Below are 57,671 nucleotides of genomic sequence, written 5' to 3'. Positions count from 1 at the left end.
GGCGCTTGACGCAGCACCGCGACCAGCCCGACAGCACTGTGTTCGCCGCAGAACAGACCGACGTAGTTCGCCCCAGAACAGACCGACGTACGACCCAGAGCAGACCGACCCAGGAGCACCGTGACCAACCCGCCCCTCCACGGGTACGTCGACATCGACGCCGACACCGCCAGGCACGCCAGCCGGCACTACTGGGACGACACCGCATCCGACTACCAGGCCGAGCACGGCACGTTCCTCGGTGACAGCGACTTCTGCTGGAGCCCGGAAGGGCTGCGCGAGTCCGAGCTGCGACTCCTCGGCGACGTCGAGGGCCGCATCGTGCTCGAGGTCGGCTGCGGTGGCGCGCAGTGCGCCCGCTGGCTGCGCACCCAGGGGGCGCGGGTGGTGGGGCTGGACCTGTCCAGCGGGCAGCTCGCCGAGGCCCGGGCCCTCGGAACGCGCACCGGCATCGAGGTACCCCTCGTCCAGGCCGACGCCGTGGCGCTGCCGATCGCCGACGAGAGCGTCGACCTCGCCTGCTCGGCGTTCGGCGCCGTGCCGTTCGTGGCCGACTCCGCCGCGCTGATGCGCGAAGTCGCCCGGGTGCTACGCCCGGGCGGACGGTGGGTGTTCTCCACCACGCACCCGTTCGTCTGGTGCCTGCCCGACGAGCCGGACGAGGAAATCGGTCTACGGATCTACCACAGCTACTTCGACCGGCGTGCCTACACCGAGCACGACGAGGCCGGCCGCGCCATCTACACCGAGACGCACCGCACCGTCGGCGACCGCGTCCGGGAGATCGTCGGGGCCGGGCTTGTCCTGCATGACCTGCTCGAACCCGAATGGCCGGCGGACCTGGCGCAGACCTGGGGACAGTGGGGACCGCGGCGCGGCGCCTACGTACCGTCAACATCGATCTTTGTCACCAGCCGGCCCGTGTCCTCAACGTGACACCAGTCCGCCCCACTACGTACACAACGCCCACGGGCGTCACGAGGCGCCCTGAACGTCCCCGTTAGGGTAGGCCCCGCATTCGCCGTTGGGGGCAGACCGTGGACCACGCTCACTGCGCACCCGGAGATGCCACGTTCACGCGGGGCAATCCGGCTACCCGGACGTGCCCGCGTCCGGGTAGCCGCGCGTGCGCGAGCATCGCGCTCGCGCTGACGGTGGGACTCACCGCCGCCGGGTGTGCTTCAGGCAGTGCCGGAGGCTCGTTCACCGCGGCGCCGCACGCGGCCCGGACGGCACCGCGGGTAACGGCCGACCCGCTGCCGCCGCTGAGCAAGTTCGTCACCCAGCCGGACGGCAGCCAGGTGACGACGGTCAGCTCCGACTACCTGTTCGACTCGAACAGCAGCACGCTGCTACCGGAGGCGATGACCGCGCTCGATCAGATCCTGCCAGCGGTCCGCGAGCATCCCGGCCGGATCTCGGTGATCGGTTACAGCGACGGGGTCGGTACCACCGAGGACAACCAGAAGCTGTCCCTCGACCGCGCCAAGGCGGTCGAGGCGTGGCTGGCCACGCAGAACATCCCCAGCTCCGTGCTGGACGTCGAGGGCCGGGGCGAGCAGGGCGCGCGGGACGGCGTCCCCGACGCGAGCCGACGCCGAGTGGAGATCGTGCTTCGATGACGCACCGCCTTTCCCGCCGCTGGGGCTTTTCCCGCCCCCGGGGCCCCGCTGACCTGCGGGGCGTCTCGCACCCGCGGGGCACCTCTCATCCCCGGGGCTCCTCTCGCCCGCGGGGCACCTCTCATCCCCGGGGCACCGCTCGGATGGGTCGCCGGGCTCGGCTCGCGTCCCTGGTCGCGATGTCGATGCTCGCCGTGCCGGCGCTGTCCGCCTGCGATCCGGGTGGACTGCTCGGCACCGCCAAGGCCTCTGGGCCGCTCGACTGCGGGCAGTACCAGGAGTCCACCCCCAAGGACGGCGCGCCGCTTCTGCTCGTGCTGCTGGACGTGACCGACAATTCGGTGGCGACCGCGCAGAGGGTGGCGACCCGGGTCCAGCCCTACCTGGACACGGCGCTGAAGAACGGCTCCTACATCCGGCTCGTCGCCAGCGGCGGCGCCTCGATGATCTACTCCGACTGCTTCCACGGCGACAAGGTGTTCCGGATCAAGCGGAACAACAGCCGCCGGGAGGAGAAGGACCGCGCCGCCGCGTCGAAGGCCCTCGGCACCGAGATCAATCATGTCGTCCAGTCCGAGCAGGTCAGCCCGACCGGCAGCGCCACCGGCCTGCTTGCCGGCATCAACGACGAGGTCTCCACGGTGCGCGCCACTCCCGGGGCCAAGGTCACGGACGTGACGACGCTGGTCTGGACCGACCTGCTGGGCACCGGTGAGCCGACCGACTGCCTGGACGTCGATGGCAAGACAGCGTCCGTCACCATCGCCGAGGCCGTGGTGAAACGCTGCTTCGAGACCGGACAGATCACCTCGGTCGGCGCGGACAAGGTCCGCTTCCTCGGTGTCAACGAGGGCACCGCGGAGCGTCCCCAGCAGGAGCTCGCCCGTTACCTCAAGGGTGAGTTGTGCCGGCGGATCAGCAGTGACTGTGACTAGCCCGCTGCCCCCCGCGTCCGCGTCATCCGCGCCGCTGGCGTCATCCGCGCCGCTGGCGTCGTCCGCGCAAGCCGAATCGTCAACGCAAGCCGAATCGTCAGCGCCAACCGAATCGTCAACGCCAACCGGGTCGTCAACGCCAGCCAGGTCGTCAGGGCCCGACTCGACGTCCACGTCCGGTGGGTCGTTGACGTCCGGCAGGCCGGCGCTGCCGCCGCGCTCCGGCGCACTGCCGGTCCCGCCGAGATCCGGCAGGCGGCTCAGACGGGCCAGAACGGCGCGGCCGATCGCACGACCGACCGCCGCGACCACGATGTCCGTTCCGGCCGTCAGGTTCGTTTCACCCGCAACACCCCCACCGCCGGCTTCCGTGACGGCTCCCGTGGGACCCAAGCCGAGGAGGCTACCGATGGGCATCCTGCACGAACCGGAGGACCGGCACTTCAGCCCAGCGCTCATGCGCTCGACGGTGGTCATCTTCACCTGCCTGGGCCTGCTGGCGGTGCTGGAGGCGTGGGTATGGCTCACGCTGTCATCGCCGTTCGCCCGGGTGTCGGTGACGGGATCGATGATCGTGACGGCGGTGAGTTTCTTCATCGCCGGGAACACGTTCCGGCTGCGCGACATCCGCCGTCGGGTCGGCAACCAGGCCCGCGCCGGTCGGATCGCCCCGATCGACGCGCTGTCCCAGCTTCCGCCGCGGGAGACGATCCAGCGCCGGTTCCTGCTCGGGGTGGTGGGCGCGGTCGTCGGCGTCGGCACCCTGATGCTGACCATGGCCTTCTCCGGCGACGAGCAGCAGGGCGCCAAGGAGGCCATGGTCGCCTCGGTGCTGGGCATCGTCTGCGCGATGCTCTGCTTCGTCGGCGGCACCTTCGCCCGCCCCATCGACTGATGTCCACTCCCACCAAGCGACGGCCCGTCGCCACTGACCGACGCCCGCCGACCTCGCAAACAGGAGCCTGAAACCGTGCTGCGCAGGGGTAACGCGCCAGGACGTCTGGCCAAGCAGCTCATCCGCCAGGTGGGGGACGCCGACGTCGCGCTCGCGGGCGCCGAGACCCGGCCCAAGGTCCTCAAAACCCTCGAGGACGCGGAGGTCCAAGGGGTCCGGGCCGCCGTGCGCGCCGACGGCCGGACCCTCGAGGAACTGATCGCCGAACTGCGGATGGAGATCGACTCACGGGCCGAACGCCGCGAGCGGCGCAGCGAGCTGATCAAGAACAAGGTCGAGCAGGGCCGGCTGTGGCGCAGCGTCGGGGTGCAGGAACGCATCCCGCAGATGGCGCTGGCCGAGCCAGCCCGCAAGGTCGTCCTCGCGGTGCTCGCCGCTCTCGACTTCTACGTGTTCGCCCAGTCCTACGCGGTGCTCGCCGACGTCGGCGGCTACGGGCCCGAATGGTGGCTCGGTGGCCTGCTCGGCGTCGCCGTGTTCATCGCCGGAGTGGCCCTGGCGCACGGCATCAAGGCCTCGATCCTCGCCCGCGCGCAGAAGGAGATGCTCGCCGACGCCGACGCCGGCCGGCTCAAGATGGACCCGGATGTCCGCGAGCAGCTCGTCGAGTCCCGCTCGTCCGCGCTCGCGCTGAGCCTGACGACCACCATCTTCCTGCTGCTGTCGATCGCCGGGGTCCTCGTGCGCAGCCAGGGCACGGCCGGGACGACCACCGGCGGTGCGGTGATTCTCTTCCAGGCGCTGATCCCGCTGGTCGCCGTCGCGGTCGAGCTCTATCTGCACGACCCGACCGAGCGGGACGAGCCGATGCCGAACCTGGTCGACCGCCGGCTCGAGCGCCGGCTGGCCAAGGCCGAGCGGCGGCTGCGCATCGTCGCCGCCCAGATCGAGGCCAAGGTCGCCAAGATCGAGAAGCTCTACCGGGTCGAGGAGGCGATCCTCGACGTCGAGCAGAAGGACATGGGCCTGCGCCACACCACCGACCTCGTGCTCGGCGGCGGCCACATCCCCACCGTGCCGACCAACGGCCGCGTCGCCGAGGTCGACCGCACCGAGCTCGAGAAGACCATCAAGATGGCCCGCCGCTCCTGACCGTCCGCCCCCGTCCGACCGTCCGCCGGCCTCGTGCCCAGGCCAGACTCGGCCAGGCGCGAGTTATATCCGTTCCGTCCCCATCGAGGGACCACCGACAGTCCGCTCCGCACCGTCCATCAGTTCGCCATCCCCCTGTTCAGGATGCCCACCCGGTCCGACAGGCACCGAAAGTGACGTCGAGGCGGTGGGTGGGGACGGCGCGGGGGTAGCCGGATCCGCGGGGCTGGCGACGGCGGCGCGGCGAGCGCTGATCCAGGCGTTCACCACCGCCCAGTGCATCGTCAGCCACGCCGTTCGGGCCGTCGCGGACTCCGGGATCTCCGCCGCGGGCACCCACCACCACCGCAGCGCCAGCGGCGCACGGAACGGGATCGCCCGCCAGACGTCGGCCGGGGCAGCCAGCTCGTCCAGGCCGACGTGAGCGACGATCATCGTCGCGGCGATCGTGCCGGCCGTGAGAGCCGCGAGCACACCGGCAGGCCGGGGCGGCAGCACCGCGTCGAAGTCCTCGGCGACCGCCGCGCGTTCCCACTGTCCACGGGCACGCAGCCGAGCGATCAGGCGCCGGCGGCGGCCCGGGGTGAAGTTCGCCCCCTCCGGGAAGATCACCAGGGCCTCCGCGGTGCCGAGGCGTCCGGCAAGTGCGCCGATGCGCTCGGCGGCGTCGTCCTGCGACCCGTCGTTGCGCAGGAAGCAGGCGCCGAGCCGGCTGAGCAGGATGTCGATCGCCGGGTCGAGCCGCAGGGTATGCACCAGCACCACCCTCGGCACCAACCGGTAGCGGCTCAGCAGCAGGTGGACCAGGACGAACGAGTCCCCGGGCCCGGCATGCCGGCTGAGGACCAGTACCGGCGGCGACCCGTCCGGCACCGGTCCCCGTGGTGGTTCCAGGATGTCAAGCTCAAGGCGGACCAGCCGGTGAGCCGCACCGACGAGAACGGCGAGCGCGCCGCGCAGCACGGTCAGGTGCGCACGCTCGTACCGATGTCGGCCGAGCACCGGCCGGACCAGCCAGAGCGCGAAGGCGATGACGATGACACACGTCTGGGCAGCCAGGTACAGCGCCACCATCAGCGCGGCCCGGGTGAGCCGCAGGCGACGGTCCAGCACCGGCGCCACCAGCAGCCCGAGCCCGGCGGCCCCGACCGCCAGCACCGACCCCACCGCCGCGACCGGCACGAACACCGGGTCGATCACGAACCGGCGCACCGCCCACGGTGGAACCACCATGGCACCCTCCTCTCCCCTGCCCTTGCGTCACACGTCACGCGTCACACGTCACGCGTCACGCGTCAGCCACCACAGCATCGAGAGCCGGTGCCATGTCGTCAGCCGACGTCGACCGCGTGTGCTCGGCCGTCGGCGGCGTCCAGGTAGGCGGCGGTGGCGAGCTGTGCCCGCTGGATGCGCCGGACCAGCCCACTCGTCGAGCGGTACCGCAGCGGAACCAGGGGGGCACCGCGCTCGTCGCCGACCGGCAGCACATGCACGGCGACGCCGGTGGGCAGGTGGGCCATCGCCTCGGTGAATCCGCGCCGCCGGGCGATCTCGAATGCGACCAGCCCCGCCTCCCACGGCCAGCGCGGCGGTCGCAGCGGCCGCTCGATCCGCCCCACATGCAGGACGTACACGGTGCGCGCGCCCAGCTCCACGGCCCGTCCCACCGGATTCGAATCGACGATCCCGCCATCGATGAAATGCTCGTCGCCGATGTGCACCGGCGGCAGCAGAGCCGGGACCGCGCACGATGCCAGCACCGCCTCGGTCAACGGCCCCCGGTCGAACCAGTGCGCCGCGGCCCGCTCGATGCTCGCCGCCACGCACTGGAAGCGCACCGGAAGATCCTCGATCGGCGTGTCGGGCAGGTGGCTGTGCAGCAGCGCCCGCAGCGGGGCATTGGAATGCAGGTGCCCGTGCCGCATCACGGTCGCGACCCGTTTCGCCGGCCCGCCCGCGAACACGTCCGAGACGCTCAGACTCGACCACAGGTCGGTCAACTGGCCGATCGTGGTCGCGGACGGCTCGGCCGCCACCGCCGCCCCGTTGATCGCCCCGACGGATGTCCCGACGACCAGATCGGGCAGGATGCCGGCGTCCAGCAGCGCAGCCAGCATCCCGACCTCACTCGCGCCGAGCACCCCACCCCCGCCCAGCACGAAGGCCACCGCCGGGCCGCCGACGGCCAAGCCCCGGCGCCGACCCACGGCGCCGTCCGGACTTCTTCCCCGGCCCCGGCCCCCCGTATCGAGGCCACCTGCGACCGGGCCCGGTCCGGATCCCGGTCCCGGTCCCGGTCCCGATCCCGATCCAGATCCAGATCCCGGGAGCTCCTCCTCGTCCGCCATCCATACCTCCTGCCACTGCCGCCCCGTCGCCCTGCCACTGCCGCCCTGCCACTGCACTGCCACTGCACTGCCACGGCCACGGCCACGGCCACGGCACTGCCACGGCCGACGCGACTGCCAGCCCCGCCACCATCACCATCACCATCACGACCACCGGCCGCCCCTCGCCCGTCGGCCGACCTGGATGCCCGCCGCCACCCGCGATCGATCGACTTCTTCCCACTTTCACCGTGTTGACGCGTACCACTGGATCAGCACGGGCCGACCAGCCCAGCGTTGCGTGTGGCGGCCAGAATGGCACTCATGATTACCGACGACGACGTGGACGAGATCGTGTATCGCGCCGCTGGTGACGGCGACCACCGCGGCGCCGCGGCCAGACTCGAGGCCCTCGCCGAACGGACCGGCGAGCACGACGACCCGACCAACCGGGCGTCCCTGCTCGTGGACGCGGGCAGCCAGTACGGCATCGCCCAGGACTGGCCCGAGGCCATCCGCTGCTACCGTGCCGCCGTTGCCGACGGCAGCCCCTGCTCACCTGACGCGCGGGCCTGGCTGCACGACGCCCTGCTGCGCGCCGGCCAGACCGACGAGGCGAGCACGCTGCGTGCCACGCTGAAGGCCACCCGCTCGGACGATCCCGCCCTCTACGAGGCTGTCGCCGAGTCCCTCGAACAGGCCGACCTGCGCACGGACGCCCACACCTGGTTCACCATGGGCTACCACCGGTGCGAGGCGGCTCCCGTCCCCGAGTTCATGCTCGACCTGCTGCTCGTCGGCCGTCGCCGGGTCCGGCATTCCCTCGGCCATCCCGCCGACGACCTCGACGCCGTCGCCGAGGCGTACCTCAACTCCGTCGCCGTCGACTGATCGCGACAGCACCCGGCAGAACGGTCGCCAAGCTGGCAACCACCCGGACATCGGCGGGATGGCATCCATCCAGACCTCGCCAGCCGGCAAACATGACCAGCCCGCACTCCGTGATCGCTACACCTCGGCGTCGGCCGCCGCGCAAGATCCGCCTACGTAGGTCGCCGTGGGGGGACAAAACAGGACACGAATCCCCCACAACGACCTGTTTGGATCTTCACCTCAGCGAGAAGGTCGCGGAGAGTGACTTTTGGCTGCGGGAGTCCTCCGGTGTGCCTGATGGGTGCAAGGGCAGGCGGGCCCGCCGACCCCAACGGGTGGACGCGCGGCGCGGACGGGAAGAGGGGACCGGTGGTCGGTGTTGCCCTCAGGCGTGAGTTCGACACAACATGTTCCCCTGTCCGTTCTGGACGTGGTGCCCGTCGGTGGCGGCGTGCCGGCCAGCGAGGCGATGCGGGGGTCGCTGAGCCTTGCTCGCCGAGCGGAGCAGCTCGGCTACTCCAGATACTGGCTGGCCGAACATCATGGAATGCCGGGTATCGCGAGTTCGGCGACGGCGGTTCTGATCGGTCAGATCGCCGCGGCGACCAGCACGATAAGGGTGGGCTCGGGCGGGGTGATGCTGCCCAACCACGCGCCGCTCGCTGTCGCCGAGCAGTTCGGCACGCTCGGCACGCTCTTCCCGGGTCGCATCGATCTGGGTATCGGCCGGGCTCCGGGGACCGACCCGGCGACCGCCCGGGCGCTGCGGCGCACGGCGGGGACGCTCGCTGTGGACGACTTCCCGCAGCAACTCTCGGAACTCACGACCTTTCTCGCCGGCGGCGAATTCCCGGCAGATCATCCGATGCACGGGGTGCAGGCCGTTCCGCAGGCTCCGGTGCCGCCCATCTGGTTGCTGGGATCCAGCGGCTACAGCGCCCAGGTCGCCGGGATGCTCAGCCTCCCGTTCGCCTTCGCCCACCATTTCAGCCCGGCGAACACCATCCCGGCGCTGGAGCTGTACCGCCGGTCGTTCCGGCCGGCGCCGGGGCGCGAGCGCCCGTACGCGATCGTCGCCGCCGCGGTGATCTGCGCGGACGACGACGAACGGGCCGAGTGGCTGCACGGGCCCTCACGCCTGGCGATGCTGCGCCTGCGCGGCGGGCGGCCCGGGACATTCCCGTCACCCGAGGAGGCCGCGGCCTACCCGTGGACGCCACAGGAGCGAGCGGCGGCGGACAACATCACCGGCTCGCACATCGTCGGCTCCCCGCTGACGGTCCGCGCCGGCCTTGACGCTCTCCTCGACGCCACCCACGCGGACGAGATCATGGTAACGACGAACACGCAGAATCCGGCCGACCGGATCCGCTGCCTCGAACTGGTCGCCGAGATCAGCGGCCTGACCCCGACCGCGGACGGCCCCCCGCCGACCCCCATCCCGGCAACAGCACCTCGCTAGACGAGATCATCTCACTGGACGGCGGCGCCTCATCAGACGACGCGCCCTGTCGGACGACGGCCGCTCACTCACGACGGCCTCTCCCTGGACGGCGGCCCCTCCCCGGACTGCGGCCCCTCCCCGGACGGCGGCCGCTCGCCAGCGGCGACGCCTTCCCGGACGGCGTCACCACGGTGGTGGCGCCGTCCGGGAAGGCGGACTACTCGGTGGCGAGTACGGTCCGAGGCCGACGTCACCCTCAGTGGTGGCGGGTGGTGTCGCGGCCGGGGCGGGCCGAGCTGGCGGTCAGCCGGCTCACTGCCGCCCGGACTCGACGGCCCTCGCGTCCCCGGTCTGCTGGCCGGACCGGACCTGCTGGTCAGGCACGACAAACCGGCCGAGCGCGGCATCCGAACCGACGCCGGTCGGCCGCCGGGAACCGTCGGAGCTGGCGGAGCTGCCAAAAGGGCTCAGCCGAGCGACGTTCCAGCGGCGCCCGCGTCGGTTCGTGGGCTGGAGCATCACCATCGAACCGCGGCGCAGCACCCGTTCGGTGATCTGAGCGACCAGCCCGCGTGGCAGCAGCCGGGACGCGTTGGACGTCAGGTAGTTGAGCCGCCCGTCAATCACGTAGGCCTGGCCCCGTTCCAGGGCACGGAAGGCGGAGGCGACCACCTCATCCGTGGTGCGCAGACGCCCGCCGGCGGACATCCGCGAGCCAAGTACCGCGAAGAAGCCCGTGTCCGTCGGGCCGGGGCACACAGCCAGGACCCGCACGCCGTGCCGGCGGTACTCCGCCCACAACGCGATCGTGAAGTGCAGGACGAACGCCTTGGACCCGCCATACACAGCCATGTACGGGACGGCCTGGAACCCCGAGGTCGACGACGTGTTGATGATGGTTCCGCCGCCCCGCGCGACCATGGTGGGCAGGAACAGGTGGGTGATGCGTTCCACCGCGACCACATTCAGCATGACCTGCCGGTGGTCCCGGTCCGCGGAGGTCTCGTGATACGGCCCCCGGCTCCCGAACCCGGCGTTGTTGACCAGGATGTCGATATCCAGGCCGATGTCGGCGACGGCTTTCGCCAGCGTGTCCGGACCGCTTTCCTCGGCCAGGTCGACGGCGACGGTGTGCACGTCGACGCCGTAGTCCCCGCGCAGCCGGTCCGCGACCTCTCGCAGCCGGGGCTCGCCTGGCGCCACGAGGACGAGACGCGCCCCGCGCGCCGCGTACGCCTCGGCGAAGGCAGCCCCGATTCCCGACGACGCCCCGGTGACCAGGGCGGTACTCATCTGCAGCTCCGCTTTCGCGGCCATGGTCCTCCCTGCTTGGCCACACGCGTGACCATGCTTCGACGCACCAGCGCTTCGCCAGGTCAACGCGCGACGCATCGATACCACGGCCGTCGGCCTGTCGGCCCGTCGGCCCGTCGACGTCTCGGCGTCTCGCGTCTCGGCGCGTCGTCGCATCGGTCCAGCGCACGGTCCGCGACAATGTCCGGAAGCAACAAGCATGAGGAAGCTTCCGGTAGAACGGGTACTGAATGTTGGTCAGGTGATACCTTAAGGTGCGGGCCCGATGGTGGCTGCACGCAGGATGTAGCCAAAGAGTCGCAGCCCATCAGTGCCATTTTCGCTGTTCATGTTCGGTCCAGGAGAGATCGTTCCCGGACCGCGGTCACCGATAAGGTGCGGTAACCGGCACCGTCGAACAGGACGGTGATCTGGTCACCCTCCACCCGCACCACCTGGCCAGTACCCCAGGCAACGTGCCGTACCCCGCATCCAGCCGGAAACGGCACTTTCCGCGCCGCGGGCACGGAGCCGGGCCCCGGGGACCCGGGCCCCGGCTCGGCCGGGGTCGCCCCGGGCTCGGCAGCACGCTCCTCGAGGCGACGGGCCTCGGCATGACGGGCAAGGCAGGTGTCACAGTTGCCGCAGGAGCCGCCCTCGGCGGCCGGTTCGCCGAAATAGGCGAGCAGGAACACACGGCGGCAGCCCCGGGTCTCGGCGTAGGCACGCATCATCTCGACCCGGGAACGGTCGATGTCGGCGCGGGCCTCGCCCACCGCCAGTCCCTGCCGGGCCGCCTCCCGCGGCTCGGGAGCGTCAGGGTGGGCGACAATGCGTCCGTCCTCGTGGATGAGCACGGCTTCGGCATCCACGAGCAGGTCGACCAGCCGGGCGAGCGCGGAGTCACGCAGCTGCGCCGCCTGCGCCAGTTCGCGCGGCGTGACCGGCCCGTCGGCGTGCCCGAGCAGAACCGCGATGCGCCGCAACGACGTCTCGTCCACCGCGGCGCTGGCCTGGAAACGGCGCAGCCCGAGGTCCTGCGGCCGGTAGAACAGGCAGGCGAGCGCCGGCTGCCCGTCCCGGCCGGCCCGATCTCCTGGTAGTAGGAATCGAGCGAGTCGGCGACCTCAGCATGAATGACCGTGCGGACGTTTGGTTTGTCGATTCCCATACCGAACGCGGTGGTGGCGACGATCACGTCGCACTGGTCCGCGGTGTACGCCGCCTCGATCTCCCGGCGTTGCGCCGCGCGCAGACCGGCATGATAGGCGCGAGCCGAAAGGCCGAGTTCGGCGATTTCCGCGGCCAACTCCTCGGTGGCCCGTCGGGTCGCCGCATAGACCAACGCCGGTTTGGCCTCGGCGGCGATCCGTTCCACCAGGCTCGCGCGTTTGGCGTCCTCGGTGGTGAAGGACGAGACCGACAGGAAGATCTCCGGCCGGTCGAACCCGCGTACCACCTCGACGTGGTCGCGCATCCGCAGCCGCTCACGGATCTCCCGACGCACCGGCGGTGCGGCCGTCGCGGTCAGCGCCACGACCGGAGGATGCCCCAGGTCCTCGATCATCTGGCCGAGCCGCAGGTAGTCCGGCCGGAAGTCGTGCCCCCAGGAGGCGACGCAGTGGGCCTCGTCCACGACGAACAGAGACGGCTTGGCCGCACGTAACGCCGCGCGGACGTCCTCGCGGGCAATCTGCTCGGGAGCAAGGAAGAGGAACTCGGTCTGCCCCTGCCGGACCGCGTCAAAGGCGGCCCTGCGCGCCGAAGCGCTCGCATCCGAGTTCGCCGCCACCGCCGGCACGCCGCCGGCCGGCCCCCTCCCCGCCGTCGCCTCCCTGGCCAGTGCATCCCCGCCAGGTACCGGTCTGTCCGCCCCGGTCGGCGCCACGTCGGAGAGCAGGGCCGACAGGCGCTCGGTGAGGCTGCGAACCTGATCGCGTTGTAGGGCAATCAACGGTGAGACGACGACCGCGGGACCGGCCAGCACCAGCGCCGGAATCTGGTACACCGCCGACTTGCCGCCGCCGGTGGGCAGTACGCACAGCGTGTCCCGGCCCTCGATCACCGCCCGCATCGCATCGAGCTGCCCGTCACGCAGCTCCGAGAAGCCGAATCCCTCCCGAGCCACCATCCGGATGAGCTCACCGATCTCGTCCTGCGCATCGGCGGCGGCACCCTCGGCACCAGCGGTGCCGACATCGACATCGGCACCGACATCGATATCGGCGACACCGCTCACTGTGGAGCCGCCGGCGGCCTCATCTATGGCGGCACCGGCCTTGTCCCTCGGGCGGTATGGGCTCGGGCCGACGCGGCGCCGGCCGCGCAGCCAGGTGGTCAGCAGTCTGCTGGAGCGATCTCGACGGTTCATTGTGCCGCCGGGCGTACCCCGTGAGCGCCGAATGCCACCTCTCACCGACCACAAAGGTGGCGACAGTGCCACAGAGGTGCCGGTAGTGGCCCGGTTGCCGCCAAACCTCCCGTGCCGGCCAGGACCTGGCCGTAGTCGTCGTGTCGCCGTCCTACTTCGCCGCGCTTCGCCGCGTCGTGCGGCGGCGCACCACTCGACATCATCCGCCAGTACGTCCAGTCCCAGCGCACCCCGATCTAACCCCGCCGTGAACGACGGGGCTTGCGGTCGGTACCGGGTCAGGCGAGCGGGCCGCGGCAACGAGGGCGGCGAGGGCCGCGGACAGGTGCGGGGCCTGCTGGGAGCCACGCCGGATGGCGGCGAAGATCGGCCGTATCGGCGATACGCCGGCGATCGGACGCAGCACCACCTCGGGCGTCGACGACAGCCGGGCGAGCCGTGGCATAAGGCTGATTCCACAGCCAGCCGCGATGAGGGCACGCACCGCGGTGAAATCGTCCGCGTTGTGCAGGACTTGCGGCACAAAACCTGCCGCCGCACAGGCCGCGTGCGCGACCTCGCGGCAGGCGGTGCCCGGACGGCTCGCGATGAACTCGTCCGAGCGCAACGCCTCCAGCGGCACCGCTCGCGCCGACGCGTAGGGATGGCCGGCTGGCAGGGCCACGTCCAGCGGATCGTCCAGGAGCGGAATCTGCAGGAGGCGGGAATCCAGCGGCCGGGCCCCGGCGTGGGTGATGCCGATCGCGAGGTCCAGGTCACCGGCGAGAAGCTGGTCGAAACAGTCCGGCTCCGGCACGTCGGTCACGGACAGCCGCAGCCGCGGCCGGCTCTCCCGCAGTGCCAGCAGCGCCGGAGCGACGATCCCGGAGATCGCCGTGGTGAACGCGGCCACGGACACCGAACCGACCCGGCCCTCGTCGAACGCGGCAAGATCCGCCTCCGCCCGCTCCATCTGGGCGAACAGGATGTCGGCGTGCTCGAGCAGCACCTGCGCCGCCGGAGTGAGCCGCACTCGCCGCCCCGCCGGGTCGAGCAGCCGGACTCCCGTCTCGCGCGCGAGCACCGCAAGCTGCTGACTGACCGCCGACGGCGTCAGGTGCATCGCCTCGGCGGTAGCCACAATCGTCCCGCGCTTGTCCAGCTCACGCAGGAGACGCAGGCGCCGCACGTCGATCATGTAGGTCAGCTTACTGGTTCATCGCGAGAAATGTAGATGGACTACATGACTGTCGGCCGAGATCCTCAGGGCCATGAGCTACGCGACGACCATCCTCATCCTCGCGCTTCTGGCCACCCTCACCGTCGCCGCGCTCCGCTTCGGCCCCGACTCCCGCGACGGCCGCGACTGGAGCACGGCCCCGCCCCATCCCCGAAAGATCCGGTCAGGACGTGGGGGTGAGGTCCTCGCCCAGATAGGCCTGGCGGACGCGGTCGTCGGCGAGCAGGTCGGCCGCGGTGTTGGCGAGGACGACCTCGCCGGTCTCCAGCACGTAGCCACGCCCGGCGATCCGCAGCGCCGAGGCCGCGTTCTGTTCGACGAGCAGAACGGCGACGCCGTCCCGGTTGATCTCGGCGATGACCTCGAAGATGGTCCGCACGACCATGGGGGCAAGGCCCATCGACGGTTCGTCCAGCAGAACCAGGCGTGGTCGGCTCATCAGAGCGCGGCCGATCGCGAGCATCTGCTGCTCACCGCCGGACAGGGTGCCACCAGCCTGGCCGATCCGCTCCTGCAACCGCGGGAACAGGGCGAACACCCGGTCAAGGTCCTCGCGGACATGACGGCGCTCACGGTAGGCACCCATCAGGAGGTTCTCGCGCACGCTCATGCTCGGGAAAACCCGGCGCCCCTCGGGAACATGGCTCACCCCCAGGGCGACCAGGTCGTGCGGGGGGATCGTCGACAGCGGACGACCATCGAGACGCACCTCCCCGGAACGCGGGCGCAGCAGGCCCGAGATGGTGCGCAAGGTGGTGGTCTTGCCGGCGCCGTTCGCACCCAGCAGGGTGACGATCTCACCCTCGTCGACCTGCAGGTTGACGCCGCGCAGGGCGGTGACCGCACCGTAGGCGACCTCGACGTCCGACAGGGTCAGCAGCATCAGCCCAGTTCCTTCCGTCCGACGGGCCCGCTGCCTGGTCCGGGCCCGCCCTGCGCGTCCCCGTCGAAGGCGGCATCGTCCAGGAGGGGACCAGCAGACGTTGGACCAGCAGACGTCGGACCGGCGGACGTCGGACCGGCGGAGGCGGAACTCGTGGGAACGGGTCCGGCCGCGGACGTGGCGGCATCGGCGCTGGCGCCGAGGTAGGCCTCGATGACGGCCGGGTCGCGCTGCACCTCGGCCGGTGGCCCGTAGGCGATCATGCGGCCGAAGTTGAGCACGGCCACCGAGGTCGCAAGCGACATCACCAGACCCATGTCGTGCTCGATGAGCAGGACGGACACGCCGGTGTCAGCGATCCGGGTGATGAGCGCGGCGAGGTCGCGCTTCTCCGCCGGGTTGGTGCCGGCGGCCGGCTCGTCGAGCAACAGCAGACGTGGTTCGGTGCCCAGTGCCCGGGCGATCTCCAGGCGGCGCTGCTCGCCGTAGGGCAGTGAGGAGGCCAGCTCGTGGGTGCGGTGGCGCAGACCGACCAGGTCGAGCAGCTCCACCGCCCGGTGGACGCCCTCGCGCTCGGCCCGGCGGGCGTGCGGAAGGCCGAGCACGACCGACAGCGGGCCGTACTTCTGCCGCACCTCGGTGCCGATCTGCACATTCTCCAACGCGGAGAGAGCGGGGAACAGTCGAATGTTCTGGAAGGTGCGGGCGACGCCGAGGCGGGTGATGGAGTGCGGACGGCGGCCGACGAGCTCGGCCGGCCGCCCGGGCTGCGGCCAGAAGATCACCGAGCCCTGCTGCGGGCGGTAGGCGCCGGTGAGGCAGTTGAACAGCGAGGTCTTGCCGGCACCGTTCGGCCCGATCACAGCCAGGATCTCCCCGCGGCGCTGGCGCAGCGAGACACCGTCGAGGCTGGTCACGCCACCGAACCGTAGGGAAAGGTCGCGGGCCTCGACGACCAGGTCACCTGGGTCGCCACCGACACCATCGAGGACCGACGGGCGGCGCGCGCCGGGCACGGTCTGAGCGGCACCCGTCCCGCGCGGGTCGGATGGGTGCGCGACGGCGTCGCCCGCTCGACGGGCGCGGTGGGAGCCGCCGCGGCTCATGGCCGGGCTCCGGTCGGTGCGGGACCGAGCGCGTCGGCCCCGCCGATGCCGGCCTCGGAGAGCTCGATCTCGCGTCGGCGGCGCCGCGAGGGCACCAGCCCCTGCGGCCGGAAGATCATCATGACCACGATGACAGCCCCGAAGTAGATGTAGCGGTCAGCGGGCTGCACCTTGTCCCGCAGGTAGAAGGCGAGCCCCTGCAAGACGACCGCGCCGACGACGACGCCGAGCCGCGAGCCCAGGCCGCCGAAGATGACCACGGCGACGACGAAGAACGACGCCTGCAGGCTGAAGCTCTGCGGGTTGAAGAACTGCTTGGAGGCGAACAGCACCCCCGCGAACCCCGAGACCGAGGCACCGATCGCGAACGCCAGCAGTTTCAGCCGCAGGGTCGCCACGCCCGTCGCCTCGGCGGCGATCTCGTCCTCGCGGATGGCGGCCCAGGACCGGCCGATCCGCGAGCGTTCCAGCCGCCCGAAGGCAATCATCACGAGGACGATGATCGCGAGCAGCAGGTAATAGTACGGCAGCGGTTCGATGCCCCAGGTGTAGTCGATCCCGGGCAGATGGATCGACAGGTGGGGAACACCGAACGCACCGCGGGCGCCGTTGGTGATGCTGTCGGCGTTGTTGGCGACGATCTGGATGATCTCGCCGAAGCCGAGGGTCACGATGGCGAGGTAGTCACCGCGCAGCCGCAGCGTCGGCGCGCCGAGGATCACCCCGGCGAGCCCGGCGAGGATCAACGCGATGGGGAAGACGAAGAAGGGGTTGAGGGTGAACGGCGCATGCCAGGGCATCGCGGTCTGCGAGGAGAAGTAGGCCGTCGCGTAGGCGCCGATGGCGAAGAACGCGATGTAGCCGAGGTCGAGCAGGCCGGCGTAGCCGACGACGACGTTCAGGCCGAGCGCGAGCAGCGCGTAGATGCCGATGTCGTTGACCATGGACTGCTGCGCCGCGGTGGAGAACAGCAGCGGAGCGATGATCGCCACCGCGAGCAGGACGAGGTTCAGCCCGATCGGCCCGCCTCGGCGGCCGTAGGCGGTGGCGAAAGGGGCCCGTACCGGCGTGGCGAGCCGGGTCACCAGCGCACGAAGCTCCCCGCCGAGCACGACGACCAGCCAGAGTGCCACGGCGAGCACGAGAAACAGGACGATCCGCGGGTCGACGATCGAGTCCCACGCGGCCTGCAGCGGCTTGTCGGAGTTCCCGGTCCTGCCGGTCACGACCGCGGCGAGCAGGCCGACCAGCACCATCACGCCAAGCAGCCGCAGCCTGGCCGGTGAGAACAGCTCCGCCGGATGCCAGGGCGGCCGCCGGTTCCCCGGTTCCCACCCGCCGGACGTGACTCCCACCGAACCCGCCGAGCCCACCGAACCCGGTGATCCGGCCTGACCGGTAGCAGAGTCGGACGACGGGGCGTCACCGGAGCCTAGCGAGGCCCGGCGCGAGGGGGACGGACCCGCGGTGCCGCGGGTCGTGAGCGCGAGGGTCTCACCCGGGTCCAGGGCACCGGGATCCACGCCGCCAGGGCCAGGGCCAGGGCCCGCGCCCGTGCCACCCCGGCTCGGGAACGTGGGCTGGCCGGGAATGCCGGGGCCGGACGGGCCGGACGGGCCGGACGGGCCGGACGGGCCGGTCACGCCGCGCGCCCAAGTCGCTCGCCGAGCAGGCCGGACGGTCGGATCATCAGGATCGCCACCAGGACGAGGAAGGCGATGACGTCCTTGTAGGACGCCTGGAACAGGTAACCACCGTAGCTCTCGACCAGGCCGAGCAACAGACCGCCGAGCATGGCGCCGCGGACGTTGCCGATGCCGCCGAGCACGGCGGCGGTGAAGGCCTTGACCCCGGGCACGAAGCCCATGTTGTAGGACGCGTTGAAGGTCATCGCGTAGAGGAAGCCGCCGGCGCCGGCGAGCAGGCCACCGACGATGAACGTGACGATGATGATCCGCTCGACGTTGACGCCCATCAGCACGGCGGTGTCCGCGTCCTGGGCGACGGCGCGGATACCCTGCCCGAGGCGGGTGCCGGCGACGAGCCGGTCCAGCCCGATCAGCATGGCGATCGCGACGCCGAAGATGACCAGGGACTGGGTGGAGACCTGGGCGCCGAAGATGGTGAACACGGTGCCGTTGTGGAAGAGGTCGGGCAGGTCGACGTTCTGCCGGCCGAACTCCTTGCCGGCCAGGTTGACGGCGAACAGCGAGGCCCCGATCGCACTGATCAGATAGGCCAGGCGCGGCGCCGCACGGCGGCGCAGCGGCCGGTAGGCGACCCGCTCGAGGGTGAAGGCGGCCAGTGCCCCACAGGCCGCGCCGACCCCGAGCCCGACGGCGACCAGGCAGACGGACTCGAACCCCCCGGGCACCCCGTGGTCGGGCAGCAGCGCGCGGGCGGCGAACAGCCCACCGAAGGAGCCCAGCATGAACACCTCGCTGTGGGCGAAGTTGATCAGTTGGAGCACCCCGTACACGAGCGTGTACCCGAGCGCGATGACCGCGTACAGCGAGCCGACCATCAGGCCGTCGATGGTCAGTTGCCAGAACTGGTCGAAAAACCCCATGCGTTGCGCCTCGTTCGTCCCGACGTCTCGGCCCAGCACGTCTGTGGTCCGGCAGATCTGTGGTCCTGCGGATCCCTGGTTCTACACCGGCCGGGGCGGTGGCCCGGAACACCCTGGGGTGCCCGCGCCACCGCCCACGCCAGGATCAGGACTTGATCAGATCCGCGATGTTGCCGAGGACCGTGATCGCGCCGTTCTTGACCTGGTACACGTACACGTTCGAGCCCTTGACCTCGCCGTTCGTCTCGAAGGAGATGGTCTTGGTGATGCCCTGGTAGTTGACGCCGGCGAAGGCCTTCAGGACCGAGTCGCGGCTCACATCGCTGCCGAGCTGCTTGAACACGGTGGCGAGCGCCTTGGTCGCGTCGTACGCCTCACCCGAGTACGTGCCGGGCTTGACCCCGTTGTTGACCTTCTTGTACGAGGCGACGAACGGCGCCGCCTTCGGGTCGGAGTTCGCGTCCCCACAGGGGCAGGTGAGGTAGCTGCCCTCGGCCGCGGTGGCGCCGGCCTGCGCGACGTACTGCGGGTCGAGCGAGCCGTCACCACTGATGATCTTTCCGGTGAAGCCCTTGTCCTTGAGCGCCTTGGTCAGCAGCGCGAGCTCGGCGTAGTAGCCCGAGTAGTAGAGGGCGTCCGGACTCGAAGCAATGATCTTGGTTGCCTCGGACGTGTAGTCCTTGGTCGGGTTGATGCCGTCGTGGACGACCTCGACGCCCTTCGCCTTGAGCTCCGGCTCGAGCGCCCCGGACAGGCCGGTGCCGTAGTCGCTCTTGTCGTCGAGCGAGTAGACCTTCTTGGCCTTCAGCACGCCCGCGACATAGTCCGCGGCGGCCTTGCCCTGGACGGTGTCGGGCGCGATGACCCGGTAGAACGTCTTGAAGCCAAGCGTCGTCAGCGCCGGGTTGGTCGCCGACGGGCTCACCGACAGCAGGCCAGCCTGGGTGTAGGCGGGCTCGCTGGCCTTGGTCGCACCGGAGAACATCGGCCCGACCACCGCGACGATCTTGTCGTTGTCGATCAACTTCTGGGCCGCCGTCGGGCCCTGGTCCGGAGACCCGGCGTCGTCCGACTCCACCAGCTTGAGCTCGAACGTCGAGCTCGGATCGGCGTTGATCTCGGAGACGGCCGTACGCATCCCGTACAGGGCGTTCAGGCCGAGCTGCTGATTGTCCCCCGAGAGCACGCCCTGGAACCCGATGGTGATCGTCTTCTTGCCGTCCGAGGACGAGTCCCCCCCGCTGCTCCCACAGGCCGCGGCCGACAATGTCACCGCCGTAGCCAGAGCGATCGCTCCCAGGAGCGGGCGCCTACCCATCCATGTCCTCCTCCGGTCTGCCGGGCACGACTCCGCTGCCGCCCCCGCCACGCTGCCTGCTACCCCCGGCGCGGCCGGCGCTTCCGACCGGGACACGCCATCGCCTCCGCGATGACGCGCCGACGATCGACCGCCCGTCCCGCACGGGAACCCCGCCCGACGGGAACCTATCGACCAATCGCAACGCACGCTCCGCCCGAGATGGCGGCAACCTAGTCCTCCGAGCAGATCGCCCGAAAGTAGCCACAACAGGTTGTTACACCGGCGACACATTGGTGGGACTTAGGCGCGCCGCCGTTCACCTTCGCCTCCTTTTCGGGCCCCGGCGTTGCACTGGAGCGAACCAGGCGAAACCACCCCTGACGTGCAGTTATGTCACCTCACCGCCGCCTCCTCGCCAGCCGACGACCCGTCCACCCATGGCTGTCCGTTGAGACGGCGTATCCGCTCGCACTCGAGGTCGCGGTCGCGGCAACACCCGAAACAGTGACGAAATGCACCCTTTGCGCCGTCGCCAACAGGACGCGAAGTGGATGCGCTTCCCGAAGCGAGAAGCCGGCCCGAGCCGGGCCGGCCCGGGACCAAGCCGGCTCGGGGGCGGACCGACCCGGGAGCGGGCCGAGTTCAGGAACGGATCGACCAGGACGGGGCGCTGGTGCCGAGCCGGGCGGGTGGGCGGGTCCAGCGGGGCGCCACCCCGGCAACGGTGGCCGGCGGCCGGATGTAGGAAAGCTCGCCGAACTCGCTCGGATAGGTGTCCCGAAACGGCTCGAGGTCCTCCGGGCCCGGTTCCGGCATGGCACGGGTGTCGTGCCGGCCCAGATCCTGCAGCAGCCGCCCGGTGCGGGCGAGCGACACCCGCACGTGCCAGCTGCCTCCCTCGCGGACCCGACGGGACAGAGCATCGAGGATGCCGCCGGCCGCCAGATAGCCGCTCGCATGGTCGAGTGCCTGAACGGGAAGCAGCACCGGCTCCGACAGGTCATCCGCGGCCTTACCGGCGAGGGTCATCCCGGAGGCGGTCTGCACCAGGCTGTCGAAACCCCGCAGCCCGCTCCACGGACCCGTACGGCCATAACCGCTGATGGTGGCGTAGATGATGCCGGGCCGCAGCCGGGCGACGGCGTCCGCGTCGAAGCCGAGCCGGTCAAGCGCCCGGGGCCGATAGGCCGCCAGCAGCACGTCCGCCGAGGCGATCAGCTCGCGCAGCCGCCGGGCGTCCGCACCGACGCGCAGGTTGAGGAACGTGTTGCGTTTGCCGAATCCGGTGTCGACCAGCAACATGTCCACTTCCGGCAGATGCGCGGCGCCGACCCGCAGCACGTCCGCGCCGTGGGCGGCCAGGGTCCGCCCCGCGACCGGGCCGGCGATCACCCTGGTGAGGTCGAGCACCCGCACCCCCGCGGCCGGCGTCTCGCACGGCACCAGCGGCCGCGGCGGGCTGTCGTCGAGCCGTTCGATCTCCAGCACCGGCTGCTCGGCGAGCGCGGCCGCCTGCGGATGACGCGACCACTCGGCCTCGGTCCGGGCCATGCTCGCGCACAGTCCCATGGCCTGCAGCTCGGTCTCCAGAGTGGCGGCGTCGACGCCGCGGACCACCCGGGCGACCGCATCCCGCTTGCCCGGGACGCCCAGCAGGTCCAGCACACCGTCGCGGTGGTGCGGAAAGGTGCAGTGCAGCTGGATCCACCGGTCGTCGGCGGTGCGATAGAAGCCGGAGATCGGTTCGCGTGCCGTGAGCAGCGGGCGTCCATCCACCCGCAGATGGCGCTCGCTCCCGAAGGCCGCCGCCGCATGCCGCGTGTCCACCGTGAGGGGCGGGTCTCCCCCACCGCTACGCGCCGACAGCAGCCGTCCGGCGCCGACCGCCGCCACCGCGACCGACACGGCGGCCAGCGTCGTCACGCGGTACATGCTCGGCAGCACCTCGGCCGGTCCGGTCAGAGTCAACCGCGCGGCGACGTCCGCCCCCACCAGCGCCTCCACCTGGTCGGCGACCTCCCGACCAATGGCGTCCCGACCAGCGATGCCCCGACCATCGTGGTCGGCGCCGGTGCCGTCCGGGCCGGTGCCGTCCAAGCCGGTGCCGTTCGTGTCGGTGCCGTCCGTGGACTGCCCCATCTCCCCATCCCGTGGTTGCATCCGGACGGTTTCCCGCCGGGCACGCCCGCCCCGCACTGCGATGCGCGTGATGCCGCAATGTGCACGCAGCATCACCTTAAGCGCCGAAGCCAGAGGCGGCCACGTGCGCCCGGGTGGTGGGTGCACCCAGATGCCGGGCCAGCCCCGCGGCCTGCTCGTACTGTGGAGGGGGATCGCGTCGGTGGGATCGGATGCGTCTACCGGACGGCTGGGCGCACCACTGCGACGACCCGGCCGGGGAGGCGCCGCATGGCCGCGCAACCGTCGCTTTACGAGGTGTTGGGTATCGCGCCCGACGCCAGCGCCGAGCAGATCCGGCATGCCTATCGGGCTGCCGCGCGTCGTACCCATCCTGATGCGGGTGGCCGTCCGGCGGCCTTTGCCCGAGTGCGGGTTGCCTACGACGTTCTGGGTGATCCCGCCCGACGCCATCGCTACGATCTACGGATCGCCGACCCGACCCACCGGCCCCACCCGGGCGGGCGGCCATCCCGGCCAGGCGCGACGGGGACGCCTGGCGCGTCAACCGCGGCAGGTTCCGACTGGACCACGACCACCGGCACTGGTGCCGCCGGGGCTGGTGCCGCCGGGACTGGGACCGCCGGGACGCAGGCCACTGGCTCCGGGTGGGTGGGGGGCGCGTCGGGGCCGCCCTCCGGTGCGTTGCAGGCCGGTGCCGATCCGGTGGTCCGGCGCCGCTACCTGATCCTGATGGGGATCGCACTGACCCTGTTCATCATCGCTGGAGCAATCGTCCGGTTGTACTCGGTGCCCGCCGCAATGATCATGATGATGGTGGCGGCGGTGATCCCGCCCATCGCCGTTACCGTCGCCGGTCGCCCACGCCCACAGTCCTCCCACGACCCCCCCAGCGATGGAAATCGCGTCAGGTGACAGCACCGACCGCGGATGGCGGCAAGGCCGCCGGATCATGGGGCCACGACCCTGGACTGATTCGTCCCCCACGACGACCTACTTGGCGGGATCTTGCTCTGCGGCCCGCTGCAGGGCGTAGCGGCAGCACAGGTGCGGGGGCAGCGAGCGGGGCCCGGGCAGGCAGGCACGAGCGGGGCCCAGGCGGCGGGCACGGGCAGAGCGGGCCAGGCGGGAAGGCACGAGCGGAGCGGGCGGGCGGGCGCTGGCGGAGCGGGCGGTGGATGCGATCAGGCTGGAAGGCGGACCCGCAGCGAACCCACCGGCCGTCCACCACCGAGGACCGTCGGCGCGCCGAGCACGGCAAGCTGCGCGAGGTCGAGGGATGGCGCACCGGGGGCGCTCACGGCGGGCAGCGCGCCCAGCCGGCCGAGCGCGGCGAGAGCGACCGGAACGCCCGCCCGCCCGGCCCCATCAGCGATCTTGACGGCGACGGTGTACCCGCTGGCGGTGGCAACGAGGGTGACTCCCTCGGCGCCGTTCTTCGCCAGCAGGCCGGGGACCGAGCGCATCAGCTCGGTATCGGATTCTCCCGTGCCCCCGACGAGCTCGGGATGCGCCCGCATCGCGTCCACCACTCGACGCTGCGGCGAGCCCGGCTCGGCCAGCATCATCGACTGCAGCCCGCGGGCGAGCCCGGTCAACGAGATCGCGAACAGCGGGGCGCCGCATCCGTCGACCGTCGCGCCGGAGATCGGCTCCGCGGCCAGCTCCTCGACCGTCGCACGGATGATCTGCTGCAGGGGATGCTCCAGGTCGATGTAGTCGTCGATCGACCAGCCCGCGGCCACACAGCAGGCGATCATCCCGGCGTGTTTGCCGGAACAGTTCATCAGGATGGGCTCGGCGCTCCCGCCGGAACGCAGGTGTGCGCGCAGCGCTGCCGCTCCCAGCGGCAGGTCGGGCGGGCAGCGCAGCGCGTCGGTCGAGACACCCGCGACGGAGAGGATCTCCAGCACCCGCACGAGGTGCCGGCTCTGCCCGTCGTGCGAGCTCGCGACCACCGCCAGCAGGTCAGCCGGGATGTCACGGCTCAGAAACACGCGGTCGAGTCCCGCCCGCAGCATGGCCACGGCCTGAAATGGCTTGACCGCGGACCGCGGGAACATCGGTTCTTCGGGCGCGCCGATCCGCAGCGCGACCGAGCCGTCGCGGGCAAGCCCCACCACCGTCCCGTGGTGCACGCTTTCGACGAACGGCTCTCCGCTACGCAGCCCACGAACGACCTCGGCGACCACCCGCGGCCCCACCGGCGGCTCCATGGGGGCAGCGTACGTCGGCTGTCCCGGCTGCGCGGGCGTCCACCAAAGATGTCCCCAGACGGCAACAAACGGGACGGTTCCCCAGGACGTTTCCGACTACCCGGGGCATGGGCACACCCTGCCCCCTACTCTGGGGACGTGCCTGCCTACGACTACCGCTGCCGGGTGTGCGACGCCTCCTTCGAGGTGCGTCGAAGCATGACCGAATCCGCGCCCGACGCAGGGGTGGCCTGCCCTGCCGGGCACAGCGAGACCTCGCGGGTCTTCTCCGCCATCGCGGTCAGCCGCGCGGCCGGCACGCCCGCCTCGGCCGCGCCGGTGCTGTCCGCGCCCCGCGGCGGCGCATGCTGCGGTGGCGGCTGCTGCGGCTGAGCGCGTCACGGCCGACCGCCCCGGCGCGCGGGACCACGGTCATCGCCGCACTCCGGCCATAGCTACGCCTGCCCCGATCAGTTCGCGCCGTCGGACAGGTATCGCCAGACGGGTTCAGGGGTGGCAGGGGTCCTGGGCGGCGCTCCGGGCGGCACGGTTGCGCGGGCCGACGTCTACCTGACGGTCCCGCTGCCCAACGGTCGCGGCTGCCCGATCCTCGACCAGGCGGCGGCGCAGCAGGCTCAGCGTCTCGTCCCGTTCATCCGGTGACAGACCGGAAACCAGGGTCTGCAGCAGCGCGCTCGAGCCAGGAATCTGATCATCATCGCCGCGCTCACGCAACCCCATGATGCCTTGTTACCCAGCATCAGCCCAGGTCACGCTCGTGCGGCACCGCGTTCTCAACGCTCCGCCCGATTGCCTGACGGAACTGCGGTGGGCCGCGGCCGCAGCGGGAGGCCGTGAGCGTCCTCGGCGCGGCGCGTGTCCTCGGCGGTCGGGATCTTTCCGCGAGCGAGCCTCGCACGCGTGACCGACGCCCTGCCCAGGAAAGCGGCCCTGGCGAGAGCGCCCTGCCCCAGGGACACGGCACGCAAGGCGGTCCGACGGACAGCCCTCCGGGGCGGGACCGCCGGGCCCGAGCTCGTGCCGCGCGGGTGGGACATCGGGTGGGACCCGGAGTCGCGTGTGGCCGGCGCCCAGCCGCCCAGCGCTGACCGGGTGTGGTGCAGGAGATCTCGCCGGTCCGGCAGGGTGGCGGCGCTCGGCGGACCGAACACGATGATCCACGCGACCGCGAGCGACCACAGCGCGGCGATGGCGCCGAAGGCCAGCGCGCCGAAGCCGCCGACCAGCGAGAACAGCACCAGCAGGACGACGCTCGCGGCCAGGCCCCAGGCGATGAGACGGCGCAGGCTGATCGGTTCGGCGACCGCGTCCGCGATCACGCGGCCATCCTCGTGGGCAGGACGACTCGCGGCGACGCCAGCCGGCCGCCTCCGTTCCTTCCCCGCTTTCGCCCCGCGGTCCTTCCCCGCTTTCGCCACGCGGCCCATGGCGGGACGGGCGGCGTGCCCTCGGGTCAGGAAGCCGCGGGCGACAGCGGTGCGTGACCGTTGATCCAGCACGGTGTGTCCCATCGTTGATTCGTGCCCCACCAGTGCCACGGTCATGCAGACAATTTCATGACCCCGGGCACAAGCCCACAGCTGACCCGATCGTCCTGCGACACAGCGGGTTCACAGCTTCGATGCCAACATCGACCAGGATCGTCATGGCCGTTGCGCCGGCGGCATCCAGCCGGTGCACCCCCGCTCGGGTATCGAGCACCCAGCACGCACAGTCAGCCAAGGGCTGACCGGAAGCTGATCGAGGACCGCGACGACCACGCCGCCGGACTGACGACCACGCCGGCGGACTACCGAACCAGCGCAGGAGAACCCATCGGCCGATGGGGCGGTGCGGGACCCGATCGGGCCAGGCGTTGGGCGACGTCCGGCCCGGACGGGTCACCTCCGCCCGGGTGGCCCGCAGGCGTCGACACCGGCCGTTCCGGGCGGCCCGTCCGGGCAGTCGCAGACCATGGCGCGGGCCCACGCGGTACCCCACCGCATCCCCCGAACGGGTCATGGACCTCCCCGTACGGCAGACCCCCTCCATCGGGGTACGGAGGCATCCTTCGTCCGGAGTCGTCCGCCGCATTCTGCTTGCCGTCGGCATTTCGGCGAGATCACGACAGGGCGCGAGATCCTGCCTCTCCGGCGGGCAGCCGAGATGTCGGTGTTGCCTGTTCAGCGAGGTCACCGCGCATCCGATCGGCGAGCTCGTAGCGGGCGACCGCTCTACCGATCACCGGTCTGGCCACATTACGCACGGGCACTCCGCCCGCTGTCGATCCACGTTCCGATCCGGCATGGGCATGACCATGCAGGGCAAGGTCCACCCCGGCGGCATCGATGGCCTCCGCAAGGTGGTAGCTACCGAGAAAGGGATAGATCTCCGCCCGCTCCCCGATCAACGTCTCCGGGATCGGGGCGTAATGGGTCATTGCGACCCGCATATCGCAGGCCAGATCCTCGAGCGCGTCACGCAGGTGTGCGGCAACCTCTCTGCTATGGCGCACAAAGGACTTCATCAGCGGCTCACCGAACTCGGAGCAGCTCGCCCCGGCAAACCCGCCACCGAATCCCTTAACCCCGGCGATGCCCAGGCGGAAGCCACGGATTTCAACGACCGTACCGGTGCCTTCCAGCACCGTCACACCGGCGTCGGCAAGAATGGCGGTAATCTCCCGTTCGGAGTCGTCGTGGTAGTCATGATTACCCAGCACGGCCAGCACCGGAAGCTCTGCCGACGCCACCTCCGCGGCGACGACCCTGGCCTCCTGGACCTGGCCGTGCTGGGTCAGGTCACCGGCCAGCAGCAGCACGTCCGCCTGTCCGGCCAGGTCCCGCACGACCGGCGCGAAGCTGCCGGGGCCGTCCACGCCGAGATGAATATCGCCGACCGCCGCAATGCGGATCATGAGATCGTCTCCACGGTCCCAGCCCTGCCGCCGGTTCCGTTCGAGCCGATGCCCTGGTCCGTCACGGCGACCTCGTTGTGTACCACCCGGCCCGCGGCGGCCTCGGAAAGCACCTGGGTCACCGCGCGGCGGCGGGCATCGGTGGCGACCTCGCCGACCACCAGAATCTTCCCGTTTCGCACGACCACCTCCAGCCCGAGCTCCGCGACCCGGGGATCCTCGGCGAGCAGTTCGTGCAGGTCACCGGCGAGGTACTCGTCGGCCTCCGCGACGTGCTCAGCGGCCGGGGTGAGGTCGGCCCCACCGGCGCCCGCAGCGTGCGCCGGCCGGCCGGCACGGCCCCGTCGAGCCGGCTCGACGGCGGCACCGGCGGCTGAGTCGGGGCGTGGCTCGGTGAACCGCCCAGGCGCCGCCGTCCCCGCGTAAATCCCGACCGGCCCCGGGGGGATGAGGTTCAACCGGGTGGCAACGAGCAGCGCCGCCTCGGCAAAGGGCGATGCGGCCGTGGATCGGCGCACCTGATCCCAGTCGACCTGTTCACGCATCGCGCGGATCATCGGCAGCACCCGGGCGAGATCGCAGTACCGCTCCTCAAGCGCGAGCAGAGTCATCTCGAACCAGTCCGTGGCATCCAGGACCGGCATGCGCACCGAGTCCACCGACATCTCGCTGGAGCGTTCCAGCATCGCACTGGTGACCGCACGGCCGACCGGATGATGGATGAGATCGACGAGCACCTCGCCGTCGAAGACCTTGGTCAGCCAGTCCTCGGGCGGATCGACCGATCGAAGGCCTGACGCCGCCAGCACATCGACCGCCCGGGGGACATCTACTTCCCGCAGCATGAAATCGACGTCGTGAACCGGCTCGGGACCGCCACGGGCCCAACATGCGTAGCTCCCCCCGAGGGCGAACGGGATGTCCGCTTCCTTGAGGGTCACGGCTACCCGTTTCAGACTCTCCCGCAGACCTCTGGGCGCATCCTCCATACCGCAGCCACTACCCGCATCCGCGGCCCGATGCACCTCGCCGATCTGAACCCATCTGGGCCGGTGCGCGCCCGGCCGGGCCCGTGGGCATGGGGGCGCTCCGGCGCGAGCGCGACATCCCCGAATGGCTACCCCGAAGCGGTGACGAGCGTACTACTCGGGAACCAGGATGTCCGGTTATCCGTAGTTATAATTTCACTACACGCCGCCGGAGTTACGGCGTCGGCACCGGTGCACCACCGATTCTGACAGCATGGCGACAACGAGCGCCGACATGAGCGATGATGACCTTTGCGGCGAACTCGTCGGCCGCCCACTTCGACACCGGATTGGAAGCGAACCCTGAACGCGCGCACACGATCCGACCAGTTGCCCAGGGGTGCCGGTGATGACACCAGCGCGCTGGAACATTCCGGCGAGCGCCTACCCGGGCAACGCTCCACCGAGCCGGCCACCGTGCCCTCGCAGCCGGCCGAGCCGCCCAGCACCCGCGGCGTCGTGGACATGTCCTCCCATCCGGGCCAGCTGGCCCGCCGGCTGCAGCAGGTCACCTACCAGCTGTGGACGACGACCGTCTCGACCGAGACGACGCCGCCGCAGTTCGTGGTCCTCAACAGCCTGCTGGCCGACCCTGACATCGATCAGCGCACGCTCGGGGAACGGGCGTCGCTTGACCGGTCCACGGTCGCCGATGTGGTGGCGCGGCTTGTCCAGCGAGGCCTCATCCGCCGGGTTCGTGACCCGCGTGATGGTCGGCGCAACGTCCTGCGGCTGACCAAACGCGGAGAATCGACACACGGCCAGGTGGCGGACCGCATCGACCAGATGAACGACAAGCTGCTCGCGCCGCTGTCCGAGGAGGAACAGGGCACCCTGTTGGCCATGCTGACGCGGATCGTCGATCAGGACAGCCCGCGCTGACGCCCGCCCGCGCTGACCCCGGCGCCACCCATCGGCCTGCACGGTGGTTCAGGTCCACCGAGTCGGTCTGACGCACCCCGAGGGCTTTGGCCCGGCCAAGTCAGCGCGGCGCGGCGGCGGGGCGCCGTGCGCGGCACGGACGCGCCACCGCGGCGCACAGGGCCGCTGGCCGCCCACACAGCGGCCTGCCCCACCCTCAGCGAGCGGACGACGATAGATCACAATCATTGTAATTAACGTGTCTTCCTCTCGGACCCGCTACTGTCGGCGCTGTGTACATCGGCGCGCCGGCCGCCGCCATGATCCACCGAGTGACCGGTTCGAGGAGGACACGTGACATCGCCTGACACCGCGGCCCTGGTACTCCGGATCATCGTGGGCGTCACCCTCATCCTGCACGGCTACAACCACGTGTTCGGCCCCGGCGGGATCCAGGGAACCGCGGGCTGGTTCCAGAGCATGGGCCTGCGGCCCGGAATCGTGCACGCGTGGATGTCCGGGCTGGTCGAGCTCGCCGCCGGCGCAGGCCTGATCGTCGGTTTCCTCACGCCGTTCGCCGCGGGTGCGATCATCGGAACCATGGTGGTCGCCGGGATCACGGCGCACCGCACCAACGGCTTCTTCATCTTCCGCCCGGGACAGGGCTACGAGTACGTTCTGTTCATCGCGGTCGTCTGCGCGGCGATCGGCATTCTCGGGCCGGGTAAGGGATCGCTCGACCACGCGATCGGCATCGAGCTCGACGGATGGGCCGGCGGCCTGATCACGATCATCCTCGGGGTCGGCGGTGCCGCCCTGCTGCTGGCAACCGCGTGGCGGCCCGAGCGCAAGCCGGCCGACACGGCCAACGCCTGAGCTCGACGGGAACAGCCCCACGGCCCCGGTGGCCGGCCTGCTGCTCGCGGCCGGCGCGGGACGGCGGATGGGTGAGCCGAAGGCCCTGATCCGGCTCGGCGGGCAGACCCTGGTCGAACGCGGCATGCAGACGTTGGCCTCGGGCGGCTGCCGTCCGATCCTCGTCGTCGTCGGTGCGGCCGCCGACCAGGTTGCCGCCGCGATCGCACCGACCGAACGACAGGACGGGTCCGGTCCGAACAGCGCGCCGGTACGTCTGGTGCGGGCGGCACGGTGGGCCATGGGGATCGGTGAATCGCTGCGGGCGGGGCTCGCGGAACTCGCCGGGCTCGACGCGCAGGCCGTGGTCGTCACGCTCGTCGACGAACCCGGGCTGACGTCGGCAGCGGTCCAACGCCTGGTCAGCGCGGCGACACCCGCCGACGGCCGAGTACTGTCGCCGGCGCTGCGCGCCACCTACCAGGGAATCCCCGGGCATCCTGTCCTGCTGACGCGGACGATCTGGCCCGAGGTCGCGTCCTGGGCGCGCGGGGACGTCGGCGCCCGGGCCTGGCTGCGGGCGCATCCGGGCGAGGTCGGCCTGATCGCCTGCGACGGACTCGGCTCGTCCGATGATCTCGACACCCCGGCTGAACTCGCGGCCCTGCGCGACCGGCCCACGTCCGAGGACAGGCCCAGGCCCGAGGACAGGCCCAGGGACAGGCCCAGGCCCGAGCGCCGGATCATGCCGCGCGGGCGCGGCGGGCCGGACCTGCGCGAGGATACGGCCATGGAACTGTCCGTCATCGACAATCCCGACCGGCACCGATACGAGGCGCGTACCTCCGACGGGACGGTCGCCGGCTTCGTCCAGTACCAGCGCCGCGGGGAGCGGATCGTCCTGGTGCACACCGAGGTCCTGCCGGAGTTCGAGGGTAAGGGCGTAGGGTCGGCCCTGGCTGCGAGTGCGCTGGACGACGCACGTGCCCGGGCGCTGTCCGTGGTTGCGCAGTGCCCCTACATCCGGGCCTATATCGAACGTCATCCGGTCTATGCGGATCTGGTCGCCGAAGAGTAGCCCGCCGGCCAGGGTTAACACGTCGCTACAACTCGGGTCACGAACGCACCGCAGCGACGACGCGGAGTACACAAAGACAACAACCGACCCCGGTATTCCAAGATTTGCTGCCCGACAGTCGACTGCCAGGCAGGATCAGGCCACGGAACCCTACGCATGGCCGCACGCCGCCAGGTCCCGACCCCGGCTGCCCATGCGCGCCGTCAGCGGGCCCGCCAGACCACGCGGTCGGCTGTCACGCGATGGGCCCGCTGGCAGTGGTACTCGCACCCTCGAGGTGGCGGCAGGTTCGCGGTGGGCGCGGTGGGCGCGGTTCCGCGACGGGAAAGGACGTCCGCGTGTCCGGCGCCCGGCATAGCTCCCGACGCGGGGCCGCTCGCAGTGGTCCACCCTCGGGGGGCTCACCCGCAGGCGGCCCGCCTGGTCGTCGGGCGTCGCACCGGCACGCCGCGGCGCCACCGGATCCCGCGACGCGCCGCCGGTGGGTCGGGCGTGGTGCGGTCAGCGGTGCGCTCGTGGTCGTGCTCGGTGGGCTCGCGGTCACCGGTGTCGGATACGCCGCCACCTCGATCTGGCGCGGTGGCGGCTCGGACCTGTGCGCCGACGGCACACCCCGCGCGGCCCTGTCCGTCACCGTCGCGCCGGCCCTGGCCGCACCGGTCCGGCGGCTCGCGACCGATTTCCAACATACACATGTCGATGATCATGGTCCGTGCGTGACCCTGTCGGTGCGGGCCAGCCCGTCCGACCGGACGCTCGACGCGGTCGCCCGGGCGGACCCGTCGGGGTCCGGAACCCCGGACGTCTGGATCCCCGAATCGGCGGACTGGCTGTCCCTCGGACAGGAGTCCGACTCCGCGGCACCGAAGCTTCCCCAGCGGGCGGCGACGATCGCCGGCTCACCGGTGGTGATCGCCATGCCCCGTGCGATGGCGCAGCAGCTCGGCTGGCCGGAGCACCACATGACCTGGGCCGAGCTCGCGGCCGCCGCGACAACGCCGAGCTTCTGGGCGACGAAGGGCCAGCCGAGCTGGGGCGGCTTCCGGCTCGCCATGGCGAACCCGGACTCGTCCGCGGCGGCGCTGCGAGCGCTGATCGGCACGGTCAGCGCGAGCCGCGGGATCGCCCCGGCGGACATGGCCACCGGCACCTTCGACCAGGACCGGGCGGCTCAGGCCGCCGCGCTGCGCCTGCAGCGCTCGGTGAGTTGGCTACCGCAGTACGACAGCCAACTGTTCGACACCGAGCGAAAGGGCACCGCACCCGCGGGCGGCATCGTCCCGTCGGCCTTCCCCGCGATGGAATCCGACGTCATCGCCTACAACCGCGGCCTGGCCGGCACCTCCCACCAGACCGACACCACCACCCTGGTCGCCGCCTATCCCCGCGACGGCTCGTTCGTCGCCTCCGTGCCGTACATCGTGCTGACCCATACCTCCGAACAGACGGCGAAACGGACCGCAGCTCAGTCCTTCCTCGCCTTCCTCGGCACGACGACCGGTCGGCAGGCACTGTCCGACGCCGGCCTGCGGACCCCCGCGGAACTCGCGGATCGTGGCGACCCGGCCGGCCTCGCGGGCAAGCTCACGGTCACCGACGGGGTACGCACGACACCGCCGAAACTCGCCAGCGTCGACGCCTCGGACACGGTCCTCGGCACCGCCCGCCGCTTCTTCCGCCACGCCCGCGAGCGTGCGGCCGCCCTGGTCGTCATCGACACGTCCGGATCGACGCGGCTGCCGATCACGAACCGGTCGGACGGGAAGACCCGCATCCAGGCCGCGACCGAGACCGTACTGGCGGGCCTCAGCCTGTTCGCGTCGGACAGTGCGCTCGAGGTCTGGCTGGCCTCCGCCACGCTGCCCGGCGGGCACCAGCAGCTCGCCCCGATGGCCAGCCTGAACGGGCCGTCCTCGACCGGCGGCACGCACGCCGACGAGCTGCGCGGGCTCGCGGCGCGGGTGCGCGCCGACCGGGGGTCCACCAACCTCTACTCCACGGTGGTGGCGGCTGTCCGCGACCGCCGCGCCCATTTCGTGCCGGGGCGGCTCAACGAGATCATCCTGCTCACCGACGGTGTGCTCGACCGACCGGACGGCGCCTCATCCAATGGGTCGGCGTCCGGTCGGTCGGCGTCCAACGAGCCGACGTCCAACGAGCCGACGTTGGACCAGGCCGTCGCCCAGCTGCGCGCCACCGTCGACCGGGCCCGACCCGTCCATCTGATCATCATCGCCACTGATCCGGCCGCCGACACCACCACGCTGCAGCGTCTCGCGAGCGCCACCGGCGGCCGGGCCTACATCACGCCCGACGCGGCCGGCCTGTTCGGTGCCTACACCGACGTCCTCACCCTCCCCGGCTGACAGGTCGCCGGAGGGACAAAACGGACGTCGGCTCCTCAGGCGGGCACGCCGGCGGCGCGACGTCGGCCCGCGCGGGTCCGCGACGGGTCGGGACCCGCGTCCGGGAAACGGAACAGGTACTCACGTTCGAGTTCGAGCATCCGGGCGGTGTGGGTCTCGAACGCGTCCTCGCTGCCGGAGATGAACGCGTCATGGCGGGTCCGGTGCAGGTGCCGCAGCTCGCGGATCAGATCCTCGTCGGCGAGTGCGGGGGCGGGGATTCCCTCGGGTCGATGCGTCATGACCACGGTGTACCCGCGGTTCATTGATGTACCGCACCGAATTGTCGTCTCGGCGTCACAGGGCCGGCGCCGGTACCGGGCCGGGCGGAATGGGGTCGGGACCGGGACCGGGGGGTACCGGGTCAGGCCCCGGACCAGGCGGGACGGGATCGGGCCCGGGGCCCGGGGGGACGGGATCCGGGCCGGGCCCAGGCGGGGTCGGGTCGGGAACGGGGATCGGCGGGACGGGATCGGGTGGCGTCGGCCCCGGGCCGGGTCCCGGCGGGGGCAGCACAGCCTCGGGGGCGCGGGCTCGGGCGGGGGATCGGATAGGGGATCGGGTGGAGGTGGTGATGGCACGGAGGATGGTCGTCATGGTGTGGCCGTGCCCATCCGTCGGCGGGCCCACACCGTCTCGCCGCGGCAGGCACCCGCCCAGGAAGAGGAGACGGACCGGTTGCGGGGGGTGGCCGAGATCATGATCGCCCACTACCGTTGCAAGCTATGACCGGGTTGGTCGGATCGGCGGGTCCGCCCAGGGCCGTCGTCATACGCACCGAGCAGCGCATGGCCCGCATGGTGGGGTACGCGCGGGCCGCGTGTGCGTCGTTCGTGCTGATCCCCCTGTTCGGCTGGGCCGGGTTGCGCCACCCGTGGATCGCCATGCTGGTCGCGGTCGCCGCGCTCGCCGAGGCAGCCTGGTTCTCCTGGCGGGCCTGGCACGGCGTGGGGCGGCTGTCCCGCCGCCTGGTACTCGCCGACGTGCTGTTCTGCGTGGCGCTGATGGGAGTCGGGTCGCGGGCGGCGGTTCCGGACGAGCGCAACCGGATCATGACGGAGCTGGTCCCGTTCAGCCTGGTCTCGTCCGCCGGTGTCGGTTTCGCGATGGGGCTCGGGATCTCCGGGGCGATCATGGTGGTTGCGCTGATGGCGGCGTGGAGTCTCGCCGTCCTGCCGGATGTCACCCTCAAGCTCGGATCCGATCTGCTCGGCTTCGCCCTGTGGTACGTCGTCGCGATGCTCATCGCCGGCGAGCTGCGCCGGCTGTCGAAGGCCACCGCGCACGCGCAGAACGAGACGGAGGTCGCCTGGGCCCGCGCGGTCGAGCAGGAACGCGAGGCCGAGAGCCTGCGTCAGCGCGAGATCGCTCACCGGGAGATCCACGACTACCTGCTGCCGGTCGTCGACCATGTCGCCGCCGGCGGTGCGCCGTCCACGGCGCTGGTCCGCGAGGCTCGCCGCGGGGCGCAGCGGGCGCGCCGCATCATCATGGATCCCCGCGGCCTCGATCCCCGTTTCCTCCACGACGGCCACGCCCAGGGCCGCGCTCCCGGCCGAGCTGACGGCTATGTCCCCGGCCCCGGCCCCAGTTCCGGTTCCGGTTCCGGTTCCGGCGACGGGCGGCGGGCCGACACCGGCTACGGCGGGTCGCTGTCATCAACACCGGGGTCGCCAGGCCCGGGGGCGGCCGCGACGGGAACGGGAGCAGGGGTGCCCGTGTCGCTGCCGGTCCAGGTCACTACCCGCGGCGAAGGCGACGAGGTCACCTTCGAGGCGATGATGTCGGCGGTCGTCGACACGTTCACCGATGAGGGTCTCGCGCTCGTGCCGTTCCTCGGGATCGAGGGCGAGCCGCCCGAGCCCGTCCGCGAGGCTCTGGTGGCCGCGACTCGGGAGGCGTTGCGCAACGTCATCCGGCACGCCGGTCAGGTCGACGAGGTCAGCCTGTTCGTCGAGGGCGGCGCTGACGCGATGCTCGTCGTCGTCCGCGACCGGGGCCTCGGCTTCGACCCGGCGACGGTGCGCCCTGGCGGCGGGCTCGCCGGCAGCTACCGCGCCCTGGAACGCCATGGCGGACGGGTCGATGTCAGCGCTCGTCCCGGCCTCGGCGTCAAGGTGATCATGTGCTGGCCGGCCCCGCCCGATGGGCCATCCAGACCGGATGAGCCGTCCGAAGCGCCCGGGGAGTTGGCATGACCCTGCCCCGCCCGTCCGGCCGCGGCGCGGGGACGACCGGACGACCCGTCTCGGTGGCCATCGTCGAGGATCATCCGATCACCACCGAGTCGCTGGCCGCCCGGTTCGCCGGTGCCGGTTTCTCGGTGCTGGCACCCGCACCGCGGCTCGAGGATCTCGACCCCGCCGCCGCCCCGGACGTGGTGGTCTGCGACCTGCACCTGCCCGGCCTGTCGGGTGCCGCCGCCGTCGCCGAACTGCACGGGCGGGGGCTGCTCGTCCTGGCCACCTCCGGCGTCGCCACCCCGGACGAGGTACTCGACGCGATCGCCGCCCGCGCCCACGGCTTCGTCGACAAGGCCGCGCCGTCCCACCAGTTCGTGCCCGCGGTCACCGCCGTCGCCGCCGGCAGCTACCACGTCTCGACCCGGCTCGCCGGCTTCCTGCTCGAGGACTCGCTGCGCCGCCCGCTGTCCCGCAACGAGATCGACAACACCGAACGCAACCTGCTGCGCGGCCTTGCCCAGGGCGATCTGCTCGACGAACTGTGCGCCGAGCGGGACCTCTCCGCGCCGGCGGCGCACCATCATCTGGACCGCATCTTCGATGCCGCCCGGCGCCGGCGCCGCCTGCACCGGCCGTCCCCCCGCGAGGCCGAGGTGATGGTGCTCATCGGCTGCCGGGGACTGACCTACCGGGAGGCCGCCCGGGAGATGAACATCCGCGAGAGTGTCGTCGCCGACTATCTGCGCACGGCACGGACGAAATATCTCGCCAGCCATCCCGACGCCGCGCCGTCGATCCCCCCGAGTACCGCGGCGGCCCTGTGGGCGCGTGAACTCGGCTTCGGCTGACCTGCCGCTGACCTGCCGCCGCCGAGGTCTCCCGCCACCCTCGTCGGCGAAGGACTCCACCCTTGTGGTCCCCCGCCCACGGGGATCCTCTGGGCAGCTTCTCGTGGATCTCCGGTTCACGGCCGGGTTCACCCGGTGAATCTCACTGTCGGTGATGGCTTTCGGGGGTGGTGGCGCTGTTGATGAGCGGGGATGTCGCTTCTACCGGGCAATGTGTCCAACTTGCCCCTTCGTAACCCTGTAGAAGCGACACGGGGTTTTCCGGGGCCGATCCGTCGTCACGCGCAGCAGCGGGAAGGGCGGTAGCGGGTCGGCGGTGGGAGAGGGCTCGCTGGTCGTGACGGCCGGGGCTGACGGTGACGACAGGGCCACCGGCCACGCGGTATGTCCGGACGGTGCGCGTGGCGCCGAGGACGTCGGACGTGGCCCCGGGCCCGGCGGAGGATCGGGTGGGAACCGGCCGGTCCGCTGCGATGGACCATCCTGATCCGCGAGAAAAACCCTGGGGATCTGGCGTCGCGCGCCTGCCACACCGTCCCCCTCCGGCTGGATTTGTGACTGAGAGCACGTTTGACGACGGAGCATCCGTGACCGCGGCCCGTGATTTCTACGGGATTGCCGTCGAGGGCCGGGACCCACACCCTCGTCCCAATGGGAATCGGGGGGGACGGGGAGGCCGACCGCAGCAGGTCCGGCCGGCGGCGTGCGGCCTTCCTCGCCTCGTTCCTGAGCCCTGACGACCTCCCCCCGGACCTGACCAGGATCCGCGCTCCCGACGCGCCGTACGCTCCGGCCTCGGCGTCCGGTGCCGGCATGAGCTGGGCTGACGGTGCTGGTGTGACGGAAGCTGGCGGCGGTCGCGGGGGTGGCGGCGGTCGCGGGGGTGGCGGCGGTCGCGGGGGTGGCGGCGGTCGCGGGGGTGGCGGGGGTGGCGGTCGCGATGGTGGTGACGGCGGTCGCGGGGGTGTGGCTGGCACTGGCGTGGACGCTGGGCGGGGGAACGGCGTTGGACGGGCGGGCGCTGGCGGGACCGAGGCGGCGGGCACCAGCGGTCAGTCGTACGGCCGGGCGATATGGCTTGGTCCACCCGACGCCCGCCTCTACCGGGTCGACGACGAACGCTGGCTGTTACCCAGTGTCCGACGCGCCGCCGCCTTCGCCCGAACCCTGGCCGGGACGACAGATGGGGACGAAGGGTCGGGATATGGCCGCTCACCGCCGGGCTCGAACAGCACCGAGGATGGCCCCGAATCCGGAACCGCGACCGTCGAACTGGTTCATGTCTGTCATCGCGGGGCCGCCGTCGCCCGCCTGAGGCTCCTGCCCGGCGAGGGCGCGTCCCTCCAGGTCGCGCTCGCGACCCGGCTGGGCCGTCTGGTCGACGTGCAGCTCGATCGGCTCGCCGCCGACGACGCGCTGCGCCCACCCCGCTGGCACCCCGATCGCTGGCGCCGATCCCGTTGACCTGGGAACCGCGCGCCGGGAACCGGGAATTCCGGGACCAGGGGCACCATGGCGATTCTCGGGCGGCACGGCGATTCTCGAGCGGCACGGCGGTTCTCGGGGGGTGCGGCGGTTCTCGGGGGGTGCGGGACACGGGGCCCTGGCCACGGGCGTCGCGGAAACCCGTCGCCGGACGGGATCCGAGCGACGATTCCCCCGATGAATAGGGGATGGCACCTTCCGGTCGTCTCTCGCAGGATGGTTCCAGGGATCACGCCGGTGCGACGGTGTCGGGCCGCCTCGCCGGGGGGATCGGAGGCGACCCGTAGCCGCACCGGGGGCGCACCGGCGTGGTTCCGCGGGCCGCCGGTGTATCGGGGGAGTTCGGGGGACACCGGCGGCCCGCCCCACTGCCGCCAACCCCCGAGGCGCGGGCCGGATCTCCCGCCCGTTACGCCCTGTGGTGGGCCGCGGAGCAAGATCCCGCCAAACAGGTCGCTGTGGGGGGCAAATCGGACGTGAATACGCCTACAACGACCTGTTTGGATCTTGAGCCGCTGCCGTTGCTGGGATTGCGGTCACGGACCGTGATTCCGGGCGTCCCGGGGGGCATTGCCGCCAGAAAGTCCGGGGGATGCGGATCTCGGTCCGGCCCGGTCCGGCCCGGTCCGGCCCGGTCCGGCCTGGCCGCACGGCGCCGCGCAACCACCCGCCGTCCCTTCGGTGCCGGAGGCCGGAGGGGGCTGGTAGGGGTCGGGAACCCTCACAAGCGGCGACCGGTGTTCGACGATCCGTCCCGTTGTTCGCCAGTTTGGTGAGGGTGCCGACCGCGTGTCGGCGGTCGCGGCTACGATCTGCCCACCGGAAAACGTGGACAGGGGGTGCCGTGGGCGAGCCGATCCTCGCGATCGACTACGGCACCTGTAGTGCCAGGGCCGCCCTGGCCGTCGACGGCCGCGTCGAGCTGGTGCGGGAACCGGCCAGTGGGTCGGCGAACTGGCCCTCCTCGGTGTTCGCCGACGGCGGCAAACTGATCGTCGGCACCCTCGCCGAACGGCGTAAGCGCATCTGGCCGGCGGCCTACCGCGGGGAGATCAAGCGTGATCTGACGCGGGACGTCGCCGTCCCGCTCGATGGCCGGGGCTACCGACCGCACACCCTGGTCACGGCGGTCATCAGCACCCTGAAGGCCGAGGCGGAGCAGCTCGGCGGCGAGCGGCTGTCCCGGGCCGTCGTGACGGTGCCGGCCAGCTACGATCCGTCCGGCCCGCTGCGCCGGATGATGATCGCGGCGGCGGAGGCCGCCGGCTTCGTCGACGTCGACCTGCTCGCCGAGCCGCTCGCCGCCGCCTGGTCGCCGCTCGAGGGCACCGGGCCGGAGCCGGGCTCGCTGATGCTCGTCTACGACCTGGGCGGCGGGACGTTCGAGGGGGCGCTGATCGCCGTCGGCGCCGACGGCCGGCACGAGCTGCTCAGCCATGCCGCCCTGCACGACTGCGGCGGGCGTGACCTCGACCAGATCCTGTTCGACGAGATCCTCGGGCTGTACGGGCCCGGGCTCGAACCGCTGCTGAACCCGCCGGGCTACGGCGAGGCGTACCAGACAACGGCCAGCCGCACCCGCCACGAGCTGCTGGACTTCTCCCGTGCCGTGAAGCACCAGCTCAGTGACATCGCCACGGTCGAGGATGTGTTCAGTCCGGCAGGCCTGCTGGTGAGCATGCAACGGGAGCGGTTCACCCAGCTCGCCTCGCCGACGCTCGCCCGCACCATGGCCTGCTGCCAGCATCTGCTGGAGACCGGCGGCTATGGCCCGGAGAAGCTCGGCGGTGTGCTCTCGGTCGGCGGCTGCGCGCACATCCCGGTGGTCACCGACATCCTCACCGGGCGGCTCGGGGTCGGCACCGACTGGCCCACCGCCCAGATCTACGCGTCGGTCGACCCGGAACTCGCCGTCGTGCTCGGCGCCGCAGCCTGGGCGTCGTCGGTGTCGACCCGGCGCACCAGCGCGGCCCGGCCGAACCCGGTGATGGTCCCGGCCCGCTGGGACATTCCCGGCGGGCGGGCGACGATGGTCCGCTGGCTGACCCAGCCCGGGGAACGCTACGACGCCAGCGACGTGCTCGCCCGGATCCGGCTCACCGACGGCTCGCTGTTCGACCTGGCGATGGACGCCCCCGGCAGCCTCATCCACACCCACGCCGAGCCGGGCACACTCGTGCGCGACGCCGACTGGCTGGCCACCACCCTGCCGTCGGGCCCCGCCCCTCTGTTCGGCGGCGGCAACGGTGGCCTGGCCAGCAGCGCGGATCTGCGCGGCTTCGAACGCAGCACCCGCGCCTCCCACCATGTGGAGGTCACCGCACGAGCCACGCTGAAGGGCCATGAGCGGGACGTCACCTCGGCCGCGTTCTCCCCCGACGGCCGGTGGCTGGCCACCACCAGCAAGGACGGCATCCGCCTGTGGGACGTCGCCACCGGCCGCACCACCCTCACGCTCAGCGGGCGCAAGAGCATCCTCGTCCACGACTGCGCGTTCTCCCCCGACGGCCGTCTACTCGCCACCACCGGCGCGGACAAGACCGCCCGGCTCTGGGACGCCACCACCGGCCGCCAGGCCCTCGCCCTGACCGGCCACCGCGGCCCCGTCTACGGCTGCGCTTTCTCTCCCGACGGCAGCCTCGTGGCCACCACCGGCACCGACCGCACCGTCCGGCTCTGGGGCGCGCAGACCGGCAAGAACATCGCCACGCTGGACGAGCACCGCGGCACCGTCTACAGCTGCGCCTTCTCCCCCGACGGCCGGCTGCTGGTCAGCGCCGGCGCTGAGTCCACGCTGCTCTGGGACGTCGCGCACGGCGAGATCCTGATGAGCCTGCCCGGCCACACCAACTTCACCGGCGGCTGCGCCTTCTCCCCCGACGGCAGCCTGCTCGCCACCGCCGGCAACGAGGGCACCCGGCTGACCGACACGTCCAACGGCACCACCGTCGCCTCGCTGCCCGGTTCCGCGCAGAGCTGCGCTTTCTCCCCCGACGGCAAGCTGCTCGCGACCGCCAGCACCGACGACACCGCCCTGCTCTGGGACGTCGCCACGGGTGCCGCGATCGCCACCCTGGCCGGCCACAGCAGCACGGTCATGAGCTGCGCCTTCGCCCCGTTCGGCCTGCTGCTCGCCACGACCAGCACCGACATGACCGCCCGCCTCTGGGACATCATCTACCGCCCCTGACCAGCCGCTGCCCCGCGCCCTCGCGCCCTATGCCCGGCCGCCGCTGCCCGGCACCCTCGCGCCCTATGCCCGGCCGCTGTCCGGCTGCTGCCCGGCTGCTGCCCGGCTGCTGCCCGGCTGCTGCCCGGCTCCTACCGCTCGCCCGCCAGCTCGTCTGTCCGCCCGCCTGGAGAGCCGGCCGCGTTCTGTCGCGCAGGCGGCCCTACCTGCTTGCCCGGGGACGGCGGCAACGCCCCCGGACGCCCAGAATCACGGTCCGTGACCGCAATCCCGGCAACGGCAGCGGCTCAAGATCCAAACAGGTCGTTGTAGGCGTATTCACGTCCGATTTGCCCCCCACGGCGACCTGTTTGGCGGGATCTTGCCCAGCGGCCCATCGCAGGGCGTAACGGGCGGGAGATCCGGCCCGCGCCTCGGGGGTTGGGGGCAGTGGAGAGCCGCCCGCTTCACGCCCTCCCGCGCCGAGCCCCCGACACCGCTGCCGTCCGCCCTACGGCCGCAGGGGTAGGTAAGTGGTGCCGCAGGGATAGCCGGCGCGGGTGGCCGCGGCGTCAGCGAGGGAGCTCGCGGGCGAACAGCTCGGTGAGTTTGGTCCAGTGGTGCGCGGCGGCCGCTGGGTCGTAGACGCCCGGATGATCAGCGACGGCGAAACCGTGCCCGGCGTCGTAATGCTCGAGCTCATAGCGGATGCCGGCCTTGTCCAGGGCCGTGACCAGCAGCTCCTGCTGCTCCGGGGTGCAGGAACGGTCGTTCGCGGCGACGCCGAAATACAGCGCGGCGCGGATGGCCTCGGCCCTGTGGTGCGGGCTGGACGGGTCGTCGGTGGCGATGCCGCCGCCGTGGACGGACGCGGCGGCGGCGATCCGCTCGGGCAGCCAGCCTGCGAGGGTGAAGGCCATCAGTCCGCCGCGACAGTAGCCGAACGCACCGACCTGGTCGGCGCGCAGGTCGTCTCGCCCCGCCAGAGCGTCGAGCACGAGCTCGCTGTCGCGCATGACACTCGGCGGGTCCGCCAGCTTCATCATCGCCATGAGCTTCTCCCGCTCCGTCGGGTCGGAGAAAGCGGTCGCCAGGTCGAACGAGACTCGGCCCGAGCGGTAGAAGTAGTTGATGAGCGCCACCGCATACCCGTCGGCCGCGAGCCGCTCCGCCATGTCATGCATGACCGGCCGCACTCCACCCGCGTCCGGGTAGAGCAGGACCACCGGCAGGGGCCCAGCGCCGGAGCCGGTGCCTGGGGCGGCCGGCGTGTGCAGGTGGACGTCCATCACGCCGTCGGGGGTGTGGATGTCGAGCTCGGTGACTGGCACGCGATTCTCCTCCGGCTGGTCGGGGTCCCGCATTCCATGCCGGAAGATCCCGCGCGGAATGCCTGAGGGACGCTTAGCCGGACAAGCATCTCCTATCCCCGAGCCACATACACCGACGCCCCGCGGAGACGCCGCAGCACGCCGCGCGGCGCGCCGGCCGAGGGCCGGACGGCTTCGCTACGCGGGGGTGCCCTCGGTGGCAGCGGCGGCGTCAGGGGTGGTGGCACCCGCGGCGTCGGTGCCGGGCGGCGGGCACTCAAGGCCGAAGTCATCGAGGACGTCCGCCGGGGCGACGCCGCAGCCCAGCTCGTAGGTGCCGAGCTGGACGAGCTGCCAGCCGCCAGTGGTGTGGTGCAGCACCCCCTCGGCGCGGTCATAGTCCTCGACGGTCGGGTTCAGTTCGGTATAGGCCCAGGTCGGGTCGCTGGCGGCGAGGACCGTGCCGGTCACCTCGTAGTCATCCGCGGGGACGGCCGAGGTGTACTCGCTGGACTTCACCGCCCGCGCGATGGCACTGGTGTCTTCGGGCGAGGGAGAGAGGGTGTCGGCCGCCCGCACGGGACTCGCCACTGCCACACCCCCGGACCGCGCCACGCTGGACACCCGGATAGGCGCCGGGGACGTGGAGCCGGTACAGGCGAAGGCGGTCCCCACCGTGAGGATTCCCGCGGTGGCAAAGGTGGCGGTGGGCAGCACGACCCGCCGCGCCGCGCGGCGCGCACGGTGACGGGCTGACTGAGGACGACGACGTCGAACCATGTGGTGCACGTACCCATTTTGGCCGGATGAACCCTCACTTGGGGGGCAGTTTGGTGGTCACCCTCACGACAGATCACACCGTGCTCCCGGGCAGTTCGGACTGTCACCCAGGTACCAGCTGGCCTACGCCATCGTCGCCTTCGGCAATGAGATCGACACCGTCACACACGAATCCGCACGCTGGCCCGATCGGGACACACCTGTGGGCCAGCCGGGACCGACAAACTGGTCATGATCGGCCAGGCCTGGTCGATCATGACCACGACCGAGGCCGACTCCGACACCCCCGAATCGGCCACCCCGCCCCGCGCCCGGCCGGGTGCAACAGACCATGTCGTCCACCCAGACGATGGCCCTATCGGGCGAGACATCGATGGCGAGCCCGTGCCGGTCGGCCACGGGCAACGGACTGGTGGCCAGCGGATGGACCCCCAGCCCCGTCCCACCGACCGCCGTGGGAGGGCTCGACGCGGCGGTGGCAGACACGCCAAAGCCTGCCGCTCGGCGGCGAAGCGGGACTCCGCCCCCGAGGAACGTGTCCGACTGGATGCCTGCCATCAGCCCGCGCTCCGCAGTTAGCTGTGCGCCCAAATCTCGGGGCGCTTAGCCTTCCAGATAACTCTCACGTTCACGCTCGCACAGAAATCGAGCAGGTCCGCGTGCGGCCTCGAAGGAACCAGAATATTCAACCGCGGCAGTGGATCGATGAATCGCCGATAGTCAAATAGCTGCCCAACGGCGAGTCGAATTGCATCACGCGACGTCACACTCTTCGCTTCTATCAAATCCCCCGCCGTCTCATCATAAAGATCGGTGAGCAGCGGGCCCGCCACCCCCGGGGGGAGGATCTGCAGTCGGTCAACATTATGGCCGAGCGAACGCAGATAATCTGCGTATTCGTGAACGAGGAGACCTTCGCGACGCTCCGCCTTTGCCGCCGTCGAGCGCGAGATGAAATATTCGTCGGCGTGAACTTTTTCCAGTGGGATTGACACCACTCGGCTGAGCATATCGGCGCTTCCCGGGAGCGCAAACTCGCCGTAATCTACCTCTGCTTCCGGCTGCAACCGGAAGACGATCACGGATCGGAGTGGCCCACCGCCCGTGGAAGGAGCTCTACTTGTGTACCAGGGCCTAACCGGGTCGAGCCCGAAGCATCCGATGTATCGGACCCAGCCCTTCCGCGTGACCCGGAAAAGTCGAAGCTGACGTCCCGTCGCCCGATACCGTGCGACAGCCTCGTTGTCCCCAGACATCTTTTGATCGCCAGTTTTACCCGTGCCGGTGTAATGGAACGCCCCATCATCACCCCAACCGTCAAAATATCCATGACTCCTCCCTCTCACTGGATCGGTGAAAAGTAGAATATTCGGAGTTCGCGCGGATGGTGAAATTCCAGACTGCCGGCTACCACCATACTTATCGTGCACAGATCCACGGCGCAGCTCGATACCGAGATCGATGATCCAATAACTGTCCGGCGCACTGTTCGAAACAGGAAGGTTCGCCCCGGAAATCATCGAGTGGAGCGCCGCGATAAATCGACTGCGGGACGATTCGTCCGTCAGGAGGTCGAAGGCAGGATCAGAGAGGCCAAGCTCAGGATCCTCGTCATCCAGCCACCGACGCGGCAGCGATCCGTCCGCCGGAGGGACTGTGGACGAAGCCCGAATCTCCCACAGCGGCGAGTGGCGCAGCGCCACAACGGGGTACTCGGGCGCGGGCAGGTTATTGCCGGCGCCGCTGGCGATCAGCGCAGCTTCAAGTTCGTCACGCACCGCCGACCACTTGATCAGCCGAACACCCGTATTCATACGGTTGACCGCCCACAGCAGCGTCAAGGGCTGATGCGGTAGCGGGTGCCCTTGATCGGACCCGCGCCGCAACCGGCCCAACGCGTCCAAAGCTTCGTCTATTTGCACTATGCAACATTATGGTCACTCTTCCCCGTGAGCTGGACCGGGCCAGGCATGGAGGACTGCTTGCTCGCCACCCACACCGGCGCCTCACAGGAAGTTCACAGCGAGGGCTCAGGTGGCGGCCAGGTAGGTGGGGGAAGGTGTCCGGTATGCAACCGGTGCGGGTACTCGTGGTGGATGACGAGACGACTCTCGCGGAGCTGCTGTCGATGGCGCTGCGCTACGAGGGGTGGGAGGTGCGCAGCGCGGGGGATGGTCGCACCGCGCTGCGGCTGGCGCGTGAGTTCCGGCCGGACGCGGTCGTGCTCGACATCATGCTGCCGGACATGGACGGGCTGGAGGTGCTGCGGCGGCTGCGGGCGGAGAGCCCGGACGTCCCGGTGCTGTTCCTCACCGCGCGTGATGCCGTCGAGGATCGGGTCGCGGGGCTGACGGCGGGAGGCGACGACTATGTCACGAAGCCGTTCAGTCTCGAGGAGCTGGTAGCGCGGCTGCGGGGGCTGATGCGGCGGGCGGCGCGCAGCGCGGAGGCTTTGCAGGGGGCGCGGCTCGTCGTCGGTGACCTGGCCATGGACGAGGAGAGCCGCGAGGTGGAGCGTGGGGGGGTGCCCGTGCACCTGACCGCCACCGAGTTCGAGCTGCTCCGCTTCTTCATGCGCAATCCGCGCCGCGTGCTCAGCAAGGCGCAGATCCTCGACCGGGTCTGGAACTACGACTTCGGCGGCCAGGCCAATGTGGTCGAGCTGTACGTCTCCTATCTCCGCAAGAAGATCGACGCCGGACGTCCGCCGATGATCCACACCATGCGTGGTGCCGGCTATGTGCTGCGCCCGGCCGAGCGGGCAGCCCCCGGGCCGCCCGCCAGTATCACTACCACTGCCCCCGCCGCTCCCACGACGATGGCGGCCCCGGCGTCAATCGTGCCGGCCGCGTCCGCGTCGGTGATCGGCGGCGCGGGCCGGCCGAGCTGACCGGAGCCGCTCCGATGGTTACCGCCGCGCATCCCGACCTGACTCCGGGCTCCTCACCGAGGCCTCGGTCCACCGCGGACGACGGGCACGGGCACGGGCATGGGCATGGGCGCAGGGTCTCACCGTCCCGATGGTCGTTGCGCACCCGACTGATCGCCCTGCTCACGGTGCTGCTGGCGACGGTGTCCCTGGCGATCGTCTTCGTGACCGCGGTGGGGCTGCGTGGTGTCCTCATCAACCAGCTTGACCGGCGGCTGATGAACGCCAGCGACCGTTGGAACCGCCAGCTTCAGTTCACTGGCCAGTACCCCAGCCCGCTGCCTGGTGGGAGCAGCGGTGACTCCGATCTCCAGCCCGGTTCAGGTTCGCTGCCGGGCGGCGCTTCGGACAGCGGATCAGGTACCGGCACCACGTCGGGGACGAGTGCCAGCACCAGCCATCAGGCAACCGTCACCGCTGTCTCGACCGCCCCGGCGACGGCCACCGACACCGCCGCGACCATGCGCAGCGCCCTGTACGGCCAGGGCAACTCCACGCTGGTGACCGGTTTCTTCCGCGGCCCGGTCGAACCGGGCACCCTCGTCGCACTCGTGGACGACACCGGCATCTACGGCGCGACCTACGACTCGCCGTCCAACACCATCCGCTGGATCTCCACCAGCCAGGCGACGGCCATCGCCGCGGTCCCGCAGGACGACAGCGCGCACACCCGCGGCATCGGCAATGACGAGTACCGCGTGGTCGCCATCGCCCATCCGGACGGCACGGTCATGGTCACCGCGCTGCCCATGAAGCAGGTCAACGCCACGCTGACCAAGATGGTGCTGATCGGTGGCGTCGTCGCCCTCGCCGGGGTGGCGGCCACGGCGGTCGCTGGGACGATCATCATCCGAGTCACGCTGCGCCCGCTGCGCCGGGTCGCCGCGACGGCCTCCCGGGTCGCGGAGATGCCGCTCGACCGCGGCGAGGTGGCACTGTCCGTACGCGTCCCCGAGGTCGACACGGATCCGCGCACCGAGGTCGGCCAGGTCGGGGCGGCGCTCAACCGGATGCTCGGCCATATCGGCAACGCGCTCGCCGTTCGGCACGCCAGCGAGACGCGGATGCGGCAGTTCCTCGCCGACGTCAGCCACGAACTGCGCACCCCGCTCGCCGCGATCAGCGGCTACGCGGAGCTCACCCGGCGCACCCACGAGCCCGTCCCGGCGGACGTCACCTACGCGATGAGCCGGGTCGAGTCCGAGAGCGCCCGGATGACATCCCTGGTCTCCGACCTGCTGCTGCTCGCCCGGATCGACTCGGGCCGCCCGCTCGAGCACGAGCCGGTGGACCTGTCCCGCCTCATCGTCCACACCGTCAGCGACGCGCATGTCGCCGCGCCCGACCACCGCTTCGCCCTGGACCTGCCCGAGGAGCCCGTCACCGTCACCGGGGACGCCGCCCGGCTGCACCAGGTCCTCGCGAACCTGCTGGCCAACGCCCGCTCCCACACCCCGCCTGGCACCCGGGTGACGGCAAGCCTCGCCGCGACCACCACCGACGCCGTCATCTCCGTCGAGGACGACGGCCCCGGCATCGCCCCCGAACTGCTCCCCCAGGTGTTCGAACGGTTCGCCCGCGGGGACAGCTCCCGCTCCCGCGCCGCCGGCAGCACCGGCCTCGGCCTCGCGATCGTCGCCGCCGTCGTCGAGGCCCACCACGGCCACGTCCAGGCGACCAGCATTCCCGGACGCACGGCCTTCGTCGTCCGCCTCCCGCGCTCGCCCGCCGACCTGATGGACAGCCCCGCAGACCCAACCGCTCCGGCCGCCCCCGTGAACATCCCGGTGGAGGCCCTGGCGGCGGACCGCCTGCCGATGGACGGGACCAGGCGCACCCAGCCGATCCCGCCGCCGGTCACCGCACCCCCGGTCCTGCCAGCCGGCCAGACCCGCTACTCCTGAAACGACGGCCTTCACAGGTTGCCCACAGGTAAGGCACAAGGAGCCAAAAGGTCGGTGGCGCAGGGTGATTCCCATGTCGTCGACTCTCACCGACCCGATCCCCGATGCGCGGGGTCGGCGTGCCCCCGGGCGCCGTCGCAGGATGCCGTGGACCAGGACGGGTTCCGCCAGACCACTCGACCATGACGCACCGACGGAGGCCGGGGCCGGCGCTGGGGCCGGCGCTGGGGCCGGCGCTGGGGCCGGCGCCGAGGCCGGCGCTGGGGCCGGCGCTGGTGAGGCGGGTCAGCCCAGCGTTACGACGGTTCCCGATGCCGGGCCCGATCCGCGCTGGGTCCGGCCGGCCCTGGCGGTGCTGCTCATCGGCACGGCCGTGCTGTACCTGTGGGATCTCAGCGCCTCCGGCTGGGCGAACGCCTTCTACTCGGCGGCGGCGCAGGCCGGGTCGGTGAGCTGGAAGGCGTTCTTCTATGGCTCCTCGGACGCCGGGAACTCGATCACCGTCGACAAGCCGCCGGCCTCCCTTTGGATCATGGATATCTCGGTGCGGATCTTCGGGTTGAACTCCTGGAGCATCCTGGTCCCCGAGGCGTTGATGGGCGTGGCGTCCGTCGGGCTGCTCTACAAGACGGTGCGCCGGTGCTCGGGCGCGGCGGCGGGGCTCATCGCCGGGCTGGTCCTGGCGCTCACCCCGATCGCCGCGGTGATGTTCAAGTTCAACAACCCGGACGCGCTGCTCGTTCTGCTGCTCATCGGCGCCGCGTACGCGACGCTGCGGGCGGTTGAACAGGCCAGCACCAAATGGATGGTTCTGGCCGGGGTGTTCGTCAGCTTCGCGTTCCTGACGAAGCTGCTGCAGGCGCTGGTCGTCGTGCCGGTGTTCGCCCTGGTGTACCTGGCGTTCGCCCCGACCGGGCTCTGGCGCCGGGTCCGCCAGACGCTTGCCGGCGGGCTGGGCCTGCTGATTCCCTCCGGTCTGTACATCGCGATCGTCGAGCTCGTCCCGACGTCGTCCCGGCCCTACATCGGTGGTTCACAGCACAACAGCCTGCTGGAGCTCACCCTGGGCTACAACGGCCTGGGGCGGCTCACGGGTAACGAGACCGGCAGCGTCGGCGGGGGTGGCGGCGGCTTCCGTGGCACCGCTGGTGTGGGCACGGGCATCGGGGGGGCGGCCGGTGGGGCGGCCGGAACCCTGCCCGGCGGCGGCGCCGGCACCGGCGGTGGCACGTTCACCTTCCCGGGCGGTGGCAGAGGCGGCGGACGCGGTGGTGGCATGTGGGGGGAGGCCGGCCTGCTGCGGATGTTCAACAGTGAGGTCGGCGGTCAGATCTCCTGGCTGCTCCCGGCCGCACTGATCCTGCTGGCCGCCGGGTTGTGGATCACCCGACGGGCACCGCGGACGGATCGCCTGCGGGCCTCGCTCGTCCTGTGGGGCGGCTGGCTGCTCGTCACGGGGATCGTCTTCAGTGAGATGCAGGGAATCTTCCATCCGTACTACACCGTCGCGCTCGCCCCGGCGATCGGCGCCGTGATCGGCATGGGAGCGGTGCTGCTCTGGCACCAGCGCCACCACCCGGCCGCCGCGATCGCCGGCGCCGCCGCCATCGGCGTGACCACCTGGTGGACGTTCCACCTGCTCGACCGCACCCCGGCCTGGCACCCGTGGATTCGCTACGCCGTGCTGATCACCGGGATCATCGCCGCCCTCGGCTTCCTCGCCTCGGTGCGGCTGCCCCGGCGCGCCGCGGTCGGGGTGGCCACGCTGACGCTGGTCGCCGGCCTGCTCGGCCCAGGCGCGTACACGATCGCCACTGCCGGCACCGCGCACACCGGATCGATCCCCTCGGCCGGCCCCGCCGGCGCGGGTTTCGGCGGGCCCGGTGGCTTCATGCGCCGTGGCAACGGCGGCGGCCAGTTCGGACGGCTCGGCCAGGGTGGCCTCCGGGCCGGCGGCGGCTTCCAGGGCTTCGGGGGCGGCACCGGCGGGCAGGGCGGCGCCGGCGCACTGCCCGGTCAGAACGGCGCCATCACTCCGGGCCAGGGTGGCACCGCAGGTCAGGGCGGCACCGGCGCTGGCGGCGGGATGAGTCGGGGCGGCGGGATGAGTCGGGGCGGCGGCATGGGCGGCCTGCTGGGCGCGACGAAGCCGAGCCAGGCGATCATCGACGCGCTCAAGCAGGACGCCGGCACGTACACCTGGGTCGCCGCGGCGGTCGGCTCGAACAGTGCCGCCGGCTACCAGCTCGCCACGCGTGAGCCGGTGATGCCGATCGGCGGCTTCAACGGCAGCGACCCGTCGCCGACGCTCGCGCAGTTCAAGCAGTACGTCAGCGAGAAGAAGATCCACTACTTCATCGGCGGCAGCGGCTTCGGCCAGTCCATGGGTGGCAGCAGCGACTCCCGTTCGATCGCCAGCTGGATCGAGGCCACCTTCACCGCCAAGACCGTCGGCGGCGTCACCCTCTACGACCTGACCGCCCCGAAGACGAGCACGACCACCTCGTCCTCCACCACCTCCACCGCGCAGGCCACCTGACCTGCCGGTCCTGCGGCCCCCGGGCGATCTGCCTGCCTGACAGACCGGCCCTCACACCGGCCGTGTGCTCCACAGCCCACCTCCCCGCTCAGGCTGGAGCGCACGGCCGGTTTCCGTTTCCAACCGACACCGCACCGCCTGCCCATTGGGGGTACCCGGCTGGGTAGGCCGGAGGTTGTTTCACAGGTGCCCCACAGGATCGGCACACGGGTGGCACAGCTCGCCGACCGAGAGTGAGTGTCATGACGACGTCGATGCGATCCCCGGCGACCGGAGCCTCCGCCCCCGTGCAGCGCGTTGCCGGCGAGCGGACGCTGGCCACCCAGGCACCTGTGGACGACGACGGCCGGCCCGTACCCGTCCTGGACGTCGTCGTCCCGGTCCACAACGAGGAGAACGACCTCGCACTCTGCGTCCGCAGGCTGTACGCGCACCTGCGCGACAGCTTCCCCTATCCCTTTCAGATCACTGTGGCGGACAACGCCAGCACCGACGACACCCTGGGCATCGCCCTGGCGCTGCAGGAGGAGCTGCCCGGGGTGCGGGCGTTCCACCTGGACGCCAAGGGACGCGGCCGGGCGCTGCGGGCCGCGTGGAGCGAGTCCTCCGCGCCGGTGCTCGCCTACATGGATGTCGACCTGTCCACCGACCTCGCCGCGCTGCTGCCGCTGGTCGCACCGCTGATCACCGGGCACTCGGAGCTGGCGATCGGCACCCGGTTGTCCCGGGCGTCGCGGGTGGTGCGGGGGCCGCGCCGCGAGGTGATCTCCCGCTGCTACAACATGATCCTGCGCGGGACGCTGGCCGCCCGCTTCTCCGACGCCCAATGCGGCTTCAAGGCGATCCGGTCGGACGCGGCGGCCGCCCTGCTGCCCCTGGTCGAGGACACCGGCTGGTTCTTCGACACCGAGCTGCTCGTCCTTGCCGAACGGTCGGGCATGCGCATCCACGAGGTGCCGGTCGACTGGGTCGACGACCCGGACAGCCGCGTCGACGTGGTCGCCACCGCGGTCGCCGACCTCAAGGGTGTCGCCCGACTGCTGCGGGCGCTGGGCACCGGCGCGTTGCCGCTCGCCGACCTGCGCCGCGAATTCGGCCGCGGACCGCTGACCGCCACCGCCGGCAGTGCCCTCGGTGGCGCGGCCCTCGGTGCGCAGAACATTGGGACGGCGCAAGCGGGAGGCGGAGTGCAGATTCCGGGCGTGCCACGCGGGATGCCCAGGCAGCTGATGCGTTTCGCCGCGATCGGCGTCGCCAGCACCCTGGCCTATCTCCTCCTCTTCGTCCTGCTCCGGACCGCCACCGGCGCCCAGGCCGCGAACCTGCTCGCCCTGCTGATCACCGCGGTGGCGAACACGGCCGCCAACCGCCGCCTGACCTTCGGTCTCACCGGTCCCGAACAGGCCGGCCGCCACCACCTGCAGGGCCTGGTCGTCTTCGCCATCGGCCTCGCCCTGACCAGTGGCTCCCTCGCCCTGTTGCACGCCGGTAGCAGCCACCCGGGACGCGGCCTGGAGGTCACCGTCCTGGTCCTCGCGAACCTGCTGTCCACCGTCATCCGCTTCCTGCTGATGCGCGCCTGGGTCTTCCGCCCTCGACCAGGGTCTGCGTGATCGAGAGCGGGTCGGGTTGCGGTCCGCCGGGTGTCTGCGACCGCGGCAAGGGAGAGCAACCTGTGCGACCACTCCGATACTCGATCAGCGCGCGGGCTGGAAACTACGCCACGATCGACCCAGGCCTGCCCTCTAACGCCAGGTCGGTGACCATCGTCGCGGCGCTGGCCCGGCGAAGGCTTGCACCTTCGCCGGGCCAGCGCCGAAAGAGGGGCGCAGGCTCAAGGTCAGGGGTTCAGGGTGAGGAGAAGGTCGCCGACTTCGACGGAGTCGCCGCTGGTGCGGACGAGTTCGGTGATGGTGCCGGTGGTGGGGCTGGTGACGGCGGCCTCCATTTTCATGGCCTCGATGACGGCGAGTTTCTGGCCGGTGGTGATGGTGTCGCCGATGTTGACGGTGAAGGTGACGATGCCGGGTAGGCCGGCGCCGATGTGGTTGGGGTTGGTGGGGTCGGCGCGGCGGGCGGCGGTGGTTGTGGCGGTGATGGAGGTGTCGCGGGCCCGTACGGGGCGGGGTTGGCCGTTGACGCGTAGGTACAGGGTGCGCATGGCCGCGTCGTCGGGTTCGGACAGGGTTTCCAGCTCGACGATGATCTCCACGCCGGGTTCGAGGGTGACGGCGAGTGGGATGCCGGGGCGCAGTCCGTAGAGGTAGCCCTCGGTGGGGATGATGGAGGTGTCGCCGTAGGCTTCGGTGGCGTTGAGGTAGTCCTTCCAGGGGCCGGGGAACAGCAGCCGGGACAGGGCGGCCCTGCGGCGGGCGCCACCGGCGTCGAGTTCGGTGGTGTCGGCGGTGTTCAGGGTGGCCGAGGGCGGTTCGGGGTGGCGGCCGGCGAGGGCTCGCTCGCGGAACGGTTCGGCGAAGCCGGCTGGTGGGGTGCCGAGTTCGCCGGCCAGGTAGCCCAGGACGCTGGCGGGCAGGTCGAAGCGTTCGGGGTGTTCGCGCAGCAGGTCGACGTCGATGCCGCCGCCGACGAGGAACAGCGCCAGGTCACCGACGACCTTGCTGGTGGGTGTCACCTTGATGGGTTTGCCAAGCAGGTCGTTCGCGACCGCGTAGGCCTCCTGCACGGCCGGCCAGCGATCTCCGAGGCCAAGCGAGATGGCCTGTTGGCGCAGGTTGGTGAGCTGCCCGCCGGGGATCTCGTGGCGGTAGACGGCCCCGGTCGGCGCGCGCAGGCCCGCTTCGAACGGCCCGTACAGGTCGCGTACCGCCTCCCAGTAGGCCTCCATCGACGACAGCGCGCCGAGGTCGATGCCGGTGGCGCGGGGAGTGTGATCGGTGGCGGCGACCAGCGCCGACATGTTCACCTGGCTGGTGCCGCCCGACATGGGCGCCGCCGCCGCGTCGACGGCGTCCACTCCGGCCGCCGACGCGGCGAGCAGGGTCGCGAGCTGCCCACCGGCGGTGTCGTGGGTGTGCAGATGGACGGGCAGGTCGAACCGCTCCCGCAACGCGGCCACCAGCGTGGCCGCGGCGGTCGGGCGCAGCAGTCCGGCCATGTCCTTGATCGCGAGAGTGTGGACGCCGGCCGTGGCGAGCTGGTCGGCGAGACGCAGATAGTAGTCGAGGGTGTAGATCTGCTCGCCGGGGTTGGACAGGTCGCCGGTGTAGCACAGGGTGCCCTCGGCGACCGCCGTGCCGGTCGCGAGCACGGCGTCGATCGCCGGGCGCATCTGCGCGATGTCGTTGAGCGCGTCGAAGATCCGGAAGATGTCGACGCCGGTGGCCGCCGCCTCCGCGACGAACGTGCGCACCACGTCGTCGGGGTAGGGGGTGTAGCCCACGGCGTTGCGGCCACGCAGCAGCATCTGGAGGCACATGTTCGGCGCCGCCGAACGCAGCGCGGCGAGGCGTTCCCACGGGTCCTCGGCGAGGAACCGCAGCGCCACGTCGTAGGTCGCCCCACCCCATGCCTCGAGGCTCAGCAGGTTCGGGGTGAGCGCCGCGAACGCGGGCGCCGCGGCGAGGATGTCGAAGCTACGCAGCCGGGTGGCGAGCAGCGACTGGTGCGCGTCCCGCAACGTCGTGTCCGTCACCGCGAGCGCATCCTGGGCACGCAACCGCGCCGCCCAACCGGCCGGGCCCAGCTCCGCGAGAAGCTGACGCGACCCTGTGGGCACCGTCATCCCCAGGCTCAGACCACCGGCCGGCGTGATCGGCCCCAGGCCGCCGACACCACCGGCCGAGATGGCACCGGGGCCGGTAGCCGCGGACGCGGCGCCGTGGTGACCAGAACTGCCGTGGTGACCAGAACTGTGGCCGTGGCCCAGACTGATCAGCGCGCCGGGGCCGAACGCCACCCGTCCCGGGCCCGCCGGCTCCAGCGGCAGCTCGGGCAGGACCGTGCGCGGGTCGACCAGCGGACCGGCCGGGCGACGCAGGCCGTTGACGGTGCTCTCGGCCAGGCGGGCGAGCATGCGACTGGTGCGGTCGGTGCCGTGGCCGGGCATCAGCAGCTCGGGGCGCTCGTCGATGAACGACGTGCTGACCCCGCCCTCGAGGAAGGCGGGGTCGGCGAGCAGCATCCCGAGAAAGTCGATGTTGGTGCGGACACCGCGGATCCGGAACTCGCCCAGCGCCCGACGGGCGCGGCGGGCCGCCTTCTCCAACGTGCTGCCACGGCTGGTCAGCTTCACCAACAGCGAATCGAAATACGGGCTGATCTCCGCACCCGCGTACGTCGCGCCATCGAGGCGGACCCCGGGGCCGCCCGGGGACTGGTAGAAGCTGATCGTGCCGGTATCGGGCCGGAAACCATCAGCCGGGTCCTCGGTGGTCACCCGGCACTGGATGGCGGTCCCGCGCAGCGCGATCCGGTCCTGGCCCAGGTTCAGATCGGTGAGGCTCTCGCCGTCGGCGACGCGCAGCTGGCCGGCCACGAGATCGACGCCGGTCACCTCCTCGGTGACCGTGTGCTCCACCTGAATCCGCGGGTTCATCTCCATGAACGTGTACGAGCCGTCCACGCCGAGCAAAAACTCGACGGTACCCGCATTGACATAGCCGACATGTCGGGCGAATCGCACCGCATCCGCGCAGATACTCGCCCGCACCGCCTCGTCCAGCCGGGGAGCCGGCGCGATCTCGACCACCTTCTGATGGCGCCGCTGCACCGAACAGTCGCGTTCGAACAGGTGTACGATATCGCCGTAGGAGTCGGCGAACACCTGCACCTCGATGTGCCGCGGACGGGTCACCGCCTGCTCCAGGAACACCGTGCCGTCCCCGAACGCCGCCGCCGCCTCCCGCGACGCGCTTTCCACCGCGTCCGCGAGATCCACCGCCCGCTCCACCCGCCGCAGACCCCGCCCGCCACCACCGGCCGACGCCTTCACGAACAGCGGAAATCCCACCACCTCGGCTGCCTCGGCCGCTCCCGCACCATCCGGCAGCGGCGCCGACGCCCGCAGCACCGGCAGTCCGGCCGCCAACGCGGCATCGCGCGCCGCCACCTTGTCCCCGGTCAGCCGCAACACCGACGGCGGCGGTCCGACGAACGTCACCCCCGCCGCCGCGCACGCCTCCGCCAGCACCGCCGACTCGGACAGAAAGCCGTAACCCGGATGCAAAGCGTCAGCCTCAGCCTGCTTCGCAACAGTCAACAGAGCATCGATGTCCAGATAACCCCGCACGGGATGACCCGGAACACCGATCTCATAGGCCTCGGACGCTTTTGTGCGGTGGAGGGCGGACACGTCCTCCGGGGTATAGACCGCGACCGTGCGCAGGCCCAGTTCCTGGGCAGCGCGAAAAACACGGACAGCGATCTCACTTCGATTGGCGACCAGGACCTTGCGCACACGCGCCTCCTCGGACGGGTGCGCACCATTGTGAGGGCGAGGCACGTACACGCGCCAAAGCAACGTGACCTTCGCCATATTCCGGGTTCCGGGGTTTACTCTGGCGTTTCCCTCCTAGCCCGCACGGGCACCCGCGTGACTCCGGCGACCGACAGCCACGTAAGGCCCCGCGGCACCAGCCGTGCGATGCCACCTGAGGTGCCTACCTGCCCGGCCACGCGGTGCCCGCAGAATCGGCCGCGGGCCGTCAGTAGCGCCAGCGGGTGGCGGCGACGACCGCTTCCGGTGGGGCGCCGGTGAAACGGCGGATCTCCCCGCGCCGAACGGCGACGACCGTGTCATGCAGTTGCGGTCCGTACGCCGCACGCAGCACCTCGTCGGCCTCGAACGCGTCGAGAGCCGCCTGCAGGTTCGTCGGCAGCCGGTGAATGCCCCTGCGATCCCGCTCGGCCGGGTCCAGGCTGGCCGGGTCGACATCGACTGGCGGCGGCAGCCGGGCACCCTCGGTGAGTCCAGCATGCCCGGCGGCCAGCAGGGCCGCGACGAGCAGGTACGGGTTCGCGGCCAGATCGAAGCATTTGACCTCGAGGTTCGCCGCCCGGCCGCCGGCCGCCGCGGGGCCCGGGATCATCCGGAGCGCGGCCTCGCGGTTCTCCTGCCCCCAACAGGCATACACGCCCGCCCACCGCGACGGCGCGAGTCGCAGGTAGGATGCGACGCTCGGGGCGCCGAGTGCCATCAACGCCGGCAGCCGACCGAGGATGCCGGCGGCGAACGCCTCGCCGACCGCGGTGAGCCCCGCCGGGCCGTCACCGCCGCCCATCAGGTTCACCTGCCCACCCCCGGCAAGTCCCGCCAGCGAGACGTCCGGCGAACCGACATCACCTCCTGGGTTGGCCCCGCCGAGTCCAGCACCGCTGGACCCGCTGGTCGGCCCTGGCCACACGAGCCCCCCGCCGGACCATCCCGCGGCCTTCAGATCACCGCCATGACCACTTCGATCCGTGCTGCCCCCGCCTGCGCCCACATCCGCGCGCGTGCCTGTGCCGTCCAGGGTCTCGTCGGGGTCGTTCGTCCACAGGCTCAGGTGCACGTGGCCGCCATTGCCGACGCCGCCGACGGCCAGCTGCGGAGCGAACGAGGCGCGCAGCCCGTGCCGCTCGCTGACCCCCCGGACGGTCTCCTTCACCAGCACGCAGGTGTCCGCGGCCCCGAGCGGGTCCTGGGCCGCGACCGACACCTCGAACTGGCCGGCGGCGTACTCGGGATGAATCTGCTCGACGACCAGGCCCTGCCCGGTGAGCGCGGTGACCACGTCTCGCAGGTAGTCCGCGAGCTCGGCAACCCGGGTCATCCCGTAGGCAGGGCCACGGGTGGCCGGGACGAACTCGTCCGGGCCGGCATCAGCGGCGGCGGCGACGACCCACTCCACCTCGAAGGCCATGGCGACGCCGATCCCACGCGACGCCAACTGCGCCGTCTGGACACGCACGATCTCCCGGCCGTCCTGCGGATGGGGCAGACCGTCCTGATCCCGGCGGTCGGCCGGAGCCCAGGCCCACCCGGGCGCGGCAGCGAGCAGCGTCAGCCGGCCGAGGTCCGGGTGCAGCCGCAGATCACCCACGGGACTGGCGGCCGGGA

The 57,671-nt window shown here is 71.3% G+C and carries 45 protein-coding genes and 1 pseudogene (2 of these 46 cut by a window edge); 24 read left to right on the top strand and 22 right to left on the bottom strand.

Translation table 11 applies throughout. From position 1 onward, the window contains the following. From MXD95_RS22775 to MXD95_RS22750, 6 genes are all read left to right on the top strand, one after another. Positions 1-9, top strand: the 3' portion of a protein-coding gene (locus tag MXD95_RS22775) for a serine/threonine-protein kinase (RefSeq protein WP_250642738.1). 2,016 nt of this gene lie to the left of the window's left edge; the window shows 9 of its 2,025 coding nt (coding positions 2,017-2,025); the start codon falls outside the window, past its left edge; it ends in the stop codon at positions 7-9. Positions 10-120: 111 nt separating this feature from the next. After that, entirely contained in the window at positions 121-936 is an 816-nt protein-coding gene (locus MXD95_RS22770) for a class I SAM-dependent methyltransferase (RefSeq protein ID WP_250642737.1), read from the top strand. A 218-nt stretch (positions 937-1,154) separates the two neighbouring features. Continuing rightward, entirely contained in the window at positions 1,155-1,622 is a 468-nt protein-coding gene (locus MXD95_RS22765) for an OmpA family protein (protein ID WP_250642736.1), read from the top strand. Positions 1,623-1,765: 143 nt separating this feature from the next. Continuing rightward, complete coding sequence (locus tag MXD95_RS22760) at positions 1,766-2,557, top strand: hypothetical protein (protein WP_250642735.1); 792 nt, start codon at positions 1,766-1,768, stop codon at positions 2,555-2,557. A 409-nt stretch (positions 2,558-2,966) separates the two neighbouring features. After that, on the top strand, positions 2,967-3,452 hold the full coding sequence (locus MXD95_RS22755; RefSeq protein ID WP_250642734.1) for a hypothetical protein: 486 nt from the start codon (positions 2,967-2,969) through the stop codon (positions 3,450-3,452). 75 nt (positions 3,453-3,527) lie between these two features. Next, positions 3,528-4,604 (top strand): hypothetical protein, encoded by a 1,077-nt coding sequence (locus tag MXD95_RS22750; RefSeq protein WP_250642733.1) that lies wholly within the window; start codon positions 3,528-3,530, stop codon positions 4,602-4,604. A gap of 63 nt (positions 4,605-4,667) precedes the next feature. On the opposite strand, the gene MXD95_RS22745 is transcribed toward MXD95_RS22750, so the two are convergent. Both MXD95_RS22745 and MXD95_RS22740 read right to left on the bottom strand, forming a co-directional pair. Next, positions 4,668-5,837, bottom strand: a complete 1,170-nt coding sequence (locus tag MXD95_RS22745; RefSeq protein ID WP_250642732.1) for a 1-acyl-sn-glycerol-3-phosphate acyltransferase — start codon at positions 5,835-5,837, stop codon at positions 4,668-4,670. 98 nt (positions 5,838-5,935) lie between these two features. Beyond that, a complete protein-coding gene (locus tag MXD95_RS22740) occupies positions 5,936-6,772 on the bottom strand; it encodes a patatin-like phospholipase family protein (protein WP_250642753.1) in 837 nt (278 codons plus the stop codon). Positions 6,773-7,255: 483 nt separating this feature from the next. Here MXD95_RS22740 and MXD95_RS22735 point away from each other — a divergent pair, with 483 nt between their 5' ends. Together MXD95_RS22735 and MXD95_RS22730 are read left to right on the top strand one after the other, a co-directional pair. Beyond that, positions 7,256-7,822, top strand: coding sequence for a tetratricopeptide repeat protein (locus MXD95_RS22735; protein ID WP_250642731.1), 567 nt, complete (start codon positions 7,256-7,258; stop codon positions 7,820-7,822). A 373-nt stretch (positions 7,823-8,195) separates the two neighbouring features. Then, complete coding sequence (locus MXD95_RS22730) at positions 8,196-9,266, top strand: LLM class flavin-dependent oxidoreductase (RefSeq protein ID WP_250642730.1); 1,071 nt, start codon at positions 8,196-8,198, stop codon at positions 9,264-9,266. Between the two features lie 294 nt (positions 9,267-9,560). Here the strand turns inward: MXD95_RS22730 and MXD95_RS22725 are convergent, their stop codons facing one another. The 10 genes from MXD95_RS22725 to MXD95_RS22685 form a co-directional block, all read right to left on the bottom strand. Next, entirely contained in the window at positions 9,561-10,565 is a 1,005-nt protein-coding gene (locus MXD95_RS22725; RefSeq protein ID WP_308301557.1) for an SDR family NAD(P)-dependent oxidoreductase, read from the bottom strand. 323 nt (positions 10,566-10,888) lie between these two features. Then, positions 10,889-11,317 (bottom strand): RecQ family zinc-binding domain-containing protein, encoded by a 429-nt coding sequence (locus MXD95_RS29740; RefSeq protein ID WP_308301556.1) that lies wholly within the window; start codon positions 11,315-11,317, stop codon positions 10,889-10,891. Continuing rightward, entirely contained in the window at positions 11,272-12,780 is a 1,509-nt protein-coding gene (locus MXD95_RS22720) for a RecQ family ATP-dependent DNA helicase (protein ID WP_308301555.1), read from the bottom strand. Before MXD95_RS22720 ends, MXD95_RS29740 begins: the two co-directional genes overlap by 46 nt. A gap of 331 nt (positions 12,781-13,111) precedes the next feature. After that, complete coding sequence (locus MXD95_RS22715; protein ID WP_250642729.1) at positions 13,112-14,089, bottom strand: LysR family transcriptional regulator; 978 nt, start codon at positions 14,087-14,089, stop codon at positions 13,112-13,114. A 205-nt stretch (positions 14,090-14,294) separates the two neighbouring features. Next, positions 14,295-15,014, bottom strand: coding sequence for an ABC transporter ATP-binding protein (locus tag MXD95_RS22710; RefSeq protein ID WP_250642728.1), 720 nt, complete (start codon positions 15,012-15,014; stop codon positions 14,295-14,297). Further along, the gene (locus MXD95_RS22705) at positions 15,014-16,120 is read right to left on the bottom strand and encodes an ABC transporter ATP-binding protein (protein ID WP_250642727.1); all 1,107 of its coding nucleotides are present in this window, start codon (positions 16,118-16,120) and stop codon (positions 15,014-15,016) included. Before MXD95_RS22705 ends, MXD95_RS22710 begins: the two co-directional genes overlap by 1 nt. Next, positions 16,117-17,376 carry a branched-chain amino acid ABC transporter permease gene (locus tag MXD95_RS22700; RefSeq protein ID WP_250642752.1) on the bottom strand — a complete coding sequence of 420 codons (1,260 nt, stop codon included), beginning with the start codon at positions 17,374-17,376 and terminating at the stop codon, positions 16,117-16,119. The genes MXD95_RS22705 and MXD95_RS22700 overlap by 4 nt, the downstream gene beginning before the upstream one ends. 383 nt (positions 17,377-17,759) lie before the next feature. Then, a complete protein-coding gene (locus MXD95_RS22695) occupies positions 17,760-18,689 on the bottom strand; it encodes a branched-chain amino acid ABC transporter permease (protein ID WP_250642726.1) in 930 nt (309 codons plus the stop codon). Between the two features lie 145 nt (positions 18,690-18,834). Beyond that, positions 18,835-20,007: a branched-chain amino acid ABC transporter substrate-binding protein gene (locus MXD95_RS22690; protein ID WP_250642725.1), complete on the bottom strand. Its 1,173-nt coding sequence runs from the start codon at positions 20,005-20,007 to the stop codon at positions 18,835-18,837. A gap of 624 nt (positions 20,008-20,631) precedes the next feature. Then, on the bottom strand, positions 20,632-22,128 hold the full coding sequence (locus MXD95_RS22685) for a CoA transferase (protein ID WP_250642724.1): 1,497 nt from the start codon (positions 22,126-22,128) through the stop codon (positions 20,632-20,634). Between the two features lie 270 nt (positions 22,129-22,398). Here MXD95_RS22685 and MXD95_RS22680 point away from each other — a divergent pair, with 270 nt between their 5' ends. Continuing rightward, positions 22,399-23,043: a J domain-containing protein gene (locus MXD95_RS22680; protein WP_250642723.1), complete on the top strand. Its 645-nt coding sequence runs from the start codon at positions 22,399-22,401 to the stop codon at positions 23,041-23,043. Between the two features lie 269 nt (positions 23,044-23,312). On the opposite strand, the gene MXD95_RS22675 is transcribed toward MXD95_RS22680, so the two are convergent. Beyond that, positions 23,313-24,344: an asparaginase gene (locus MXD95_RS22675; RefSeq protein ID WP_250642722.1), complete on the bottom strand. Its 1,032-nt coding sequence runs from the start codon at positions 24,342-24,344 to the stop codon at positions 23,313-23,315. A gap of 48 nt (positions 24,345-24,392) precedes the next feature. Here MXD95_RS22675 and MXD95_RS22670 point away from each other — a divergent pair, with 48 nt between their 5' ends. After that, complete coding sequence (locus MXD95_RS22670) at positions 24,393-24,716, top strand: FmdB family zinc ribbon protein (RefSeq protein WP_308301554.1); 324 nt, start codon at positions 24,393-24,395, stop codon at positions 24,714-24,716. Between the two features lie 120 nt (positions 24,717-24,836). After that, complete coding sequence (locus MXD95_RS22665; RefSeq protein WP_250642720.1) at positions 24,837-24,986, top strand: hypothetical protein; 150 nt, start codon at positions 24,837-24,839, stop codon at positions 24,984-24,986. Positions 24,987-25,117: 131 nt separating this feature from the next. Here the strand turns inward: MXD95_RS22665 and MXD95_RS22660 are convergent, their stop codons facing one another. From MXD95_RS22660 to MXD95_RS22650, 3 genes are all read right to left on the bottom strand, one after another. Next, positions 25,118-25,663 (bottom strand): hypothetical protein, encoded by a 546-nt coding sequence (locus MXD95_RS22660; protein WP_250642719.1) that lies wholly within the window; start codon positions 25,661-25,663, stop codon positions 25,118-25,120. A 782-nt stretch (positions 25,664-26,445) separates the two neighbouring features. Further along, on the bottom strand, positions 26,446-27,240 hold the full coding sequence (locus MXD95_RS22655) for a metallophosphoesterase family protein (protein ID WP_250642718.1): 795 nt from the start codon (positions 27,238-27,240) through the stop codon (positions 26,446-26,448). Continuing rightward, positions 27,237-28,181 carry a BON domain-containing protein gene (locus tag MXD95_RS22650; RefSeq protein ID WP_374122111.1) on the bottom strand — a complete coding sequence of 315 codons (945 nt, stop codon included), beginning with the start codon at positions 28,179-28,181 and terminating at the stop codon, positions 27,237-27,239. Before MXD95_RS22650 ends, MXD95_RS22655 begins: the two co-directional genes overlap by 4 nt. Before the next feature lie 417 nt (positions 28,182-28,598). Here MXD95_RS22650 and MXD95_RS22645 point away from each other — a divergent pair, with 417 nt between their 5' ends. The 4 genes from MXD95_RS22645 to MXD95_RS22630 all read left to right on the top strand — a co-directional run bounded on the left by MXD95_RS22645 (position 28,599) and on the right by MXD95_RS22630 (position 33,428). Continuing rightward, on the top strand, positions 28,599-29,150 hold the full coding sequence (locus MXD95_RS22645; protein WP_374122110.1) for a MarR family winged helix-turn-helix transcriptional regulator: 552 nt from the start codon (positions 28,599-28,601) through the stop codon (positions 29,148-29,150). A 333-nt stretch (positions 29,151-29,483) separates the two neighbouring features. Further along, a complete protein-coding gene (locus MXD95_RS22640; RefSeq protein WP_250642716.1) occupies positions 29,484-30,005 on the top strand; it encodes a DoxX family protein in 522 nt (173 codons plus the stop codon). Next, on the top strand, positions 29,938-31,062 hold the full coding sequence (locus MXD95_RS22635) for a GNAT family N-acetyltransferase (RefSeq protein WP_374122109.1): 1,125 nt from the start codon (positions 29,938-29,940) through the stop codon (positions 31,060-31,062). Before MXD95_RS22640 ends, MXD95_RS22635 begins: the two co-directional genes overlap by 68 nt. 515 nt (positions 31,063-31,577) lie before the next feature. Then, a complete protein-coding gene (locus MXD95_RS22630; RefSeq protein ID WP_250642714.1) occupies positions 31,578-33,428 on the top strand; it encodes a substrate-binding domain-containing protein in 1,851 nt (616 codons plus the stop codon). 35 nt (positions 33,429-33,463) lie between these two features. Here the strand turns inward: MXD95_RS22630 and MXD95_RS22625 are convergent, their stop codons facing one another. Beyond that, the gene (locus MXD95_RS22625; protein WP_250642713.1) at positions 33,464-33,709 is read right to left on the bottom strand and encodes a DUF6158 family protein; all 246 of its coding nucleotides are present in this window, start codon (positions 33,707-33,709) and stop codon (positions 33,464-33,466) included. A gap of 358 nt (positions 33,710-34,067) precedes the next feature. Here MXD95_RS22625 and MXD95_RS28670 point away from each other — a divergent pair, with 358 nt between their 5' ends. From MXD95_RS28670 to MXD95_RS22605, 5 genes are all read left to right on the top strand, one after another. Then, the gene (locus MXD95_RS28670) at positions 34,068-34,196 is read left to right on the top strand and encodes a hypothetical protein (protein WP_285223722.1); all 129 of its coding nucleotides are present in this window, start codon (positions 34,068-34,070) and stop codon (positions 34,194-34,196) included. Positions 34,197-34,255: 59 nt separating this feature from the next. Continuing rightward, on the top strand, positions 34,256-35,665 hold the full coding sequence (locus MXD95_RS22620; protein WP_250642712.1) for a sensor histidine kinase: 1,410 nt from the start codon (positions 34,256-34,258) through the stop codon (positions 35,663-35,665). Beyond that, complete coding sequence (locus MXD95_RS22615; protein ID WP_250642711.1) at positions 35,662-36,498, top strand: response regulator transcription factor; 837 nt, start codon at positions 35,662-35,664, stop codon at positions 36,496-36,498. The genes MXD95_RS22620 and MXD95_RS22615 overlap by 4 nt, the downstream gene beginning before the upstream one ends. 981 nt (positions 36,499-37,479) lie before the next feature. Next, positions 37,480-37,962 carry a hypothetical protein gene (locus MXD95_RS22610; RefSeq protein WP_250642710.1) on the top strand — a complete coding sequence of 161 codons (483 nt, stop codon included), beginning with the start codon at positions 37,480-37,482 and terminating at the stop codon, positions 37,960-37,962. 865 nt (positions 37,963-38,827) lie between these two features. Continuing rightward, complete coding sequence (locus MXD95_RS22605) at positions 38,828-41,173, top strand: Hsp70 family protein (RefSeq protein WP_250642709.1); 2,346 nt, start codon at positions 38,828-38,830, stop codon at positions 41,171-41,173. A 551-nt stretch (positions 41,174-41,724) separates the two neighbouring features. Here MXD95_RS22605 and MXD95_RS22600 read toward each other — a convergent pair. The 3 genes from MXD95_RS22600 to MXD95_RS22590 all read right to left on the bottom strand — a co-directional run bounded on the left by MXD95_RS22600 (position 41,725) and on the right by MXD95_RS22590 (position 45,164). Then, positions 41,725-42,483, bottom strand: a complete 759-nt coding sequence (locus MXD95_RS22600; RefSeq protein ID WP_250642708.1) for a dienelactone hydrolase family protein — start codon at positions 42,481-42,483, stop codon at positions 41,725-41,727. 177 nt (positions 42,484-42,660) lie between these two features. Then, the gene (locus MXD95_RS22595; RefSeq protein ID WP_250642707.1) at positions 42,661-43,179 is read right to left on the bottom strand and encodes a hypothetical protein; all 519 of its coding nucleotides are present in this window, start codon (positions 43,177-43,179) and stop codon (positions 42,661-42,663) included. A 638-nt stretch (positions 43,180-43,817) separates the two neighbouring features. Beyond that, entirely contained in the window at positions 43,818-45,164 is a 1,347-nt protein-coding gene (locus MXD95_RS22590) for a phosphorothioated DNA-binding restriction endonuclease family protein (protein ID WP_480024012.1), read from the bottom strand. 146 nt (positions 45,165-45,310) lie between these two features. Here MXD95_RS22590 and MXD95_RS22585 point away from each other — a divergent pair. The 4 genes and pseudogenes from MXD95_RS22585 to MXD95_RS22570 form a co-directional block, all read left to right on the top strand. Beyond that, positions 45,311-45,997 (top strand): annotated as a pseudogene (locus MXD95_RS22585) (response regulator transcription factor); the annotation flags it as partial. 272 nt (positions 45,998-46,269) lie between these two features. Beyond that, positions 46,270-48,075: a sensor histidine kinase gene (locus MXD95_RS22580; RefSeq protein ID WP_250642705.1), complete on the top strand. Its 1,806-nt coding sequence runs from the start codon at positions 46,270-46,272 to the stop codon at positions 48,073-48,075. A 73-nt stretch (positions 48,076-48,148) separates the two neighbouring features. Beyond that, complete coding sequence (locus tag MXD95_RS22575; RefSeq protein ID WP_250642704.1) at positions 48,149-50,614, top strand: ArnT family glycosyltransferase; 2,466 nt, start codon at positions 48,149-48,151, stop codon at positions 50,612-50,614. A 242-nt stretch (positions 50,615-50,856) separates the two neighbouring features. After that, positions 50,857-52,227, top strand: coding sequence for a bifunctional glycosyltransferase family 2/GtrA family protein (locus tag MXD95_RS22570; RefSeq protein ID WP_250642703.1), 1,371 nt, complete (start codon positions 50,857-50,859; stop codon positions 52,225-52,227). A gap of 227 nt (positions 52,228-52,454) precedes the next feature. Here the strand turns inward: MXD95_RS22570 and MXD95_RS22565 are convergent, their stop codons facing one another. After that, the gene (locus MXD95_RS22565; RefSeq protein ID WP_250642702.1) at positions 52,455-56,030 is read right to left on the bottom strand and encodes a pyruvate carboxylase; all 3,576 of its coding nucleotides are present in this window, start codon (positions 56,028-56,030) and stop codon (positions 52,455-52,457) included. 247 nt (positions 56,031-56,277) lie between these two features. Continuing rightward, positions 56,278-57,671, bottom strand: partial view of a type I glutamate--ammonia ligase gene (locus MXD95_RS22560; protein WP_250642701.1) — the 3' portion only. 271 nt of this gene lie beyond the right edge of the window; 1,394 of the gene's 1,665 nt are visible here — the last part of the coding sequence; its start codon lies off the right edge, out of view; the stop codon is at positions 56,278-56,280.

The sequence above is a fragment of the Frankia sp. AiPa1 genome (assembly GCF_023243075.1).
In the GTDB taxonomy this organism is placed as follows: Bacteria; Actinomycetota; Actinomycetes; order Frankiales; family Frankiaceae; genus Frankia.
Note: the sequence above shows the minus strand (reverse complement) of the source record. Positions and strands in the feature narration are given on the sequence as shown.

What these genes read in the sequence shown, in the direction of transcription:
- MXD95_RS22710 (WP_250642728.1), bottom strand. Translation starts at nt 15,014, where the DNA reads ATGCTGCTGACCCTGTCGGACGTCGAGGTCGCCTACGGTGCGGTCACC.
- MXD95_RS22685 (WP_250642724.1), bottom strand. Translation starts at nt 22,128, where the DNA reads ATGGGGCAGTCCACGGACGGCACCGACACGAACGGCACCGGCTTGGAC.
- MXD95_RS22700 (WP_250642752.1), bottom strand. Translation starts at nt 17,376, where the DNA reads ATGGTGCTGGTCGGCCTGCTCGCCGCGGTCGTGACCGGCAGGACCGGG.
- MXD95_RS22755 (WP_250642734.1), top strand. Translation starts at nt 2,967, where the DNA reads ATGGGCATCCTGCACGAACCGGAGGACCGGCACTTCAGCCCAGCGCTC.
- MXD95_RS22655 (WP_250642718.1), bottom strand. Translation starts at nt 27,240, where the DNA reads ATGATCCGCATTGCGGCGGTCGGCGATATTCATCTCGGCGTGGACGGC.
- MXD95_RS22725 (WP_308301557.1), bottom strand. Translation starts at nt 10,565, where the DNA reads ATGGCCGCGAAAGCGGAGCTGCAGATGAGTACCGCCCTGGTCACCGGG.
- MXD95_RS22705 (WP_250642727.1), bottom strand. Translation starts at nt 16,120, where the DNA reads ATGAGCCGCGGCGGCTCCCACCGCGCCCGTCGAGCGGGCGACGCCGTC.
- MXD95_RS22690 (WP_250642725.1), bottom strand. Translation starts at nt 20,007, where the DNA reads ATGGGTAGGCGCCCGCTCCTGGGAGCGATCGCTCTGGCTACGGCGGTG.
- MXD95_RS22695 (WP_250642726.1), bottom strand. Translation starts at nt 18,689, where the DNA reads ATGGGGTTTTTCGACCAGTTCTGGCAACTGACCATCGACGGCCTGATG.
- MXD95_RS22615 (WP_250642711.1), top strand. Translation starts at nt 35,662, where the DNA reads ATGACCCTGCCCCGCCCGTCCGGCCGCGGCGCGGGGACGACCGGACGA.
- MXD95_RS22745 (WP_250642732.1), bottom strand. Translation starts at nt 5,837, where the DNA reads ATGGTGGTTCCACCGTGGGCGGTGCGCCGGTTCGTGATCGACCCGGTG.
- MXD95_RS22735 (WP_250642731.1), top strand. Translation starts at nt 7,256, where the DNA reads ATGATTACCGACGACGACGTGGACGAGATCGTGTATCGCGCCGCTGGT.
- MXD95_RS22575 (WP_250642704.1), top strand. Translation starts at nt 48,149, where the DNA reads ATGTCGTCGACTCTCACCGACCCGATCCCCGATGCGCGGGGTCGGCGT.
- MXD95_RS22620 (WP_250642712.1), top strand. Translation starts at nt 34,256, where the DNA reads ATGGCCCGCATGGTGGGGTACGCGCGGGCCGCGTGTGCGTCGTTCGTG.
- MXD95_RS22715 (WP_250642729.1), bottom strand. Translation starts at nt 14,089, where the DNA reads ATGATCGACGTGCGGCGCCTGCGTCTCCTGCGTGAGCTGGACAAGCGC.
- MXD95_RS22670 (WP_308301554.1), top strand. Translation starts at nt 24,393, where the DNA reads ATGTCCCCAGACGGCAACAAACGGGACGGTTCCCCAGGACGTTTCCGA.
- MXD95_RS22570 (WP_250642703.1), top strand. Translation starts at nt 50,857, where the DNA reads ATGACGACGTCGATGCGATCCCCGGCGACCGGAGCCTCCGCCCCCGTG.
- MXD95_RS22760 (WP_250642735.1), top strand. Translation starts at nt 1,766, where the DNA reads ATGGGTCGCCGGGCTCGGCTCGCGTCCCTGGTCGCGATGTCGATGCTC.
- MXD95_RS22625 (WP_250642713.1), bottom strand. Translation starts at nt 33,709, where the DNA reads ATGACGCATCGACCCGAGGGAATCCCCGCCCCCGCACTCGCCGACGAG.
- MXD95_RS22680 (WP_250642723.1), top strand. Translation starts at nt 22,399, where the DNA reads ATGGCCGCGCAACCGTCGCTTTACGAGGTGTTGGGTATCGCGCCCGAC.
- MXD95_RS22675 (WP_250642722.1), bottom strand. Translation starts at nt 24,344, where the DNA reads ATGGAGCCGCCGGTGGGGCCGCGGGTGGTCGCCGAGGTCGTTCGTGGG.